The sequence below is a fragment of the Undibacterium sp. GW821-FHT07F11 genome (assembly GCF_059418665.1).
The window spans coordinates 114,341-171,425 of the sequence record NZ_JBWKQH010000006.1 but is presented as its reverse complement, the minus strand read 5'-3'; the positions used below and the strand labels follow the sequence as shown (position 1 = coordinate 171,425).

Here is a 57,085-nt window from a genome sequence, read left to right as displayed (position 1 = left end):
AGGGATCGTGGTGATCAGGCGAGCCTGCTTTTTAATACGGAAGCTGGCTTTGGAATAACGTAATACGTCACCCTGGCCATCTTTGTCACTCAGGAGATTTTTTGCTCCCAAAATAACCGGTGGCTGCATGACGCAGTTTTCATTTGGTCGCTCAGCAATCAGCTTTTGCGAATAACGGTTTTTTTCTTCTTTACCGCAATCCAGCATGAGTGGTGCAAAGTTGAATATCCTGTCCATTTCTGACCGGTGACGGTACAAAAATTCCTTAATCAGGATAGATCTGGCGACCAGGCCATTACGTATGCCCAGACCATAGGCAGCTTCACGCACAGCAGCCACGCGCAGGTCGCGTATGTCACTGCCCTTGAATGGATCATCTTCGCTACGTTTGGCCTTGGCAATATTCTCTGCAGAAAAATCGCTCATTGAAGGCGCCGCAGTATCTCTTGCCGTATTTTCCGCACTGACATTCACAGTGACAGGTTCGCCTTTGCTATCGTAGGCAAAGGCAGTAGAAGCGCACAACACAGCCATGGATGCGGCAATGATTTGACTTACTTTGAACATACAAGACCCGTTATCAAAATTAGTCAAAGAAGCGAACCAGCACTTTTCTTCTTGCTTCGTCTACCACGATATCTGCACGTGAGCCAGCTTGTAAGCCAGCATCGCGCAAGATGGAAGCGATGGACTGTTCTCTGGCATTGATTTTTACCATGACAGGTATCGAAGGAACGCTGCCTTCAGGTTGCATGTACTCATAGCCCGAGCGTATCGCCATTTGGCGCGCCACTTCCTGTATCGGTCCAGCTTCCCAGACAAAACTGATTTTCGCAGTCATGCCATAAGGCTCTTTGGTGTTGGCCGCTTTGTCCATTTTCACCTGCTGCGCAGGCGATAACTGAGCTTTTTCAACCGCAGCACGGGTGTTGCTTGCCTCTGCCAGCAATTGCGAGTTGCGCTCTATCGAGTCTGCGGTTGACAGCAATTGCTGCTGCAGGGTCACCGTCTCGGACAAACGGGATTTCTGGTCCTCCGCCACTTTGGGATTTCTCGTCTGGCAACCAGCCAGGGTTGCAGAAACAACTAACAAGCTGACAGCAAATTTGATCTGATTCATGGATGAAGTCTCTGAGTTGCGAACGCGCATCGTTTAAAGCCCTGTCGATATAAGAAATTTCACTACCTCCATGTCAAGGATGGAATGGAATTTCTTATTTATTTCCATTTCTACGAATGAAAATCAAAATAATAGGAAAACTTTAAGACAATGATAGCATAAAATATTTTCAAAATTTGTTGAAATTACGGCGTCTAAATAGAGTATTTTGATCAGGGCTTGGGATTTTGAACTTCCTGCAACAAACAACGTCATCAGAATAAAGATAGCTGCGTCTTTAAGCTCACAAAACAATTGCTTGTGGGGAAATTCACAAGAAATTCAGCAAGTGCGGGGGTTTAGCAGTGTTATGAATGTGCAGAGAACCAGATATGGACATGATCAACAATCCGCGACTTCATATCATTCATGAAGCCAATGAAGCGACATTGTTAGTGACGCCACTCAAAGACGGGTAACAATGTTTGCCACCCGTCTTCAGTTCAGCATCTGGGGATATACACTTTCCCTATACCAGCGCCGCAGCCCGCTTTTTCTCTTCAAGATCTTTCTTGTGAGAATATTTCAGCAATTCCTCAGCCATGCCTTCAATGATATTGGTGTCGTCGTCTTCACCTATCATGCCAGTCGCAGATTTTTTGGCTAGTTCACGGCGTTCGATTTCATCCATGGCAGAGCCGTCCGGGTAATTCTCCGCCAAGACCCTTCTGGCCTTGGATGAACCAATGGCACGGTACAACTTGTCCCTGAGAATAGTATCTTTGCGCGTCGTTGAGAAAGCCCACAACTCCATAGGACCGACAGTGTTGGTCAGCAATTGCTCGTTCCTGTGTTTCTTGGTCGAGAAAATCGCCAGGAAAGTCGAACCACCAGAACGGGGTGGATGCACCCGGCCAGATTCCAGCGCATGACGTGCTGTTTTGGATAAACCAAAGCGGTCACCAATTTCCTTAACCTGGGCAGCGTCACCACCATCAAGGACAAAAATGGACGTCGCAAACTCCACCATCTCTTTATCAAAGTCATTCATGGATTGCGACAACAGGCAAACCTGTACGCCCCATTTACGACCCTCACGCATATATACCAGGACCTGGTCACGCACCACAGGTGAGTTTTCAGTCCTGTGGAATTCATCGAAGACCACGCGTTTCGGATCTTCCTTGATCTCATCAACACGTCCCTTGTGATAAGCCTTGTACAAGGAACGGCATTCCTGCAAATTTTCCTCATTGAAGAAGAAGTTACGTGTGCCTATGAATTGCCCCAACATATACATGATACCGGTACGGCGGTCAGCAGCAGCACCACCAGATTTAGCAACTTCATCCAGATCAATCGCCACGATGCGGGTGTCACCAATATCAAACTTGGTCGTCGACGTCAGCACCGGATATTCACGCAAGACCGACTGTATCATACGTGAAAATGCATCCACGATGGTTTCAGAAGTTGCGGTTTTCGGTTTGGTATACACGTCCCTGAAAGACTGATCTTGCACTACGGATGTCAGGTCATTCATGTTCGGTACGGCAAAACGCTGTGCCAGGATGGCTTCATGCACCATGCCGTTCCTGAACAATTCGTCCGTGATATCCCACCAGGTGGTGATCTCGTCAGTATGCAAGCCCAATGACCTGACTGCTGCATCGACTTTTTCATCCTGATGTTCAGAATAACGTTTGGGACTTTTCTCTGGCGAATACAGGCGGTAAGCCTCATCCACGACCATACCGCAGATATCCGGCATACCATCGTAAGGCTCAGTTTTACCCATGGGCATGGTCAACAGTGTCAGCAAGTTCACCAGAAATGCACGCTCTTGCGGTATAGGATAATGATAACCAAGCTGAGTATCGAAAGGATTGACCGCATATTCTGGCGTCATGCGCAGACGGAAATAATTGGCCAGATGCTTGAGATTGGGTGGCAAGGCATCCTTGACCAGAGAAATCAAACCGCTCGATGAGGGGCCGATATCAATGACGGAAATGCGGGGCAAGCGCTTCAAACCAGGCATGACGCAAATCGCCCAGTTCAACATGTTCGACAAGACAGACTTACCTGAACCCGGTTTCGCAAAGATGATATCAATCCAGGTAGTCTGCTTACTGGAGCCCGGTTGATAAGGCCAGAGCTTGCCGTCTGGCGAACGGAATAATACCGCACCCTCTTTCCATGAAGAAGCCGGGCGCTGCAAAGGCATCATGTAGACGATGTCAGGCAAAGGCGCAATGGCTGGTGTGCCCATATTCTTTGTGGAAAATCCTACCAGGGTAGATGCAACGCCTTCGAAGGGATCACCACTCTTGTCGAATACTTCTATACCGCCCCAGCCTTCAATGGCACGTGCCAGCCTTTGCTCCCTGCTGCGTAGCAGTTTTTCCTCACCAACAGGAGCCCAGGTGGCAAACGACATGGATACCTTGACGACCGTACCGCCTTCCATGTCCTGATAATTCTGCAATGCCTGCACAGCATTATTGGCCAGCTTGTTATTCGATGAGGCAAAGGAAATCAAGGCGGCGATCATTGACTTCATGCCAAATCCGCGCACACCGCCGCCTTCCATCATCATGGAATAACGCCATGGCAAATCTGCCTCGCGGAGGCGGGCAAACAATCTTTGGAAGGTGTTGATATCTTTGGGGAAGAGATATACGTGGACGGGCGCAATGATACGGTCACCTATGCGCAACCATTTGCCATTCAATTCTTCTGCATCACGCGGCATGATCTGATGTTCTAAGCGTGGATACAGTATGTCCGATACATCACGTGGATGTGGGTTTTCAAAAGCACGTGGAGATATCTTGTCGCCCAGTAATCTGGGTTTCCACAATTCATCTGTGTAATCAGCATCGTAGGACATACGCGCCACTCGCAATGCCGTGTGCGCATCCAGGATTTCACAATCCAGGCCTGCTGTTTCCAGTTCCAGCCTCACTGAGCGCTTGAAAGAACTATGCCTGTCACGCAACTCGCGGATCGCAGCAAACAGGTACTGGCTATGCTTCATAACCGGTATGCTGTGTTCTTTATTGAACTGCACTTTTTCTTTGGCAGCGGCGGCAGATTCTGCCTTGGTCATGGAAGAACCATGGGTCCACACCACCAGATAACATTCCTCATGGGAAGTGTACTGCGACATATGAGCCACTTTGGCATCGAACATGTCTTGCACATCCATTTGCAAATTCCTGGCGGTTTCCCTTGAGCCCTCCAAAGCATAACGGATGTCACGCACAACAAAGTCTTTATCACAGCCAAAGACGATTTGCATATGATGCCCGGCCGTGCCAAAAAAAGCCTCAATACCTTGCATCAGTGAGCGGTGTATGACCGCAAATTCTTCCGTACCGACCAAAAATCTCGCGCCGTCAACCCGGATAAAACTGATCAGGGATCCATCTTTGGCCACCAGCGTGCTCTCATCATCTGTAGTTTCCAGCTCGCAATATACCGAAGCAGCACTCCGGAACATGGAACCAGCCCAGTAGACGAATTCATCCACACCTTCAAGAACAGAATTTACAACTGACATACTTTCCCCGATCAAATAGAATTCATTTCATATGAGTGATCAGCACTAATTTTTTAGACAGGCAAACTTTTCGCTGCATAAGAAACATGCCTGACATCGCGCTTCCGCAAACGCTTTTACAAAAAAACCCCGCAGACAAGGCCTGCGAGGCTTTTTGCGGGCTTTCAGAAATTTCTACCATTGCGCAAATGGCTGCAACAGCAATTTTCAGCAATCTTGCTCACACCAACATGCTGCGCAACCCTTGTTTCGCAGCATTTACAACTCGGAATACCGTAATATTAAGTTCCAAAGCTGCTGTAATCATAAGAGACCTTGTCGCTCTTCTGTGTACCACCCCACAAGGACTGACCGGCAGTAGTCATCAGTGATGGCAAGTACAGCAAACCAGCAGCAACAGCCAACATCACGATAGGTGTGGACAATGGCGTTTGTTGAGGATTATCTTTATGTGCCTTGAATTTGAACATCGAGCCACCCGCCAATGCAACACCAGCCATGTAACAGGCACCTTGTATCATGACCTGTACACCGTTAATACTCTTGGATGCATTCATCGCCACGTCACCAATCGACGTACCAGCCTGCGCGAATGCCAGTTCTGGAACCAGCGCTACTGCCAGGCCTGCAGCCACGCCCAACACAACACCCAGCTTGCCTTTAATACTCTTGTTAAGTTTTTTCATGGAAACACTCCTAAGCTTGAGAAATAGATGCAACAAAATCCGGTAACAACATCAATAAGAATACCTTAGACCAAAAATGCTTTCAAGTTTTTATACAAACAAAAGTAAAAATATTTACCTTTTTCGTACATCCGTCGAAAGAGTGCCACGCTACGGGAGAATAATGTTGCTGATACCCAATGATTTCTGCAAAACTTCTGAAAGTCCGACAATATTCAGGCAAAAAGTCCCCCCTACCAACAAGACGATGGCACGTTTGGCAGTATCTTCTTTATGCCCGCCACCAGAACCCAGCATCTTGAGTGCATACCAGCCACGGGCAAATGCGATCAGGCCAATCAGGTTGACAAAGCCGATGACAACCCGTGCCGCCTTAATACCTTCCGCGTCCAGAATGGTGGAAGTGGTATAGGTCATGACGGTGCTGGTGCCAAATGTGGAAATCAGAAAGGTGTCGATTGAAGATGAAAGATAAAACATGCCTGTCGCTGCAAGCAACGTCATGACCACCGACATAGCGCCTTCATCAGATTTTCTTTCACCTATGCGCTTTAACTTGAACATGGAAAAGCCAAACAGGAACATTGCCACCACAAAACACATGGCCTGCACAAAGTTCCACAGCCCGGGTATGCTCTCACCAAACGTCAGCAGCATGGTCATGGCTGTCGGGCCAGCAGCAAAGGCTGGCGCTGTCAGCAGACTGGCAACTATGCCGAGGGAAAATCGAAAGCGAGATATTGACATCAAAGGCCCCAAACCTGTCATCAGTTATAAGTACGCCCACCAGCCTGGAAAGATTTTCTTTCAAAATCTATTCTTTCCAGACGCCCCAGACCTTCCATGTCACCACCCAATTCAACTTCATGGGTCAGCCCATCACGGTCACGGTACAGCACACGGTCACGCAAAATAGTCAAACCTTGCAGGGACAATGCCTTGGGTGCTGCATCCGCAGTCTGCGCGCGCGAAGGTAAGTTCAATGTCTGCGCACCATTTGTTTTCGAAGCAGTACGAGATAACTCTGGTGTAATCGCATTGCCTGCTTTGGCTGTATCAAATAGCATGACACGCCCACTGGCTTGCTGAACCTGCTGAGTTGGTCTGGCATTCGCCTGTGCTGGTTCACGTTGTGATTCTTGTGCTGCGGCTGGCTTATTGGATGTGCCGCAGAAAGCACGTCTTGGTTCATATTTGCAGAGTTCGGCTTCCAGTCGCAATTTAGTCAGGCCCAGATCATTCACACGCCCTTCCAGCATGCTGACATATTGCTCGCGTTTCTGCGCATCCTGGGCAGGTGCGTAGGATTGCGCAACTGGTGCTGTTTGCGCTACAACAGGCCTGGCCGGCACGGGCGTCGCTGCCGGCGGTATTACAACTGGAGCAGCGGCAGGAGTTGCCGCATTAGGGTTATTACGATTTTTAAGCTGTGCCAACGCTACCAGATCCTCATTCTGAGGCTGGCTGGCGGATGCCGGTGCCGACTCCACTGCAGGCTTTTCTGCGGTCGCGACAACAGCTGCCTTGTCTTTTGCTTCTGCCTCATTCTTCTTGCGCTCGGCCTCTTGCTTTTGATTCTTGAATGCCTGCTGTTGCTGCTGGCGCTCTTCATTTTGCATGTTCTGGAATTGCATGTACTTGGTGTATCCAAATACGCCCATGACAAACAGCATCAGGCCACCCATGGCCAAAAACATGGTCTTGTTATTATTCTTTGCCGCTATCGCAGGCAAGGGAACTACTTTCTTTTCACCTTCTTTTTTTGCAGTTGCCGAGGCAGCTGCATCTGCATTTTCTTCCTGATCACCTGCAAGGCCATCCCAGTCATTCATACCCATCATTCTTTCCTTATCTTCAATTTATTTTTGGCTTTTCGGTCAAAAATAAAGCTGCATTCAACAAGCGGATTTAACGTTGGCCATACACAGGCACTTGCCCATACAATGCCGGCTGGCCACCATAGGCTGGCTGGGGCGCGTACACTGGCTGCTGGCCATAGGCAGGCTGTGGTGCATAAACTGGTTGCTGGCCATATACACTCTGCTGACCTTGCTGAACCGGAAGCGCTGGCGCATAAGTATTCGCCATCGCAGGTTGCGGCAATGCACGTCTTGCGCCATTAGCCGCGCCCGCTCCTTGCACCGGACCACTATTGTCTGCGTTGACCCCTTCGACATAGACGATGTCTGCCGCCACCAGCAAACCTATCTCCGTCTGCGAATAGACTTCCAGGGTATTTGGCCTGTTCGTATAAGGTGCCAGCGTACTGGCGACCCGGTTCATGGTCTTTGCTGCACCACGGGCAATCAATTGCTGGTTAGTGAGTTCTGACTGAGTGACAACAGTCGGCGAGCCATTCTGTCCATAAAGAACAGTCGAATTCGTCTGTGCCTTGCCCTCAGCATAACCCTGGGCAAAATCAACGATGGCAGCCAAACCGAATTTAGTCAGCAAATGACGGTCAACATTGTCAGCCACCGCAGCACGTTTGGTATCACGGTCTACAGCGAAAATTTTAACGGGGATGGAACGTTCAAACTTGGGATGATTCAGCGAAGTAAATTGAATCACTGCCTTTTCTGAGTATGGCGCAGTCTGCCCCGCCAGAGCACCTAACAGCTTCCCTCCCTTGAACGGGCCACTCAGGATATATGCTGTGACCGCACTAGGCTCGTCCGTATTCATGCCTATATCGATGCTGCCGTAAAAAATATCCCCTGCCCTTGCGAACACTTGCCCCTTCTTTTGCGGGTCCGCTTTGGCTCCAGGCTGTTCTTGTGATTCTTTTTCCTTCTTGTCAGCCTGATTATTCTCACTGCCTACATAGGCAGTATAGAAAACCCGTGATCCTGGCTCCCACACTTCATTAATCTTTGCTTTATCGGCTGTCAGTTTGCGCTTCCAGTCATCGACTTTTTTCTGTTGCGCCGCTTCTGCATCGCGGATCTCTTGTTCTGTCGGCTCACGTGGACCGGCATACCTGCCAAAGCCATTTTCTGCATTACGTGCTGCGTACATAGTAGGATCTATCGCATTGCCCGTGGTGGCGACAGATGCCGGCGCAGTGTCAGGTCGCATGGTGGCGATAAAAGTTTGCCCGCTTGAATCAGCACGCTTGGCAGCATCTTCATTCGCAGCCTTGCGTAATTCAGACTGCTGCGCATCAACTTTTTTGGGATCAATGACAGTCTTTTTATTCGCGTCAGCGGGTAACGCTGCAGTATTCGTAGGCCCGCCCTGTTCCTTTTCCAGAGCACTTTTTTTAAGCATGCCATTGACTGCCAGCGCGACGCCTGCGATCAAAACAACAGCAACACCTATTACCATCATGCGGGATTTTGGATTTGTCAAAAATCCTGGTCCGCCTGTTTTCTTTTCTGCCATTTAAAACCCCGACACGCGTAATTCAACACTCTTACCTTCTTGCGCTGCGTAGATTACCGGTGTGCGCGCAGGAAGCTCATAAACATTGGTGCCATCAATGGAGGACATGGTCCCCGTCCATGATGGTGAGCGCACTGAAGTCTTATTGGTCAGGCGCAAATACATTTTTCCATCCAGCATCCAGGCTCTGGCATCAGCCCCCTCAACTTTGAGTTCCTGTGCTTTTTCTGGCACTACGCCATTGAGCATGGAAAACATCGAAGACGAAGCCTCTGGCGGCATTTGCTTTTCTATCAGTGCAGCCGCATTCGGGCCACGTACCGGCATTCTGGCATCAAGGCGTACATCGGTTTCTTTTTGTCCCGTCACCAGGCGCACAAAAACCGGCGTACTCATGCCAGCCAAAAAGACTTTCAAATTACCGTAGGCATAATCCTTGATAGGCTCCAAAGCAATTTCATGCGGATTATTATTGGCATGAAATTCCACCGCAAACATGGATTTGGATGGCGCAGAAAATTTGACGACAGGCCAGGGATTACCCGTTGAATCTGTGAATAACAGAGATGAATTCTCATTGACGTTCAAACGCATTACCGGTATCACTGAGCCCGGCTGCAGATTCACGATAACAGAGGAAATTACCGCTCTATGCATCTGCCCGTCAGGTGTGCGTACTGAACGCTTGAAGTCATCAATACGGTCGTAATAGCGATTAATCTCATCCCGGTTAAATGTCACGGTTTCATCAAGCAGCTCATCAAAAGCCTGCTCTTTGGGATCACGAAATTGCGGCATCTTGAGCTTGGTACGTGGCCTTGCATAACCATCTGGCGATGGCAACATGGCAGGATCACTGTAGCGCGCATTGAGTTCTGATGCAGTCAGTTTGGCCGAACTGGCAGGACTCACCGCTTGCTGGGCAGGATCAACTGGTGCAGGCACGGCACTTGGCAAAGCCATTTCACCGGGCTTGGCAGGCGTAGCCTGCCTGGCATGCGCAGCACTGCCAAGCAGGCCTATGAGTAGTGCGCAGGCAAGCTGGATATTTTTGTTCTTGTTCATCATCAACGACCTCAAATCACCGCTCGAAAGTACTAAAGCTATCGATCACCACGCCACGCGGATTTTCCAGAGGAGAAATTGCGCGCAGGTTCATTTTTATTATCAGTTTTTGCTTGATTGGACTCTGTCCGAATGGCGTATAGGTCACATCAATCGGCATTTCCACTTTCCACATATAGACACCATTCACTTGTCCATCGCCAGTAATAACAGGGCTACTGGTGACGACTGCAGAAACCAGCATGGATTTTTCTTTGACTGTCTGCAGCGTACCGGACTTATCCAGTTGCTCCATATAAGCTTGCCAGCCATCAGCACTGAAATAATCAATATTGCCCTGGAACTGCTTGCGATAGTTCACATAGTCATAAGTGAAGATCGATGTCACCGATTCAGCAGCCCAGGTCAGCAGCGCATTCTTGGATATGGTAGGACGGCTGATGGGGCGCAATTCAATAATGCGCCCGTCATTTTCGGCGGCTATATACAAGGGCTTTGGGGGATTGCGGTATACGTCATACAAGGCATATGCCATCAAGATCGTCAGCACCAGCAAGCCCGCCACCACTTTCTGGATGAAGCGATAGCGATCAAGATAAAACTCGGCACGCGCCATATTCAATTCAGGCTGTCCAGTGGTTTCCTTGACATTACCACCGGAATTGGATGAATCAACTGCATGCGCCGACTGCTTGACTTCTGACTGAGGCTGCAATTTTTGTTGAGCTATGGAACCAGACATCTTGATCCTCTTACACGTTATGGATACGCCGATACGGCATTTGTCGCTGCATTTACTGCTGCCTTTTCTGTCGCGCTTACTGACGCTTTTACCGCCTGTGTCGCCTTGACCTGATCGACACTGTCAAACTGCCTCAACTTCACCAATAAACCATTGCGCGTGGTTGCATACAGATCCCTCTGAGGAAAACTGCCGTACACCAGAAACATCGCAACCACCAGAACGATATTCACGCCAACCAGACCCAAAGCGAGCACAGTCATGCGACGGAAGTTATCCCGGTAGAACTCAAAGCCATAACGCCTGGTCTTTTTGACCACAGGCGGAAGTGAAGGCTTAACAGGTATTGCTGGATCTTTTTTCATAGAAAAATTTAGAATTCTTCAATTATCTTAACATGTCAATTTATGAAAACAAAGGCTAGATAAGGTTTTTTCGACATTTATTCCAAATTCTACCAGCTTTGCAAAGATTTTATTAAGACAATGATGGTAAAAAACATCTGGATTGTATCAAGGTAATTTAATACGGCTTATTGCGCCTGTGAAAGGCATTTATGGAGAGAAATATTTCGTCGCAGATGAACATAGACCAATAACAACAAATGTTGTCTATCTGATGCCCAGAGGAAATAACAGCAGTTTCACGAGAGAAATTTTTTACAATCAGCAATGACTAAAACCGTGCTGCCGAGATAGGAATGTCACCAGGTGCATTCATTCGAATACGTTTGCGGTCAACTATTCCTGCAACATTTCCCTGATCATCGCCAACCGGTTCAGATACACGGCCTCGCCGTTGGCGTCGTCAGAGATAGATGGGGCAAAGTATTCGTCTTTCATTTTGTCGAACAAGGTTTCTTGTGCGGCCCTGACAGTCTTGTCTTCAGCCACAAACGGCAACAGTGGCAAAGCGCGGCCGAAAGGAAAATTGGTAGCGCAGCGATTTAATACCTGTATCACACCATATAACGCGCCCAGCGCCGCAGCCAGCTTGGCTTCACCGTCAACCGGCAATTCTGCCGCCATGGCCGGGCTATTGTGCTGCAGATGCTGGAAATATTCTGCAGCCAATCCATCTGGCACCGGTATGGACTGATATAACTGCAAAGCCCGGTCTACATGAGGTTTATGCAAATTGTGCAGAGCTTCAACTAGTTGATCTATCAGAGGCATGATTTCTTCCGCTATAAAAGTTGGGGATGTCCTGACTTAGTCAGTCAGATTCAAATTGCAGGATTTCTTTTTTCCACCTTGTGCCATGGCAGCCTGATAACGGCTACTCGATGCCTGCCTGGATACGTCCATCAGCGACTCTTTCATTTTCTCTACATCAAATTCTGGCGCAGCCGCAGGCTGACTGGCAGCGATGGTCATTTTCCCATCCTTATTTTGCAGCACATCACCGGTCGCGGCTTTGCTGGCCATGGTTGTACCACCACAACTCATGATTTGCGGCTTGACCGGGGTTGATTTAGATTTTCCCAGCAAATCTATATTGACCACCTTGATGCCGCGTTCAGCAGCCAATTCTTCAGTCAGGGACCCACCCGCCAGGCAAATTTGCACAGTAGCGGCGGAGCAGATCAATAAGAAAATTCTTTTCATAGACCCTTCTCCAGCATTTTTACTTCATAGGAGGGATTGATGATTTCATCACATTGCTTGATCACTGCCAGATAAACAGGTTCATTCTTTTGCGCCTGCGCCTCAGCAATCAGGACAAAGTTTTTTGACTGGCTGATGGAGGATTTGAAATTGATATTACGCCCGGACGGATTAATTTTTTGTCCCGCTCCCAACAAGTGATACTTGAAAAGGCCAAAAACATCTATATCCATTTTTCCTGCGTCCACAAGTACGGGTCTGACAACAAAGCTGATATCTTCAAAAAGTACATTCTCACCTATGGGCCCACTTTTTTTGAATGCCACAGAAAAGTACTTCCCTTGCGTGAACTCGTAATTTGCCGACACTGCGTACTGCTGAGCACGACTCACATTCATCCTGATGAAATCGTCATCCAATTCATCAAGTTTCGATGAGAACGCGTAAAAAGAATAGGGACCACTTACTTTTTTTTCACATTTACGTACCGATCCGCAGATCAGCTTTGCTATTTCTGCTCCTGCTGGCAAACGGTAAATTGTCAGTTCATACTCGTTATGATGCTGCGGCATTTGCGCTGGCAAACTATGTCTGGGCTTGACCACAGATGTCTTTGCATCTGCGGCGGCAACCGGCGCAATCTGTGCCGCCAGCACCAGCGCGAAACTGCAAATGCCAATGAAGATGTGCTTGTGCAACAAAACTTACCTCTGTCTGGATTTATTTAGCACGCCTGAACAGGCGAACGATGCCGTTGCGCATGGACTGCCCAGCTGTTACCAGCGCAAGCAAAAATACCATAATGCAAAAACTGTAGAAGAGCCAGGCCAGATAAGACTTCAATTGCGGGAACATCAAATTGGCCAGAAAGCCGATCAGAAAATAGGTGCTTACCCCAAGCAAATGCAGTCGCGCTACCGCCAGTGAAGGTAGGCGCAAGGCAAAATACAAAGGCAATAATTGTAGTGAACAAAAAATAATCAGGCTGAATACGCGCTGCTCAAAATGAATACTGAGTATGCGTGTAAGACCAATGCCAAATAGCAGAAAAATCACCGCGCTGACGGCAAATAACAGCTGCATGGCACTGCCAGGCAAGGCAGAAAACTTACTCATCGACGGATTAGCAGTAATGGTAGTCATACTTCACTTTCATCAAGTACTTGTTTCCAGGCCGCAAAGCGAGCAAGTTGCTGCATGAAGAAACTCCGGTAAAAAAAATATCGCCCCAGTTCATAAAGAATCAAGCAGATAAAAGCGCCAGGTATCGCCATGACACCCGCACCTGCCGCATTCAAGGCCGTGACCAACAACGCGAAAATCGCAATGGCGCTGACCACGCATAAGACCAGAAAAAACATGGTTGTTAACAGGCGGCGTAATTTTTTCCGCAAAAAAACTTGATACATCATGGTTTGCTTAGTCATTTTTGATAGATAGCGTTTACTGTCAAACCTGGATTATTTTTTAGGCAGCGCATTTGGAGAAATGAATTCTGTCTTTTCTTTCAGCTTGGGCGCCACGCCGTCATCAATGCAAACACTGCGGAATGCAAAACCCTGCGGCCGGCTATCTTCATAAGATTTCAATTCCGCGGGTTGCAGCAAATCCTTGCGCTGAAATTCAGCAATATTTTTCTTGGCGTAGGTGTAAATCGCTTTATAGTCTGACACTTCGTATTTGGCGGCGTTTAACTGATCATAAGCGGTAAAAAAATTACCCTGTACTACGGCAGCATCTTTGCCACACTCTTCCATTTGTTTCTTGCGGATGGCAAGAAGCTCTTTTTGCTTTTCATTGAAGGGTTCCAGGCTGACATTGATTTCCAATTCCCTTAGCTTGATTTGCCTGTCAGTGGCAAAATGTCTGACAAACATCAGGTCAGTCGCGAGTACAATCAAGCGTTGGGAACGTTTGTCATCAAGTGGCTCGCGGATCTCTGGAATTGGATTTTTTTTCTTATCTTGAGCATGGGCAATATTACTAGCATTTCCAAATGCGAAAGTTGCTAACAAAAACAGAGCGAGTTTATTCATTGACTTAACCGAATTTTAAAAAATACATACCCAGCAATAGTTTTTCATCGTATTCCAGTAATTTTTAAGCTTCTGACAGCTCGATCAAAATTGACACTTTCAGTCACAATTGCTAGCATTCGATGAGAAAAGTTTTTTTACCTTCATTTTTATAAAGGTATTTTGATGAGCTTAACAAATATTGCGGAAAAATACGAGAATGAAACAAAAAATTCTGTATTACCCGCATGGAAAAAAGAGTTTTTCCAGACTTTGGCAAAGAACCCCACGGTGAAAACCATCTTTTTGCGTCTGGAAACCCAATATGTGCAAAAAAAACAAGTTCATCACAGGCTGGTTCCGACCATCGCCTGGAAACTTGAATTGCCGGGCTTTCAAAGTAATTCTCCAGCGCAACTTGCCGAGTTACGCCGGGAATTATCTGCCACACTAAAAGTGAACGGTGTGCAGGTTGTCCACAAAACAGATGAATGGATGCGCTATCTCAAAACCCATCATGAAGTGGGCATGTCGTATGCAAGACTGTGTGGCCTAGCCTGATGAAGAAGTTTATATGTGTACTGACTGCCACGATGTTACTGAGTTCCTGCGGCAAAATCTCATCGCCAGCAGTTAGCGAAGGGGTGGCCTCACCGAATATGAAGGTACCTTTAAGTCTGCTGCAACTGGAAATGGCTTGTGAAGACGTAGCGTCCATCATCATGGTATCCATGTCAAATCGTCTCAGGAATGTCGATGTCTATAAGACCCGCAGTTTTGCCCGTTCAGTTGCAGACTCTTTTGACACCCGCTTCCCTGAGCTGCCTGCTGACATACGGTTGCAAACTCGGCGTATTTACATGCAAACGGTCAGTGATCAATACCTGGCTGAGCAAACGGTGATACAGCAGCAGGTAGAAACTTTCCGCCAATATGGGGAGAATAAATTCAGGGATGGCGCGATCAAAGCCTGCAAGCATGGGCTGGCAAATATCCCCCAAGGTGAAGCTTTGCCAGTATTGCAATTAAGAAAATAAGACCTATAGCGTTCAGCAGTCACAAGCTCGTGCAGCAAATGCCTGAGACAACATGTATTATCATGCCTTGCTTCCTGAGTAGCAGGTCAACACGCGATATGCAATATGCGCCAGAAAAATAAAAAATGAATACCCCGAACACGGTCAAATCAAAAATAGACAGCATTCTCAACGAGTTACCCCGCTACGGTAGTTATGTGCTTGCAGATCTTGTTGCTGAGCGTGAGAGAATACGCGCCATACTCGTTAAAATTCTGGAAAAACGGCCAGACGAGCCGCAACTGACAGGTTTTGAAGAAAAAATGGTGGCAAAAGCGCTTAATGTCTACGAACCTTACATTGATGCCGCCATACAACGCAAACAGGCAGGCGAAATCATTATTCGCCCTCTACACACCATAGCATCGATACAGCCTGAGCAAATAGAATCAGGAACTGGTGAAAAACTCTGGATTAAATCAGTGCTAAAAACACGCTATGCGCTGACCATGCCTGATGATCTGATCCTCAAACTCGAAAGTGTACGCGACTGCAATTTCCGCATCCGTATGGAGGAAGGTTTTACTGATCCAGACTTGCCTGACCTTGTCGGGATGGCGCATTCAGAACAATTCAGTCTGCTGCCCGAAGGTTATCTGAGCCGTGATGACGATGGCACTCCCCTGCTGTATGCCACAGCAAGAAGCACTGTACCCCTGTCCCTGGATATGCAAAATGTCGTCAAAATCGAATTCGCCAATCGCAATCACGGTGGTGAATTGTGGCGGCACCCGCAATACCAATTAAACGATGGTTGCTTTACCAGTCTGAATACTCAAGGATTTTTACTGCGCTCAAAACTGATGGCGCATATCTCAAAATCGCAGTTGCGCTATGAAGTCAAATTGTATGATCATGGAAAGCTGATTGCCGAGACGCACAATTTCCAAAGCCGGCAAGCAAAGCATGTGCAAGCTGAAAATGAGAATTTGCTGAGCAACGCAGCTTTGAAAGAAGTCATACTCAAGTTGACTCCCAAACCGGGCTACACGCCTGATGAAGACTTCCTTGAAAAATTTGATGCGACACAGAAGGAATGGATTGTGTCTGCACGAGCAAAAGAGCTGGCCAGGATAGGTATGGATTTAACTACTTAGACCCAGGAGCCTGGTCCCTGGCTTGCAACTTGCCGCAAGTGGCATCCACTTTTCTTGCGGTATTGAAGTCAAGATCGGCGTTTTGCATATCCTGCACTATTCTTGCAGGCTTGACCTGGTATTCACTGGCCAGACTATGCCCTGCAGGAAAGCTGGTAAAACTGATGCCTGCCATATCCAGCAAAGTTGCGAAATTGGCGCTTGTCATTGTGGCCTTGCCTTGATTCTCCAGTAGCTTATTCCATTTGGTAGTATGCGTTTCCCGATAGGCTTGATTGGCCCACACAAAATAAGGGACGCGTAAATTCTCTTCATTCATGGCGCCGTGCCCTATGAATTTGCACTGCGGTGTGGGCAATGTTTCGCCGTGATCGGAACCATAAATCATGGCCGCGTTACCTTGCAGGGCAGTCAATGCCTGTATTATTTCTCCCAGTACATGGTCGGTAAAACGTATGCTATTGTCGTAGGCATTGGACGTTGACTGCATGTCATTGAATTGTTCACCGGTAGCCGCCGCCCTTTCATCACCAATGACAGGGAATTTCTCAAATGCCTTAGGATATCTGGCCGCATAGATAGCGTGACTCCCCATGGTATGCAGGACAATCAGTTTCTTTAGTGATTTTTCCTGCAAAATATTTTTAAGCGGAGCAAGCAAGGCATCGTCATAGACGAAACCAAGACTTTCATCGGATTCAAAATACTGTTGTACGTCAGCTTCTGCTGCGAACAGGGTAGTAACATTATTTAAAAAACTTTTCTTGACCTGGGTAGACAGAAAATAAGTTCTGAAACCAGCTTCCTTGAAAGCAGAAATCAGGGATTTTTGCGTCGCCCCTTCCAGCAGGATATCCCGCCCACTTAAATAGATGGGGATGGATCCCATGGTAAATGCCCTGGGGGTAATCATATCCCGCATGCTGACCAGCTCCCCGTTTTGTTTGGCTTTCAGTAAATTGGGTGAAGTATCCTGGGTATAGCCGTTCACTGTCCAACGGTCAAATCTAGCGGTCTCACCCAACACCAGTACATAAGTTTCTTGCACCGCTGCAGATTCAGTCAGTTTTGCACCAAAACGAAAATTGCTCAGTTTTTGCTCCATGCCATGCATGAATTTTTCTTCCTGCCAAAACATCCACAACCTGATTGGCATGCCGTAAGGGAAGGTGTCTTTCATGGTCGAGAGCAAAGGGTGCAAATTGTCGACGCCAAACAATTTTTCTCTGGCATTCTCACTGACTGTAGGAAAGCGGTTGGCATTCCTTTCTTTGAGATAGCTACTGGCACTCATGGCTCCGATATACCAGCCATAGCCTGCGACGCAGAGCAGGCAGAGTATCAAAAAACCACCGGGCTTGAAACGACTGCGGCGAGAAAAATACAATGCCAGCATCGTACTGACTGCACACAATAATAACCACAGCACTATAGTCTGACTACGTTCCAGCAAATAATTAAGTGATTCACTGCTATCACTGGAAGCAAGAATTGAAAACAGGCTGGAGCCGGATATACCTCCAAACTGATAGGCCACATAAGCTTCGGCTCCAGCCAGTGCAGCCAGTAAGCCTGTCAGTATCTTGACCAACAGACTACGCTTCCATAACTGGAAGAACAGGAAGGAAATGGGTAAAACAAACAAGACGATCTTGCCACCATATAAAGGCAGTGCTGCTGCCTTGACAATGACAATCCCATTGGTAATTGCAAATGGTATTAATAAGAACAGGAAAGACAACAATTCATCAGCCAAACCGCTGCTGAGATGATGCCCTTCCTGATTTTCCTTGTTAAGCTGACTGGCAGGCGTATTCATTTTTTGCAACCCGGTATGGCATTGCCCGCAATACCGGTTTTATGTGTTGTTATTGTTTATTAGCGGTTGATGGTGCAAGCATGCGCAGACGCATGACTGAGTTTTCATTCTTGAATTCAATACCATCCGGTGTCCATGTTCCAATAACGCTGCGCGCCTTTTCCGACATCAATCCAGTATGTCCTTGCAAATTCTCGAAGTAAATGACATTGCCTTTGATTCTATACACACCGCTTAACTGCTTGCTGACTTCAGGCTTGGTATTTGCCCAATCTTTCTTTGCTGCATAGGAAGAAACGCTGAATTGAAAGCTGCGATTCTCTGTCAGGGTAATCTTGTATTCCAGTACCTGTTGCCGGGATTCCGCAACACTCATAAATGTACCCGGGAATATCTTCAGGTCAGGCAATTTTTCGGCATTTTCCACCATCGCTGCATACTCCGGTTTCTCTTTCAAAGGTGTATTCCCCACCGCATCAAGCTCGTTTTTGCTGCCAAAAATCATAACAAGCAGAGCAATGCCCGCTACAAATACCGCAACCAGTACAAACTTGGTAATCAGCCGCATGAAATTCTCTTTCCTGTTATGAGCTAATGAAAGTAAAATTTCATGAGCATTGACGATGAAGCCAATGTTATCATTAGCAGACAAAAACTGGTCGAAAAACCATAGTTTCCGGTTTTTTTTTTGAAATCCAGACAGTACTGCATCAGGGAATCCGGGATTATGAACACCATACTTGTCGCCTTGCTGGCCAATATGATAGGCAATGAAATGCTGGCACCGAACCAGCCACGCCCAAATGGCTTGCCTATGCTTTACCGCTGTGAAGTGTATCCGCAAGCCAAGATCAACCCTGAAAACTTTGACATGGTGGTCACCCAAGGCCTGCGCAATTGTGTGGCACTACGGGAAATGACTTTCCCTGAATATCTGGACTGGCGTGATGAGCAGGTAAAAGCAGGCAAGGAAAAAGCAAGGTAGTCAAGCCGCTAATATTGCGCCAAGCACATACATTTTTACAGCTTATCTGTATTTATCCTGTATTTATTCTGCGTATCAAAAATTATCAACAGATAGACATTTCAATTACAAAGGTCATTATTCGTGCTTTCTGAACATCTGAATGCCAGCATCTTTTCTGAAGCAGAAATAAAAAAGCACTGCGCGCGAATTATTATTGATGGCTATGCCATTGAAGCCAATGATGGCGTTGTCCCTACGGTCGCAGAATGCCTGCAGGCAGAAAATGGTTTGCGTATCGTGGAAACCTATCTGGCCAAGGGTTACCCACGCCAGTATTTCAGCCGCTGTGCCCTGCCCCGTGACAGCAATGATTTCTTGCGGGCATTTGCTATTTCAGACCGGTCAAAAATCAGGTTGTATGGAGACATCCTGGGATTTTCAGTTTTCTTTGGTAATTTGCCCATCACGGTGCTTTTACTCGAAAGCATGCACGATACCTTGGGTAAAACCCACTTTGTCATGACAGAAGACAGTAGTCTGATATCCGATGAAGAACTAAAAGGGAATATCAGCTATGACAATATTGCTGATTATGCCGTCAATGAAAATGAACGCTGGACCATGCTGGAAGTGGCGCTGGCAGCACCGAATGGTGGCGTGCTTGAATTGATAGAGAACCGCCTGAATACGGATACGCAAAAGATCATCCTCAGGCAGCAATTGCGACTGGAAAAAAACAGCCTGCAATCACCACTGTCAAAAATGGTGCGTTATTTCATAGATACGCAACGTATCGATAAGATCGCCATCATAGACCGCTTGCTGAAAGAAATCGGTAGCCCGGTCAGCTTTGCTGAACACTTTAGCGATATCGTGTTTGATGCAATTCGCAAACGTACTTTGCCACCGTCCAAGCTGGCGCTGATACCGGGCCTGAACAAGAACATGGCAGACCGTAACCAGAACTCATGGTCATTGTACCTGGATGCATTTATTTCAGACCAGGATCGTCAGGAATACGAAAAGCTGTTTGCCTGAGAATCTACAAAAAACTGGCAGGGAAACCTGCCAGTTTTCATTCGAGCATTAGATAGTCGCCGCCAGACGTGTGCCCTGGTTGATAGCACGTTTGGCATCCAGTTCTGCCGCTACATCCGCACCACCGATCAGATGGACTGGCTTGCCAGCGGCTTCCAGCATGGCTTGCAGGTCACGCCTTGGTTCCTGCCCTGCACACAGAATCACATTATCAACTGGCAACAATTTTTGCTCACCACCGATAGTGACATGCAAACCCGCATCATCTATCTTGTCATAGCTGACACCGGCTATCATTTGCACTTCACGGTTTTTCAAACCTGTGCGGTGTATCCAGCCTGTAGTTTTACCAAGGCCATCACCTACCTTGGAAGTCTTGCGCTGTAACAGGAAAATCTGGCGTGCAGGTTTTTCCACATCAGCAGTACGTAGTCCTCCCACATTTTTGTAATCAGTATCGATACCCCATTCAGCATAGAATTTTTCCGGATCCAGACTAGGGCTGGTACCGCTGTGGCTCAGGTATTCTGCAACGTCAAAACCTATGCCGCCTGCGCCTATGATGGCAACAGATTTGCCAACCGTTTTCTTGTCACGCAAGACATCGAGATAACTGAGGACTTTGGCATGCTCTATACCTTCGATAGGCGGGACACGCGGAGTAATGCCCGTTGCCAGCACGACTTCATCAAAGTCTGCCAGGTCAGTTGCGTCGACCTTGGTATTGAGTTTCAGCGTAACGCCGGTCAGTTCGATTTGTTTGCCGAAATAGCGCAGGGTTTCATAAAACTCTTCCTTGCCAGGCACTTGCTTGGCGATATTGAACTGACCGCCAATTTCAGAACCGGCATCAAACAGGGTGACAGCATGGCCGCGATTGGCAGCAGTCGTCGCAAAGCTCAGGCCGGCAGGGCCAGCACCAACTACAGCAATGCGCTTGGTTTTCCCCAGAGGTGCATCGACCAGTTCAGTCTCATGGCAGGCACGTGGATTGACCAAGCAGGATGTGACCTTGCCACCGAAAGTATGATCCAGACATGCCTGATTGCAACCTATGCAGGTATTGATTTCATCCGCCCTGCCCTGTTCTGCCTTGCGCATGAACAGCGGGTCTGCCAGCAGTGGGCGGGCCATTGACACCATGTCGCAATAGTCTTCTGCCAGCAATTGCTCGGCAATTTCAGGCGTGTTGATACGATTGGTGGCGATCAGGGGGATATTCACCTGGCCTTTGAGCTTCTTGGTCACCCAGGCAAAAGCAGCGCGTGGCACCTTGGTGGCAATAGTAGGGATACGCGCTTCATGCCAGCCTATGCCAGTATTGATGATTGTCGCACCAGCGGCTTCTATGGCTTTTGCCAGTTGCGTGACTTCTTCCAGCGTAGAACCACCATCAACCAGATCCAGCATGGAGAGGCGGTAAATGATAATGAAGTTGGTGCCCACTTTTTCGCGGATGCGGCGCACGATTTCTATAGGGAAGCGGATGCGGTTTTCATAAGCACCGCCCCATTCATCGTCACGCTGGTTGGTGCAGGCGGCGATGAATTCATTGATCAGATAACCTTCTGAACCCATGACTTCGACACCATCATAACCTGCTGACTGCGCCAGTGCGGCACACCGGACGAAATCAGAAATGGTTTCTTCCACTTCTTCTGTCGTCAATGCATGCGGCTTGAATGGATTGATCGGTGCCTTGATGGCGCTCGGTGCGACCAGGGTAGGCTGGTAAGAATAACGGCCAAAATGCAAAATCTGCATGGCAATCTTGCCACCGGCCTCATGTACCGCCCTGGTGACTATCTTGTGATGTTCTGCTTCTGCTTCAGTGGTGAGCATGGCACCGCCATGCATGGGACGCGCTCTTTCATTCGGGGCAATGCCACCAGTCACGATCAGGCCAACGCCACCACGGGCACGCTCTGCATAAAATGCCGCCATGCGCTCAAAGCCATTGTCGACTTCTTCCAGCCCCACGTGCATGGACCCCATTAAGAGGCGATTGGGTAAAGTAGTGAAACCCAGATCGAGTGGCTTTGTCAGGTGAGGATAAAAAGACATGGCGTATTCCTAAAGAAGGGGGCGTCAAAAAAGGACTTACGCAAAGCCGTTCCAGCAAGGCTGGCGCTTTTGGGAAACATCTCTTGCAAGAGATGTTCGTTTCGTTGGCAGACAACATGTTGTCTGAAACACCAACTACACCACCAGCGACGAAGACAGTGCTTTAGCACGGCTAGGAGCTGCAACGCAGCTGGGGCGGCTTTTCGTAAGTTCTCACAGTTATGCAACTGAGTGCATAAGAGAATACCGAAACTGCTTTATTTATGCAACCAGTTGCATATAAAATGTGTGGAAACCACACCGACTATTTACTCTAAAACATGTCCCTGCCCCACGCCCTGCTAACGTCCATTGCCGAAAAGCCATGCTCGGGCTATGACCTGGCGCGGCGTTTTGACAAGTCCATAGGCTATTTCTGGCATGCGACACACCAGCAAATCTACCGGGAACTGGGGCGCATGGAAAGCCAGGGCTGGGTCATCTCGACCGAGGTCGAAGGCGGGCGGGCAGGTAAGAAACTCATCGATATCCTGCCAGCAGGCCAGGATGAATTGCGGCGCTGGGCCAGCGAAAGCAGTGCGCCGATGAGGTTGCGCGACGACATGATGGTCAAACTGCGGGCCGATGCAGCAATAGGACCGCTTGGCCTGGCAGAAGAATTTGAGCGCCGTCTGCAATTGCATGAGCAAGAGCTGCAGACTTACAAAGAGATAGAAAAGCGCGATTTCTGCGCAGCAAAGCTGTCACACGAACAGCAATTGCGTTACCTGATTTTAAAGGCGGGCATCACCTTTGAAGAAAGCCGCGTTCAATGGACCAAAGAGGCACTGCGTATCCTGAAGGATGGCGCAGAAGCGAAGTGAAGGAACGCAGTTTCCTGCTCTTTCAGGACTTATGCAAAATTGTCCCAGCAAGGCTATCGCTGTGAGAAACATCCCTTGTAAGGGATGTTGGTTACGTCGGCAGTCAACATGTTGTCTGAAACCCCGACTAGACCGTAGCGACGAAGACAGTACTTTAGTACGCGGCTCCCAGGAGAGGAGCTACAACGCAGCTGGGGCGATTTTGCATAAGTCCTACTATTTAGGGCGTGGCCGCTTAACGTCTGCCTGCACCGCCTGCAAACGGCCTGCGCGCAATTCTGTGACTGCCTTGGCTACCGCAATCGCCACGTTACGTGACTCCTGCCGCATGGAGACATCCGCATCCAGGGTTTCATGGCTATTCGCGTAGGGTTCGTAATAGCCTATGTACCTTCCCAATCGCGCCTGCGTACCGGCATCGATAAAACCCATCCAGTCCAGCCAGTCCGATAGCGCGCGGCGTGAGTCATCAACGCCAGCCACATCGCCATGCACGATCAGACCATAGGCCCGGCCAGCCAGATGCTGGGGGTAATTCCAGCCCGCCATTTCCAGCTCCTTGGCTTTAGCGGCTTTTTTACCTGAGGTGGATGTAGGATCGGGATTGCCACCGTCAGCACAGACCAGGCGGTCTATCATCAACTTCAAGGGACTGGGGCTTTGGTACCAGTAGACAGGGGTGATGATGATCACGGCATGAGCAGCAGTCCAACGCTCATAAATTTCTGCCATCCAGTCATTGGTCTGATTCAGCGCATGATTGGGGTAACAGCTGCAGGGCCAGTGGCACAAGGGCATGGCTGTTGAAGCGCAACCCTTGCAAGGGAAAATATTGCGGCCATATTCTGAAGTCAACAAACTCAGGTCGAGTACATCAGGCTGGATATTCGTTTGTTCCAGTTCTTCCCTGGCAATTTGCAACAGGCGAAAACTCTTGGACATTTCACCAGGACAGGTACCGTCATTGCGCGCCGAACCACAGATCAGCAAGACACGCGATGGTGTTGATGCATCGCTCCAGCGAGATTGCGCTGCATCCAGACGATCTTTGGTAGCTTGCCATTCAACCGACAAATCATAATCCGGGTCTGCATAGCCAGCGCCCGCTTTTTGCGTGAACGGGGCCTTGCGTCCTTCGTCATAAGCATGCCAGGCGATTTCTTCCAGCCGGGCTATTGCCGATTCTTCTACCCGAAAAGCCGGATCAATAAAACTGGCGCGATAACGCTGACCAAATTCTTCACGACTGAGCTGGGTTTTTGCCTGGCCTATGCGTATCTGTATCATGATGAATCTCCCTCTTTGTGCAAACGCAGTCAGGTGTGAGAACAGCCGTGCTGAATAGATATGGACAGGTTAAGTGATGTGCAGGCTGCTATCTGTACGTTGCTGCACATTCAGACTGGCCAGCAGATTGACCAACCCCAGCCTCCCTCATTATTTCTTCTGTGCGCCAGCGTACAGATGCCTTTGAGCGGAAGGCATAGTCTATTTACCTACTTTACAAAAAAGGTGCGGCCATGACTGAAAAAACTGCTAGCGTGCATTGGGAAGGTTCAGGTAAAACTGCTGTCGGTAATATCAGCACAGAAACCGGGGCGTTGAAAGATTATCCCTATGGCTTTGCCAGCCGTTTTGAAGATGACAGACGCGGCAGCAACCCTGAAGAATTACTGGGTGCTGCCCACGCTGCCTGCTTCACCATGGCGTTTTCATTTGCCTGTGAAAAAGCAGGGTTTAAAACCACGGATGTCGATACCAAGGGCAGCGTAAGATTATCTAAGCAGGGTGAGGGTTTCGTGATTGACCGTATTGCGCTGACGATGGAAGCGACCGTCGCAGGCATAGACGACGCGCAATTCCAGGAAATTGCAGCGGCAGCAAAACGTGACTGCCCACTGTCAAAAGCGCTTGCCAGTGTTCCTGAAATAATATTGCAAGCGACGCTACGTGTAGATACCACACCATAAAATTGTTCACTGAAGGAATCTGGCATGCTACATACTTTACCCGAACTGCCGTATGCAATGGACGCATTGCAACCACATATCTCCAAAGAAACTCTGGAATATCACTACGGCAAACATCATCAGACCTATGTGACGAATCTGAATGCCCTGATCAAGGACACGGAATTTGCCGAAGAGTCGCTGGAAAATATCATCAAGAAATCTACCGGCAGCATATTCAATAATGCTGCGCAGGTGTGGAATCACAACTTTTACTGGCAAAGCCTGACACCCAGCGGTGGCGGTGTCGCCACTGGTGCACTGGGTGATGCGATCACGACACAATGGGGTACATTTGACAAATTCAAGCAAGAATTTACCCAGTCCTGCATCAGTAATTTTGGCTCAGGCTGGACCTGGTTGCTGAAGCGCTTTGACGGCACGCTGGCCATAGTCAACACCTCGAATGCCGCCACACCCTTGATAGGCGTCGACAAACCTTTGTTGACCTGCGATGTCTGGGAACATGCCTACTATATCGACTACCGCAACCAGCGAGCCGCTTATATGGACGCTTACTGGTGCCTGGTGAATTGGGAGTTTGTTGCTGCTAATTTTGCTGAAACGAACTAGTATCAATGGGTGGTTTTAAAACCACCCATTGATTTTTCAATCCAGATTTTTTAGTCCAGTTTTTTACCCATCTAACAACTCAGATTTTGTGCGAAGCTGATCCCGCCTTCAGCGCAGAGCTGGAAGTAAGTGCAACCAGTCTGGATGAAGGGGTATCAGTCACCAGCAGCAAACCCGCTGTATCATCTCCCGTTTTTTTCGCTGCCAGACTCTTTAGTTCCACACTTTCAAGATGCAATTTTCCAGCCTCAATATTGGCCTTGAATTTGGGGTCGGGTATGGTGGCGATCGATAAATTTGCCTCCCCCTTGCTCAGGCTCGTACCTTTGTAGGAAGAACCTTCGAACAAGCTTTTTGAGCCAACTTTTTCTGCAATTTTCTTTTCACTGCCATCTGCATTGACATGGGTAGATGCCTTGACCTCCATGTTGCGCATCAATTCATAAGATGAGGCTGAAACGGCTTTGAATACTTCATTCAGTGAACCCGTCTCATCGTAGATCGCCTGAAATACTTCCTTGGGTTTGCCATTGATATGTGTGACCTCAGGGTTTTTCAAGATCGTGGGCAATTCTACCAACCCCAGGGTGCGGTCTGCCCCGGCATAGCCACTGAGTGTCATGACCTCGCCTTTGGTGGCAGCAGCAAACCGGGCAGAAGCGTCAGCCCAGCGGCCATCGGTTGCGGCAAACATGAATTGATTCGCCGGATGCTTGCGATCGCTGGTTACTTCATCTATGGATTTGCAATGATGTGCCCTGGCTACCGCTTCCAGATAATCTTCCGACTGCAGGAAACTCGCTACCGGTGTTTTGTTAATGGCGCGTATATCCTCATGATTTGCCACCATGAGTTCAACCAGATCATTGCTGGAAATATCCTTGTGTACCATGCCGCCATACAGCAGTGTGACTTGCCCGTCAGAAAAGACTGAGACCTGATTGGCAAGATCCTTCAATGAATCTGGCGTACGATAATCTTCTGGATGATTTTGCAGCAACTCTATGGCTTGCTGATGACTCAAACCTGACATGAGCACCTCACCTAAAAAGTAAATTGCGCGATGTGGGCAGAATAGGCTGGCGACAAGGAGCCATCCCGGTATGCCCGCAAGGCATCTTTCAAATCTGCAATGATGGCAGCGCGATGTGTCTCAAACTCGCGGCTGGCATCTGCCTCAAGCTCATGCATGCCCAACCAGCCCCAGGTGGTTTGCCATTTGTCGCCATCCAGGCTTTGTCCCTCACTGCTAAGACGCAGACTCAACAAGATGCCCTTCCAGAAAAAACTGAAATTCTTGTGGGAAGGCTGCTCACGGTCATATGTCATATAGCGCAAATAGATATTTCGCTCACGGTCTATCGCCCATCTGGAAGCGACTGCCATGGGAAACTGCTTATCGATCTCGCGCAAATCATAAGCCAGGATATCGGCTTCTGGAATTCTCTCGTAGATAAAAGACAAACTGGTTCTCCTGATAAAGGGGTCTAAAAGTCCAGGGCTCAGGGCATAGCTACTGAGCCCATTTTCTCACAGAAGCTAATACCAAAATCTTATCTGCTATGCAAATCCGCTTACACATTGTTGCGCTTTAATATAAAACTCGCAATTACTTGATTGACACGACTACGCCTGTCATGCACCATCCATTTACTTTAATGCATCATGCTCCCTGATCTGCATCTGGTACCGCACCATGGGGCGCAGCCATATCAATCTCAACAACCTCCACCCAGCGACCACATGAAAAGCTCAATCTCCTTCAAAACTCTCAGCCTGCTTTCCGTCAGCCTTGCATGCCTGGCAGCGCCTGCCCTGGCTGCCGACTACAGCCCCTATCCTAAAGCAGGTGTGTATGACGCCAGCGACAATGGCTTTGAACGCCTGTTGACAGTAAAGCCTGACGGTAAATTCACGCTGGAAGTGGCAGAGAAAGGTAAACCCGGTAATTTGCGTAGCGGCGCAGGTGAAGGAAAACTGGCTGATGCCCCAGGTGGCTGGAGTTTTAGCGAAGGCCGTTGCAACATGACCCTGAAACGCGCTGCTGGTGGCATGCAATTACATGTAGAAACCTGCGCCAGCGCCTGGGGCGACGTGCCATTTGATGGCAAATACAAATACCACGGCGAAGAAGTTGCTGCGGCACCCGTCAAGCCTGCACCAGCGCCTGCACCAAAAGCCGCAGCACCTGTCGCTGCAACAGTTACACCCGCGCCTGCTGCACCCACTACCGCCATGGCAGCAGCGCCAGCACCGGTCCCAACAAGTGGCGCCTTGCCCTCACGCAAGGAATTGATGGAAAAATGGACGAATATTGCTACCGACAAAGTGGCCGGAAAAAGCGTGCTGGTCATGGTCAAATCCATCGGTGGCACCTCGCCAGACACTACACTGGAAGCTTATTCCAATGCTGCATTTGTGATAGACACTACCAGTGATTATCAGGCGATTTCTGCTGCCGAAAAGGCCAAATCACCATTGCAGTTAGTTAACATCCCCCTGCCAGCAATCAGCGCCAAGGAAGGGCTGGAATTCGAGGTGGATTGCAGCTACGGCAAATCCAGCAAAGTCATTGCCATCAATGTTGCCAGCCAGCCTAAAGGCAAACCCATGACACGCAAACGCAGTAGCGCCTGGATGCTGGATAACAACTTGCAGGCGGTAGAGATAAAACCGGCCAACAAGGCTAAATGTCCGACCGCACAGGCTGGATACTAAAAAAATGAATGGCACCTGCGGGTGCCATTCATTTTTCTATCAAGAATCTGCAAGCCCCTCTCCTGCATGATATTTCAGGCCAGAGAATTCTGCAGACAATCTTGGCTTTACCTGGTTTTTGTCGTTTTGCCGGTCTTCGCTACCGGCTTGGCAGCAGCTTTGGGTTTTGCTGCTGCTTTTGCAGTAGGCCTCGCAGCTGATTTACTTGCCCCCCCTGCCTTGCTGGCAGGTTTGGCTTTAGCGCTTGTGCCTGAACCGGCTCTCACCGTCTTGGCTGCCGTGCTTTTACTGCCAGTCTTCTTTGCAGACGCTGCTTCTGTCATGGTGCCGCCTGTTTGCTCACCTTCCATGGCCTTGCTGACAGCTTGCTTGAATTGTTCCTGCAACAGCCCCCACCAGGCGGCAGGATTGACAAAAGGCGTACTGGTATCTGTTGCTTCTGCAGTGGATGAAGCAGCGGCAGACTGAGCAGATTGAGTTGTCTCTTCTACCTGAGCTTCAGCATCTGTCACAGGTGCGCCTGCTTCCGGTGGCATGTCTGCGCTATCTTCATCAACTTCTTCATCAGGATCGGGCTCAGCGACCTTTGCCTTGCCTACATTTGGATGCATGGGCCAGTCGGCATTACTGTTGGCGTGGGTTGCCGCTGTAGCTGGGTTTGCAGCAGAAACCGCCTGCTCTGCCATAGCACCGGCCTGCTGCGCATGCTGGGCAAAACTTTCACCCAGGGATTGCAGGGCAGCCAGGGTCGCACGCTGCACTTCCAGGGCCTGTATGGTTCCACGCAGCATATTCATGTTGACGGTCAACCAGGATTCTACCGTCTTCAAATCCTGAATTTTCTTGTCCAGCTCATCCACCGACATCGGCGGTGCCACCATGCCGGGCACTTGCATATTGCCCCAGAGTTTTTTGACGAAAGACAGGGTATCGCCCATGGCATTCATGCCGGGGATCTCAGAACCAGAAAACGGATTACTCATACGATTCTTCCTTAGTATTTTCAGGGTTACAGATTATTTCAATTTAAGCATCTTGCATGAGCTGGGCAAGGCCGTCAATCGCGCATCGAAATAACGCTCAGTTTTAAAACCATAGCCACTACCTTCGTTATCAAAACGCACGCCACTCTCGCCCTTCTTTTGCATGACCGAAACGTACAGCGGCTGTATCAGTTGATGGTCTTCTGCCCGCATGAGGGCATCATGGAAGGTATTCTTGTATTGCGCACCTTCCATCGCACGGGCAACTGCTGCGGCTTCGGTGGTTCTGGCTTTTTCTATGGCAGTAACCAGCATCTCCACCATGATTTGCATGCGCAGATGCACATAATCATCGCGCGGATCAGGATAACGCTGACGGAATTGCTGGTAAAACGCATCACTGTCAGCACCACCGGCATTGGGATGCCACTCAGCCACAGCGCGTACCCTGCCCAGGCCGGCATCACCGAGTGCCGCCGGTGCCCCCAGGCCATTGCCATAGAAAGTATAGAACTTGGTCGTCATGCCAGCATCCTTGGCTGCCTTGACCAGCAGGCTCAGATCGTTACCCCAGTTGCCAGTAATGACTGCATCTGCACCGCTGGCCTTGATCTTCGCCATATAAGGAGCAAAGTCCTTGATCTTGCCTATGGGATGCAGGTCTTCACCGACGATGGCGATATCCGGTCTTTTTTCTGCTAGCATGGTGCGCGCCGATTTATTGACCTGGCGGCCAAAGCTATAGTCCTGGCCTATCAGATAAATCTTTTTGGCGCGGCTGTCCGCCCTGATGACTTCGGTCAGCGCATGCATGCGCATGTCGGCATGGGCATCGAAACGGAAATGCCAGTAACTGCACTTTTCATTGGTCAGTGCCGGGTCAACCGCGGAATAGTTGAGGAAGAGTACGCGATTATCCGGTGCGCGTTGATTGTGCTTGTTGATGGCATCGACCAGTGCCAGGGCAACGGCCGAGCTATTGCCTTGTACGACAAAGGGAATATGCTGGTCTGTCAGGTGCTTCAGCGCGATCAAGGAATCTTCCACGCCCTGTTTATTATCAAAACTGCTTAATTGCAGGGGATGATTGCCGTCAGGCAGGCGCACGCCACCACGGGCATTTACCCTTTCTATGGCAATTTGCAGGTTTCTCTGCACCGCTTCGCCAGCATTGCTGAAAGCCCCGCTCAACCCATCTATCATGCCTATGCGGATTGGCGTTGCGGCGCTACCAGGTGAAGCCGCGTGGGTGCTGCCCAGCATGCATAGTCCCAGCAAAACGGGGAGGTATCGTTTCATGAATCTTGTTATTGTCGCCGGCATCAAAGCTATCCTGTCATGTCCACTACATCCTGCAAACAGCAAGCTGCTGCAAAAATTGCTATTTTACTCCCTGGTAAAATCAGTCTGGTCATCCAAAACTTATCGACTGCGTTTACACTAGCAGGATGAACGCTACTGCCCCTCAATTTGATACCAATTTAATCACACGCCAGAATATGCTGTTTTTGACGCTGGCGGTATTGTTACATCTGTTCGTCTTGTCTGGCCTGGGCGGGGATGTCATGCCGGACAAGCCAAGACTGCAGGAAAACCCTATTGCCGTACAATTCAAGGACATCCCTGACCAGGCCGAACCAACAACCGCCAGCAGCAGTGCCAGGCCTGGCCCGGTAGCGGCACCTGAAGCCGAACCGCTTGCTACAGTAAAAAAAGCCGCAACGCCTTTACCAGCAGCGGAACCTGAGCCTGCCCCCGTACCAAGCGCAGACGCACCCGTGGAAGTAAAGGACAATACGCCTGCCCTGCCAGCAGAGACCAAGCCCGAAGTCAAAGCAGAAGACGCCAGTGGTCAGGTCAACAAAGACAGCACAAATACTGAAGGGCCACAAACCTACCCCGTACGTGCGCCACAGACAGGCAAAATCAGCATGCGCATTGTGCGCACAGAACCGAACCGCAGCCCTGTTTACGGCGATGGCGAAATCAACTGGGAATTCAAGACTGGCCGCTACAAGATGAGTGTGGAAGCATCCCTGGATTTGTTACTGACTTCTGTCAACCTGTATCAGATGCGTAGCGAAGGCCTGATTGATGTATATGGCATTACACCGGCGACCAGTTCAGAAAAGCGACGTAACCGCAGCGAGACCGCAACGCACTTTGACCATGCCAATAAGTCCGTGAGTTTTTCCTCTTCCAACAAGACGGCGGAAGTGAAAGATGGTGTTCAGGACAAGGCCAGCTTCATCATGCAACTGGCTGGTATAGGCTATGCTGATCCTGAAAAATTCCAGGCAGGACGCGAAATCCGCCTGCAAGTGGCAGAGGAGCGCGATGTCTCCACCTTTGTTTTTATCGTGACTGCCTACGAAGAAGTGGAAACCAAGGCGGGCAAGATCATGGCCTGGCATGTAGTGCGGCCACCCCTGCCAGGTTCTTACAATTCCAAACTCGAAATCTGGCTGGCACCGGATCAGTACTGGTACCCGATACAAATACGCAATACTGAAAGTAATGGTGCTGTGACCACACAGACTGCCACCAAAATCGTCAGTGTCACCAATATGGAAAGATAATCATGCGCAAGTCTATTACCGTGTTCGCCCTCATGCTATCGGCATTGGGCCTGAATGCTCAGACCATGGCACAAGGACATGAAGCTGCGGTCAAATATGCGACCAGGCTGCCGCCACCGGTGGAGCTGCAATACAGCATCAAGGCCAAACAAAGCGGCTTGCCACTGAGTGGTTCAGCCTCGGTCAAATGGCAGACTGCTGACCAGAAATACAGCATCATCACAGAAACCCATGCCATGCTGGTGGGCAAAATCCTGGATGCCAGCAGCCACGGTAATATCGATGACTATGGCCTGGCACCCGACAAATTTGTCGAAAAACGCTTTCGCAAACCCGCTACCACGACCAGCTTTGAGCGTGACAGCAAAACCCTGCGCTTCAGCGCTTCCACTGAAACCTATGTCCTGAAAGGCGGCGAGCAGGACAGGACCAGCGCCAGCTGGCAGCTGATCGCCATCGCCCGTGCCGCTGGTGAAGCTTTCAAGGCTGGTTCGGAATGGAAGATGCTGGTCGCCGGCCGCAGGGATGCCGACCCATGGACATTCAAGGTGCTGGGGCCGGAAAATATCAAGACCCCCATGGGCGATATGGTCGCCATCCACGTCAGCAAGGCACCACCAGCCGACTCCAAGGACCAGCAATTGGATTTATGGCTGGCCCCCGGTCTGGAATGGTATCCGGTACGCCTGAAGTTCAGCGATGCCGATGGTGATTTTGTTGATCAGGTTTTGGAAAGCCTGAAAAAATAAGACATGACAACATAGTTAGGCCACTACTTGTCGTGCGCTTTCACGACTGTCACCGTACATTCGGCCTCGGCCACGACTTGTGCGGACACACTGCCCAGATAGCGGCGCAAGGCTGAACTGCCGCGCGAACCGATGATGATGTGATCTACACGATTATTGTGGGCATAGTCGATAATGGCAGTAGCCGGGTCGGATGCTTCGAGCACATGGAAAGTGATCTTGTCGGGATTCAGGTTCAAAGGCCTGGCCCAATGCTTGAGGTCAACCAGTTGCTTGACATGGATGTTTTCACCCTGCTGTATCAGACTCTCATCCATGCCTATGCGGCTGACCTTGCGTATGGTCAGGCAAGCCAGGCGCGCACCTGGTTCGGTCTGCAACATGCGCCTGGTGATATTGCGCAGGCTTTCTGCCAGCGCTTCTGAACCACCGTTCAAATCCAGCGCAGCGACGATGATCGGGGCTCTGGACAATTTATCGGAGAGACTCTGTGATAAAGCTGGTTCAGCAGCATTAATCTGGAAACGACGCTTGAGTACGGACAGATAGCCATCCTGCACCTGCTTGTCTGCCCGCGCCGTCAATTGCAATTGATCGGGATGTTGCAATAAAAAAGCCAGTTGTGCTGCAGTATCAAAGCGGTTCCTTGGTTCGACTTCCAGGCAACGCAAGATAATCTCCTGCAACCATGTCGGTAAATCACTGCGATGGCTGCACGGCGGTATGGGGTCACGGTATAGTCGTTTTTTTAAACCAGCGACTGAAGTAGGGTGACCAAAAGGCCGCTGCCCGGTGGCCAGGTGATATAACAATACGCCCAGCGAAAACAAATCACTGCGCGGTTCATTGCGTACACCCATTACCTGTTCGGGTGAAATATAGGGGCCGGTGCCCATGGGCAAGCGGAATTCTTCATCCAGCAAATCCGGCAATCTGTCATGCCGCGACAAACCAAAATCAATCAGTACTGCCGTACCGTCGGCGCGGAACATGATATTGCTGGGTTTGAGGTCGAGATGGATGACATGCTGCTTGTGCAGGTCCTGCAAGGCATGCGCCACCTTGATACCAATATCCACCACCTCTGTCACTGGCAAAGGCGCTTCTTCAAAACGGCTGCGCAAGGATGCACCAGCGATTTGCTCCATGACGATATACGGCTGGGCATCAAAATCACCGGCGCCGAAGTAACGTGGCACATGCCTGCCCCTGAGCTTGGGCATGATCATTTGCTCGACTTCAAAAGCAACGATGGCGGTAGGATCATCTGTTGAATACAGCAGCGGCACTTTCATAATCAATGCGGGCGGGCAGCCATCATCGGTTAACAGATGGAGGGGGTGACGGTCACGCAAATCTGTCACGTGCCACAAGGCAGCCATGCCACCGGTATGCAATTTCTCTTCGAGGCGATAGCCGTCGAATTCCATGCCGCTTTGCAGCTTGTGATGTCCGGGGCCACTCATCTGTATCCCTGGCTAATTCCCATGTAGCAGCCTGTGTCCCAAAGCTGGCGGCAAGCCAGCAGCAATAATTTTCTGGCAGGCTTTTTCGGTATCGTAGGGAACGCGGTAGTAAGTCAGCTCCTGGTCTTCGGTATCAAAAGTCGCATAACAGGCAGCCGGATTGCCATCGCGTGGCTGACCGGCTGAGCCAGGTATGACCAGCCAGCGCCTTTGCCTGCTCAGCGGTATGCCCTCCTCAGGTGCCGGGGTAAATTCACCGGTCTTGCCAGTCAGGCTGATGTGGAACAAACTCGGCATGTGCACATGTCCGCAAAAGGTAATATTGGCCTTGGTCGCATGCATGCTGCGCGTGGCTTCCATGACGCCATCTATATATTCCCATTTCTCAGGTGCCCAGGCATTGGCATGGACGAACAGCATGTCTTCCCACTCTATGCGGTAAGGCAGTTTGGCAATGAAGTCGAGTTGCTCTGCAGTTATTTGGGCACGCGTCCAGTCCACCACTTTTCTGGCAGTCGGGTTCATGCCCTGACGATCTCCCTGCAACAAACCGGCGTCATGGTTGCCTATCAGGGCCCAGGCCCCCTGCCTGACATAGTCCATCACTTTATCCAGTACCCAGCGGGGATCGGCACCGTAACCAACTAGGTCGCCCAGAAAAGCATAACGAGTCACGTTATGCTTTTCTGCATGCGCCAGGCAAGCCTCAAGGGCTTCACGATTGGCATGTAAGTCTGTAATGACGGCGATCAGCATTGATGAACTTCATTCATGGTGTGTGCTGCTATTCTAATCCCATAAGTTAACAGCAAGCTTACAAGTCAAAGTTACCGCTGCGGTAATATTCATAACCGCGCGCGCGCAAGGCACAGGCCGGGCAAGTACCACAGCCATGGCCCCAGGGATGCATGTCACCACGCTGACCCAGATAACAGGTGTGCGTGTCTTCACGTATCAGATCAACCAGGGCTGAGCCGCCCAGCTGTTCTGCCAGTTGCCAGGTTTGCGCCTTGTTGATCCACATCAGTGGAGTTTCCAGCTTGAGGCGGGTGTTCATGCCCAGATTCAGCGCTACCTGCAAGGCTTTCATGGTGTCATCGCGGCAATCGGGGTAACCGGAAAAGTCGGTTTCACACATGCCGCCAACCAGCACATTCAAGCCACGGCGATAGGCCAGCGTGGCTGCTGTCATCATGAACATCAGATTGCGGCCAGGAACAAAAGTATTCGGCAAGCCATTCTCTTGCATTTCTATGGCAATATCTTCTGTCATCGCCGTATGTGAAAGCTGGGAAATCAAGCCCAGATCTATCATGTGGTCTTCACCCAGGCGGCTTTGCCATTCAGGTGAGAACTGGCGCATTTTTTCTATCAGCACAGGTCTGACGCTGAGTTCTATGGCATGGCGCTGACCATAATCAAAGCCTATAGTCTCTACATGGGCATAACGGGATAGCGCCCAGGCCAGACAAGTGGCAGAATCCTGACCGCCGCTGAAAAGCACCAGTGCCCTGTCTTTAGTGGTTAAATTATTCATAAATAATTGAAAATGAAGGTAAAGCCATTGTAAAAGAATGAAATACTTTGTGTATCAGCCAGTCTTGATGTTATGTTTCTATAGCAAAATATGCTGGGACAAGATTTGTCTCTGCTTCGCAATCCCGCATCATAAGCCAGGTCCATCTCGTGCAAGCTCATGAGTTTTTATAAAAAATTTCTTTCTTCTTCCATATTATCGGTCATAGACCAGGGCATGCTAAGTGCCCTGAATTTTGTCATTGGCATTTTGCTCATGAATCTGGTGGCAAAAGATGACTATGGCCTGTATGGACAATTGTACGCCGGTGGTCTGCTGGTCGGCCTGATCGTCGATTCCTGGATAGCCGGGCCACTGACTACGGTTGCCCCCTCAGTACAAGGGGATACCCGCAAATCCCTGCTGCGTCATTACTGGTACAAGCAAGTAGTCTGGACCCTGGCGATGGGCTCACTGGCTTTCGTGATTGTAGAGTTTGTGCCAGCGGCGACGCATTACAGCAACAAAAGCTGGATACTGGGTGCCGTTTTTGCCACCTATCTGTTTGGCAATGGCATACGCGAATATGGCCGTACCGTCGGCTTCATCCAGTCCGACATCATTTCGGTACTGCGGCAAGACATTTTATATGTAAGCCTGGTCGCCATCGGCCTGGCCTACCTGTATTTCAGCAAGCATTTCGATCTGGTGACTGTATTTGTGCTGCTGGCAGCCTCCTCCTTCCTGTGTACACTGGCCAGCCGCCAGCATTTTCTGACACATACTTCCACCGACGTTGAAGCCCACGCGGAAGAAGAAATCCGCCAGGCCATCAACGCCCATCAGGAAACCATCGCCGGTCACGGGCGCTGGGCAGTGTCAGGGGTGATCGTCGGCTGGCTGTCGAACTACAGCTATGTGTATCTGTCCGGAGCCTGGCTGGGGGTCGCAGCGATTGCCGATTTGAATGCCTCGCGCCTGATGCTCATGCCGATACCGCTGGCAGTGGCCGCCTGGTCCAGGGTGGCCAGGCCAGAAGCCAGTCGCCTGATGGCAAAAAAAGACTGGCACGGGCTCAAGCGCCTGACCCTGTTTTCCATTGCTGGCATAGAACTGGTGGTGCTGGCCTATGTCGCCCTGCTCTTGTTTGCCCTGCCATGGCTGGAAAGCCATGTCATCAGCGCCAAGTACAGTGGGCTTGATCCCCTGGTCATGATGTGGGGGGCGTATTTCGCCATCAATGCTGCCCGCTGGGTAGGCACCTCCTGGTTATCCAGTGGTGGCGCTTACAAACAAATGTTTTTCCTCGGTAGCGTGACTCTCAGTATGGTGTTGCTGATTACTGCTTTCAGCATCCCGCGTATGGGGGCACAGGGAGCGATCCTGGCCCTGATCGTTGTTGAAATATTTGAACTGATCGTGGTCTGGCGTTTTATTTTGCCACGTCTGCAGAAACAGGCTTAGCTACATTGACTGCACTAGCTGCATTAGCAACGGCGTCAAAATGCTGAAGACGGGCAAGAGGTGCCGTGATGACAGGCATCTCCCCTGGCTGACGATGGCTGAAGCGATGCAGTAGATGTTTGCCGATGAAATCTACCAGCGCCAACTGTGACCAGCGTGGCGTAAAAGTATGATCCGCTCCACTAAAGAATTTCAGGCATATCCTTTCGCTTTGCCCTAACAATTTCGCATGCCTGCCAAATTGTTCTGTCATGACATCAACTGCTGTATCACTGGCTTCATAGATCAGTACCAGTTCCGTGCCACGCGCTTCCAGGTTCTTGAAATTACGTGCCACCTGTCCGAGGAAAAAATTATTATGCATCAGGTGGGTGCTTAACGATTGCCATTGCGTGCGCATGCGCTTGCCTATGCGGCGGAATAAATTGCCCCCTATCTGGCGGAAATCCACCTGCCCCTTGAGCACGCGCATCCAGGTATCACCTTTAGTCAGTGCATGCACGTAATAATGGGTGGATTTGATCGTGGCTTTTTTTCTGGCTTCTATGGTATCGCCTGCCCGCCAGCGATACGTCAGTTGATTCATCAAGACCAGGGCGCTGACGCGTTCATCCCTGAGCGCACTTAAATATGCCATGTAGGCACCGGAACACAGACCAGTCAATACAAAGGAGGGGCTATGGTATTTACCCTGCATGAAATACATGGCGCTACTCAGGTCATCCACGCTGGATGCCGCATGTACATCGTTTTCTTTATCCTCTGGTGTCGTCCTGCTATAGCCTATGCCCGACTTATCAAAGCGCAAAACATAAAACCCCTGGCTGGCCAGGCTACGTGCCAGTGTTACATATAAACGATGATTACCTACCCTGTGATTGGCGCCGATATTACACAAGACCACAGTTGGCAAGGCAAACACATTTGCGCCGGTCTGATGGCTGACGATGCCTGTCATGCCTTCAAATTCGACCAATTCTTCTTCCACTATCGTATTGGCAATGCGCAGGCTGGCAATATCATTCGTCACCGGCACATCCTTGCTGCTTACTTCTCGCAAAGGGAAATAGCGCGCCAGCCAGGACTGCATTTCTTGCCAGATTGCCGTCGGTACCTGCGTGTCATGTGCATCTTCACGCATCATGGCGGCATAGCCGGGCAAGTCTGATAATTGCAGCGCATGATCATGATGATGCCAGGCTTGCACCAGCTTTGCTTCCTGCCCTGTGATGTCATCACGCTGCTGCAAAAAGACGGGCATGGCAGGTGCAGGCAGCTTGCTTAAATCCAGCTTGCCCAGACTGCTACGGGTGGCAGCGGTAAATTCATAACCGGTCAATTCGTCATCGGTCGCCTGATGATTGGGATCGATAGTCTGATCAGGATCGACTTCTTTTTGCAGGGAACTCATACTGCGCAAGACCAGCATTTCACGGGCATAGGCACGCCCTGATATGACAGGTGCCATCAACATGAGGGCTTTGGCATCAATGCTGGCTGCCACTGTGCCTGCCAGCAAAGCACCCAGGCGCAAGCCGAACAGGGCAATATGCTCTACGTCGGCCATCAGGCGTAATTGTGTTGCAGCCTGACGTATATTTGTTTGCCACAGGGCGACTCTGTCCTTGTCAGTTCCGGCAACTTCGGCGACATCGGCAGCATCACCCGTATTGTTATAGTCAAAAAAACAGACATCAAAGCCGGCTTTTGCCAGATGCGTGGCCAGATGCTTATAGGCCAGATACGAGACCATGTATTCATGGCCAAAGGGTGGGCAGAGCACCACGCCGCAGCGACGGCTGCCCCCGGCATCACGGATGCGCGCAGGGTGATACCAGCCCAGCATGGGGCTGGCCGTATCGCCAAACCAGAAGGCTTGCGGTGTGTACAGAATATCTTTGCTTGGGTACTGTTGCGCTGCCAAATCTGCCCCGCTAAGTTACTACGCTAGTTGCTACGCTGCTTTCCACCGTCGCCCTGACACTGCCCTGCGCATTTTGTGCCTGCACATGGCCAGATCTGATGGACTTCACATGTATGACGGACAGTCGTACTTGCCTGCTGCTGCCGGGTGCCATATGAAAATAATTATCTTCAGGCAGCAGGCCGGGAATTTGTATGGAAACAGCCTGCGCCAGCTTTTGCGTACTCAGATGCAGCAGGTGATTACCATCAGCATCCTGGCTGCACAGTGCACGCAAACCCACATCCGCCTGCTGATCAAATTGATGACCAAGCGGGAAATGAAAATCTGTGGCAATGACCTGTGCCTGCCCTGGACTATACAAAACGGCCTGCACTACATCATGCCCGGCTGGCCCGAATCGATAGGCATAACTGGTATCAATGAAATGCGGTAAAAGCGCATAGTCCTGCACTTTGATTGCCGTGTGTGCGGCTACTTGCACGGCAATACGGCCATGCGCAACACGGGTTTCTGCATGACGGTAGAGATTCAGTTCCAGTTCACCATCAAATGCCTGTGGCCCGTCATTGATGACATGCAGAGCCAGGCCATTCAAGCCTTCGTCGGTGATGAACACGGTCAGCGCCGCCATGGTGCGCTTCAGATAATAATAGACCGCCTTGGGTTTGCCATGCGCGTCAAGAATGCCCCAGCCTGCGCCTGGCCGCAGATCCCGCCAGAACCAGATCAGTGCACCATGGCAGGCAGAGCCAGCACGCCGCCATTCAGCGATCGTTTTCGCCATGACTTCACCAGTCGTCGTGCGTGCCAGTGACAGGTAATGTTCACGGTCAGCATAACGCAGGCTGGCAGGATTTACTCTATACAGCTCCGTCATATAATGATCACGCACGTCTTCAAAATCCCAGCCGGTGCCATTGTCACGCGGTACGCCCAGTTTCCACGCTGGATGCGGGCCTGGTGTTTCGCCATTCTTGAGCATGCAGTCGATAAGATCATCGTCGGGCATATTCGAGAAACCCAGACATTCCGAGGTAAAGCGTATGGCGCTGCGGCGAGCATCGTCGAGTGGTCGCAGATAAGCACCGACACCAAAATAATGGGCAACACCATTATCGAGCTGGAAAGGCATGACGCCGCCGCTGGGGCTGGAGGGCCAATACTGTATGTCAGGTCTGTATTGCTGGCAAAGTCCGGGCAGGGTATGTCCAAAAAAATCATTACGCCAGAGTTCTGCCGGCTGACCCAGCATGGCAGCCTGTTGTTCCACTTCGCTATTGCCGCAAACAACGGCAATGCACGGAGAGTGCTGTGTACGCTGCAAGAATTGCAGCACTTCTGTCGTGATACTGGCGGCAAATGCGCCATCATTCACAGGGTAATCCATATTTGCAAACATGCAATCTTGCCAGACCAGGATACCAAGCTCATCACATAGCTGATAAAACTCCGTGGTCTCATACACCATGGTGCCAATCACACGCAGCATGTTCATGCCAGCATCGCGTGCCAGTGTCAGCATCTGGCGCAGGTCGGCGGCTTCATTTTGCAATGAAATTGCATCCGCTGGCGTCCAGCAGGCACCACGACAGAATACGGGAACATCATTCACATGCAAATTGAAATCGCCGTCTCTCTGATCCACCCGTATCTGACGGAAACCGGTATGACCAAGATCAATAGTCTGCGTATGCCCGGCAGACGCGATATGCAATTCCAGCGTATACAGCGCTGCATCACCATGCGTATGCGGCCACCATTTTTTGACTTCTGCGATGCGGCAGAGGCCAAGAATACGGTATTGATTTTCACCCAGGCTTTGCCAATTCAGTGCGAAGTCTTGCTCGCCAATCCTGATGGAACAAGAGGAGATGGCTTGCAGGCTTTGTATCGTCAATTCAACTTCCAGCACGCCATCAGCACCATCAAGTTTGCCACTGATGTTTTTACCGATGATGCGGAATTGGCTTTGTAATTCCAGCATGACGGGTCTATAAGGCCCCACCGGGGCCACCGGTGGTGACCAGCCCGGCATGCGGCCCAATAAACTGGTACGCATCCAGCGCAATTGCTGTTGCTCGACCAGACGGGTTTTCCAGCGCGGGCGCGGGCGGCGTTGCGCCAGTTGTGTGTTCATCGCCAGGAAGCGCAGGCTCAAGCGTCCCTTGCCACTGATGGCAAGCGCAGCCAGGTCAAGGCTGTGTGCGATAAACATGTTCTCGCTGCGCAAGATGAGGCTGTCATTCCAGTAAACTTCAGCATGCGTCGCCAGACCTTCGAAATGCAAACGAGCAGCATTGTCAGGCAATTCCAGTTCACAGAAATACCAGACATCGGCCTCATCAAAATTATCTTTGCCATATTCAAACTGCCCAGCCGCACGTAGTGCGCTGGCGACGGTGCCTGGCACTTGCGCTGGAATTTGTGCGAGTAATCCTGAGGACAAGCCAGAAGGCAAAATCGCACTACCGCCAGCCACTTGTACAGCTCGCCAATCAGCAGTCAGAGGAATGAGTATCCGGTCTGTCATGGATGCACTCACCGCCCAGCCAGGCTGTTATCAAGCGCTGCCATGCCTTGCTGCCAGTGCTTGGCCAGTTGTTCCACCAGCGGTGCCAGATCTACAGGCTTTTTCCCCATGACGGCTCTGGCGGTTTTCAGCAACAGGGTTTTAGTGACTTCGGAAATAGCATCAAATTCTGCCGCTGCCTGCTCAAACTGCAAGACCTGATGCTGTTGCAGCCAGCGCAGATAATGCGCACCCAGGCTAAAGCCTGCGCCCAGTTGACGCAGGCAGGCAAAGGCATAGGCATGATAGGCCGCCATACCCTCTTCTTTCAATTGCTCTACATCGCGAACAAATACCGGCAGGAACAGACTGACAGGATTACTGCGCGGGCGTCTGTCCAGGTATTTGCGCAAGAGCGGCAGAGAGATCGCCGCCAGTTCTGCATCTGTTTTTTTCTGCACATGATCGAGGCGCACAAACTCGGCAAACAGGGGCATGAAGTCAGGGTCGTGCGGCTTGCCTATCCTGAAGGTCTCGAGAAAATCTTCGCCCCGCAACTCATGGTAGCTGCTGTTATGAAAATAACCTAGCTTGCGCTGCTCAAGGTCGATTTCCTGTATGGCTATCGTGGTCTTGACGTGATTCGTGCGGTAGTCTGTGCCTGCCGTATCGGGTAGGTAAAATGAATCTGTTTCGGTCAGCACCAGACGGCCACGGCCAAGCTGGACTGTGGCATTGCTGAGCAAGCCACGCCAGACATTAAGTTCTTGCACATCGATGCCATACAGAGCAAACAAGTCTTCATGCGGTGGCTTGTAGAAAGTCCACTGGTCACCATCAAAATCATTGGCAAAGACCATCGGCAGGCATGCCAGCGGGTTCAAGCCTTGCGCATGCAAGACTTCTATCCAGACATCGATGTAGCAATTGGTTTCTGCCCAGGCGCGGTCAGCGCCATGCAGGGTATGCGGCAGATAGTCGCTGGCAATAATCGGCTTTAACGCGTGCAGACTCATGACCACAATACGTCGCGGGTGGTCTGAGGCCAGTTCTCTGGCTGCATGCCATGCGTCTTGAACAAGGCCATGACGATGCGTTCCAGGCCAAAGCCCAGACAGGCGGTATGCGCCAGCTCGCCGTTTTGCTGGTAAATATCAAACAGCTTGCCGAAATGATCCTGGTGATAATTGAAGGAACAAACCGCCGTCGGCTTGGCTTCGGATATCACTGGCACCAATACTTCAAACTTCAATTGCTGCTCACGCTGGTTGGCGGCCAGCATACGGCCACCGCGGCCAAAGAAAGGGTCAGAAGCAACGTCTGAATGCGCAGGCAAACCCAGGGACTTTAAGATATCGAGGCCGCGCTGTAACCAAATATCACGCCAGGCAACTACCATGTCAGGCGTACCGACACGGACAAATTCACGCACGCGAAAAGATTGCATACGGGTAGGCTCTGGCGAAGGCTCATTCCTGAATACCCAGTTTTGCATATCCACCAAACGTCCCTCGGCAGGAACAGTGCCAGTGAAGCTGGGGTAGACCGGATAGCAGGCAGCAGGCGTAAGACACACTGCTGTCATGGTTTGCAGATGCGTCCATGGGCGGCCTTCATGGACGTTTTCCATGAGTTCTTTATGCTGTGCTTCATTGCCAGTGAAGCTGAAGATGGTACCGGCCAGTTGCGGGAAAGAATCCAGGTATTCGCTGCGTTCCAGCACCTTGCGGTCCAGGCAAGGCGGGAAAGACATTTTGACCGCACCATCATTGGCGGCCACCCGGCTGACATAGTCATCAAAACGACGCAGCACATCTTCAAACACCGGACCACGGCCAAAAATGCCCTGCACGCCAACGGGGATGATATGACCGGCGGCGACCAGATCGTCGGTCAGGCCCTCAGGAGAAAAATCGATAGACATGGGTGTCCTTCCTAGTCGTCTTTAAGTACCAGCAGCAAATTGGCATTGGTAGCCAGGATGCGGTCATTGCCGACCATGATGGCGGCTGAATGTGCGTCCCGAAGGTGGCGGCTCATGCTGAACTTGCTGTCGTTTTTATAGCCAAGGATGCCGCAGATGGATAAAGCCTTGGTCACGATTTGCGGCAGGGCCTGGGTTGCATCTATCTTCAGGTTATTCATCTTCAGTGAATAGCCCATGGAAGTCAGTGTACCGACCGCAGCATCATCTGCTGCTGACAAGGTTTCATATTCAGTCAGGCAGGCTTGCACCGAAGTACGCATGCTTTGCATCATGCTGACCAGTTCTGCCAGACGCAGGGCTGTTGGTGGCACAACACCTGGATTGGCACGGGCCTGACCACGCACAAAAGCCCTGGCTTTGTTGACAGCAGCTGCGGCACATCCCATCCAGCAACCACCCCAGAGCAGATGCGATACCGGCACCACGGTTTGCGCCGACATGTCGCCAAATGGCACATCAATGATCTGCGCCACATCACCAGTGGAAGTCATGAGGAAGGGAGGGCTGCAAGTGCCACGCATGCCCATGGTGTCCCAGCCACCTTTTTGCTCCAGCGTGTAATCGGCCTTGCGCACCAGTATCAATGACTGATCACTGTGTGCGGCATCGGGATTGCGTCTGGCAGTCACCAGTAAATCATCGGCCTGTGCACCATAAGAAATCGTCGTCGCATCCTTGACCAGCTTGAAGCGCTGTCCATTCACTTCCACTGCACAATTACTACGGCGCATTTCACCACCGACACCAACTTCAGAAGTCACCGAAGCAATCAGATATTGATGTTCGACCAATTCGCGCAAATAATTCTGATACCAGGGATTATCCATGGCATGCCGGACTATGCTGATCACCTGTATCTGGTGCATGGCATAGATCATCGCTGTTGATGCGCATTCACGCGCCAGTGTTTCAACGATTTCCACCAGTTCACTCAGGCTCACTCCGGCACCACCGAGCGCCACAGGCACATAGGCACTCAGCAATTTCTCTCGCTTGAGCGCAGCCACAGCTTCGATGGGGAAGCGTGCTTCATGATCTACTGCATTGGCATGGGGCGCGGCAAATTCTTTGGCAACCAGGCTGGCTGCCAATATCATGGGAGAGGGAGTAGCTGAGGTATCCATATCATGCCGTCAATTCTTCTATCGCTGCGTGGATAGCATTGATGCTTTCAAACACGCTGCGTTTCAGCATACGGTCTGGGAATTCCAGATCAAAAGCATCTTCCAGGGCCAACATGACATTGACACTCGCATGCGATGTCATACCAGCTTCATACAAGTCAGCATCTTCGGCCAGGACATCAATGTTGGCAGAAAATTTACCATGCTCCTTCAGGACCTGACGTATCTGTTCTTTGCTCATAGTGGCCTTTCTTATCTTTTTTGGCAGACAAATTTTTATTCAAAAATAATTCGCAAACAGGTCGCAAATACATTTGAATGGCATGCCGGGTGCAGAGGAAAAAACCGCGGCTAACGCTCCACAACATGGCCTCAACAAGCGCACGCAAGCATGCCTTAAAGTTAACAGGATAGCTGAATGCCTATGAAATCGAAGTTAAATTTGGTTACGTTTTACTTGCCAAGAAGAAAGAAAATACGGGGAGCCCAGCGCTGAAAACCATCCGTCCCACCTGCATATGAAGGGTGGGACGGACAGATCAATTTGAAGTCAATATTTGAAGAAAAATTACAGGAAATCTGACTTATTTGGTGCGCAAGATCAGACTGTTATTAGCATCTTCCTTATACGCATAAGTGACCTTGCCACGCTTGATTTCTCCTATGAAAAGCATGTTACGTGCTACTGCCTCATGGTCCGTTTTTGAGAAGGGTTTTTTATAGCGTGAGATGACGGTGGATGTGGTGTCATATTTCATGTCTTCCAGCGCCAGTTTGATCTTTTCACCATCTGTGGTGTTAGCCTGCATGAGTGCCAAAGTCAGCATTCTGAGGGCATCATAGGTCTGTGCTGCCGACACCGCCGAGGGAATGGATTTAACATTATTTATGCGAAAGTAGTTGAGCACGAATTCATTGCTGCGGTTACTTGCATCATTTTCTATGAAAGTCACAGGCATGCGCGCGCCTTCGGCATTATTACCAGCGAGGTCAGCAAAGCTGCGTTGCGACAAGGTCCAGGAACCTGTCAGTGGCACATTGAATTTTAGCTTGCTCATGCCATTGGCAACCATGGCGGCTTCTGAGCTCAGGCAATACAGGATCACCACTTGTGCACCCGCCTGCTTGGCCTTGCTCAATTGCGCAGTCATATCCTGATCGCCGACTTTGAAACTCTCGACGGCGACGGGATTGAGTTTGCGGTTCTGCAATTCAGCCAGCAAATTTTCCTTGCCATAAGTGCCGTAAGGACTTTCATCATGCAGGATGGCGATTTGCGTCAGTTTGCGCTTGTCGATGACGTCTGCCAGGATCACTGAGGGCTGCAAATTATCGCTACCGGCCAGACGAAATACATAACTGTCAGGGATAGCTGGTGGCATGAATTGCTTGGTCACGGCAGCACCGGTGGCAGCACTGATGATCAGTGGTTTTTTACTTTCCTGGAAAACCTTGGCGGCCTGCAAAACCACGCCGGTATTGGCAAAGCCGATAACAGCGACGACCTTTTCTTTTTCCACCAGTTCTTTTGCCATGGCTGCACCGACTTCGGGCTTGGCCTGGTCGTCACGTTCGACCAGTTCTATGCGCCGCCCCATGACGCCACCGATCTGGTTGATGTCTTGCAAAAATACCCTGGCGCCCCCGCGTATGCTCTCCCCCATATCAGTGGAAGACTTACCGGTAAACGGACCTATGATACCTATGCGTATAGGCGCTTCGTCAGCATGGGAAGTCAGGGGTAAAGCCAGCGTCAGAAAAAGTCCGGCAATGAGTGCAGAAATAGTACGCATACCTTGGTCTCCAGGATGTAAATTATTATTTATTGGCAATAGTTTGCATCAGCTTAGCCTGTTCAGGCTGGGATTTTCACGCTTACTTACATTTTTATAGCAGACTTGCCTGAAATTATTATAAATGGCACAGTTATGCAGACCCGCATACAACATTGCCACTAATTTAAGGACGCCCCAAGGGCTGAACATGCATCCCGCCCATCTGATACATCAGGCAGCAGAGCTCATCAACCAGGCAGACAGCCTGGTGATTGCGGCTGGGGCAGGCATGGGCGTGGACTCTGGTTTGCCTGACTTTCGTGGCAGCGAAGGCTTTTGGAAAGCCTATCCGGCGCTAGGGCAGGAAGCCATCCCATTTTATGAAATAGCCAACCCGGCAGCTTTCCGTCGTCGCCCAAAGCAGGCATGGGGGTTTTATGGGCACAGGCTGGCGCTTTACCGCAAAATCCAGCCACATGCAGGTTTTGACATACTCAGGCAATGGGGCACATCCAAAACCCACGGCCTGAGTGTATATACCAGCAATGTAGACGGGCATTTTCAGCAAGCGGGTATAGACCCTGCGCTGATCCATGAATGCCATGGTTCCATCCATTATCTGCAGTGCCTGTTACCTTGTCGTGACAGTATCTGGCAGGCAGAACATTTCGAGCCTGAAGTCGATGAGATCAATTGCCAGCTCATGAATAGCGCGCCGACCTGCCCGCATTGCGGTGGCATGGCGAGGCCAAATATCCTGATGTTTGATGATGCAGACTGGAATTCTCAAAGACAGCAGCAACAGGCGGAACGTCAGGCGCAGTGGTTAAGCAAAGTCCGCCGCCCTTTGGTGATAGAACTGGGAGCGGGTACTGCCGTGCCCAGCGTACGCAATTTCAGCCAGCGCATGAATGCGCATTTCGGTGGTCACCTGCTGCGCATCAACCTGCGTGAGCCGCAAGTGCCCTATGCCCAGGACGTAGGGCTGGCCATGGGCGCACTAGAGGCGCTTGGTGCGATACAGGCCGTGCTGGAGAAATAAACTCAGACGATTTGCCTGCCGTCACGCCATGCTGCGATCACTACCGGCAACTTGTCGAGCATGCGCACGCGGATAAAATCTGCCTTCAGGCCTACTGCAATTTCACCCCTGTCATGCAAACCCAAGGCCCGGGCCGGTGCCTTGCTGACGGTGGCGATTGCCTTGGGCAAGTCATAGCCATCTTCCTGCAACATGAAGGCGGCCTGCAACAGGCTCGCTGGCACATAGTCAGAAGACAGGATGTCCAGCAAATCATGCCTGGCCAGTTCACTGGCCGAGACATTGCCAGAATGCGAGCCACCGCGCACGCGGTTGGGTGCGCCCATGACGATGGCCAGACCCTGCTGCCTCGCCATCTGCGCAGCCAGCAAGCTGGTCGGAAACTCAGAAATACTGACACCATCAGCTACGCCTTCATGCACATGCTCTGCAGTCGTATCATCATGCGAAGCCAGCGGGATAGGATGCGCGTGTTGCTGGCATTGTTGTATGACGAGCTGGCGGTTTGTCGCCACATGACGTTGCTGGCGTTCCAGCAAGATATCCAGCATCTTGTCGACTTTTTGTTCACTCCAGCCGCGCTTGCCTGTGACATAGACGCGGTAGTGCGCCAGGTCTGTCCACTGGCGCTGGCCAGGCGTATGGTCCATCAGCGATACCAGCTTCAGCCTCTCATCCTGCAGGAAGGGAGAGAAAAGGTGTAGCAGATCTGGCTCTGCCAACTCCAGGCGCATATGCAGGAAATGTTCGGCGCGTAATAAACCAGCCTGTTCTGCAGTGCGCAAGCCAGCGACACAGGGGTTCAGGGTTTGCATGCGCACACTATCAGGGTCAATATCACCCACCGCTATCGCATCCAGCACTGTGGTAATGCCAGCTGCAGCGATTTGCGCATCGTGTGCCAGTATGGCTGGCATGACTGGCCAGTGCACCTTGGGGCGCGGCATGAGGTGTTTTTCCAGATTATCGGTATGCACTTCAACCAGGCCGGGCAGTAAATAATCCCCCTGCCAGTCTTCACCTGCCAACCCGGCTGCTCCATCAGCCAGGTCGCTGATCTTGCCATGAGTGACGACCATGGAACCGGAAAACACACTGTCAGCGCTGACAATGCGGACGTTGCGTATTGTTAACAATGGCCTGGAATTTAAACTGGAGTCAGATGCGAAATTCATGTCAATGAAAAGCTGTGTGGATACCGCCACCTTAGCATGATTTTGCCAATGAGCCAGCAAGGCAAAGATACTGGCAAGCTTGCCAGTAACGCATGCCAAGAATATATCTTGTTAGCTTAAACATCACATTTGCGCAATATAATTTTACCTTTTTTACTAAATCTTGTTTAGCGGATGCGCTTCAATTTCATACATTGTCTTGTACCATGACTGTTAGAGTCGACTAGTAAAAAAGGCCTGATCTCACGATGTTAATCACAAAATAACGGGTGGAAAATATGATGCGAAAAGCAATTGGTGGCTTGACCGCCATGATGTGCCTGGCCCTGCCTCTACTGGCACAAGCTGGCGATACCTTAGGCAAAATACGCAAAACCCAGACCCTGGTGATAGGTATCCGTGAAACTGCACCATTTTCTTACACAGACGAAAACAAGCAGCCTCTCGGCTACTCTGTCGATCTCTGTATGAAAGTGGCAGATGCTATCAAAAAAGAACTGAAGATGCCGGCCATGAAGATACAGTTTTATTCTGTTGACTCTACCACCCGTTTCACTGCCCTGCTGGAAGACAAGATAGACCTGGAATGCGGCAGCACTACCAATAATGCTGAAAGACGCAAAAAAGTTGCGTTTACCATCCCGCATTTCTTTTCCAGCGTACGCGCCCTGGTCAAAGCAGACAGCGGTATCAAAAACTGGCCACAACTGCGCAATCGTACTGTGGTCACCACCAAGAGCACGACTACTGTCAAACTGCTCAATGACAGGAATGACACCAGCTCACTGAACATCAAACTGGTAGAAGGTAACAGCGACCAGGATTCATTCAAGATGGTGGAAGAAGGCAAGGCAGATGCCTTCCCCATGGATGATGTATTGCTGTACAGCCTGAGGGCAGAATCCAAGTCACCGGCATCTTTCGCCATCGTCGGCGACCCGTTGTCAATAGAGCCCTACTCCATCATGATGCGCAAGGATGATCCCGGCTTCAAGAAAATCGTCGATAACGAGATGCTCAGGCTCATTCATGAGAATGAAATCTACCGTATTTACGAAAAGTGGTTTACCAAACCAATACCCCCGAAGAACGTCAACATGAATATGTCCATGGGCTTCTTGCTCAGGGATTCCTTGCGCTTCCCTACGGACCAGGTTGCTGACTAATCTGCGGTAAAAATCGGCATGACAAGATATGCCCTGTACTTCGCCCCTGACGGTGAATGGTGGCAGCAAGGAAGTAACTGGCTTGGCCGCGATGCAGCCAGCGGCCAGTTACTGCCACAGCCAGCCATTGCCGGGCTGGATGCAGGCTTGCAAGGGCAACTGACCAGCGATGCGCGCCGCTATGGTTTTCATGCCACCCTGAAAGCACCTTTCCAGCTTGTTGATGGCCAGACTGAGGCTGACTTGCGTCTGGCCTTGCAAAAATTTTGCTCCCGGCAAACCCATATCCAGATACTGGCTCCACAGGTGCAATGGATGGGAAAATTTCTAGCCTTACGCCCGACTGGAGACCAGACTGCACTGAACGAATTTGCCTTTGCCTGTGTCAGTCATTTCGATGATTTCCGTGCCCCCATGAATCAGGTTGAACTGGCACGGCGCCAGAAAATGCCATTAAGCGTACGGCAAAATGAATTGCTGCTGGAATGGGGTTACCCTTATACAGCAGAAGAATTCCGCTTCCATATGACGCTGACTGACAGACTGGATGCAGGGGCAATTGCAGATAGCCTGCATGATGCCGCCATCCAGTATTTCAACTTATCAGAACCCTTAATCATCAACAGCATTGCCTTGTTTGTCGAACATCAGGCTGGTGCAGATTTTGAGTTGCTGGAGCGCATTTCGTTCCACTGAATCACTTAGCCCAGCACTCTTCAGGCTACATAATTGGCGACATGATCTGCGAGTAAAGCCAAAGCATGGCGTACCTTGGCCGGCTGTTCGTCACGGCGCGGAGTAATCGCATGCAAGACCATATCTGGCAGCTTCCAGTCAGGCAAGACCGGAGCCAGGTTGCCATTAGCCAGGGCTTTGTGATCATCTTCACTCACCGCGACACTGATACCCCAGCCTGCAAGACACAGTGCATGCAGGGCCGTGACTTGAGTTGCCCTTACCCTGACTGGCACCTTCACATCCGTAACGATCTTATCTGGCCCAGTCAAACGCAGGGCGCGCGTAGTAGCGCCACCCAACCAGACATGGTGCTCCAGATCCTGGGGATGTTGCGGCCAGCCATGCTCATTCAGGTAGGATGGTGCTGCACATAGCTGGGCAGGCATACTGCCCAGTTTGCGTGCCACCAGGCTGGAGTCTGGCAAATTACCCACCCGCAATGCAATGTCTATGCGCTCATCAATCAGGTCAACCAAGGCATCATCCACCAGCAGGCACAAACTCAGCTTGGGATATTTTTGCAATGGTGCCAAGGCTTGCGCCAGCATGCCACCAAAGCCTATGGGTGCAGCGATGCGCAATTCACCCTGCGGCTCATCCCTGTGGCGGGCCAGCGCCTGCTCGGCAGAACGGGCGGCAGCTACCATGGCGGCACAACCCTCAAAATAACGCGCACCTGCTTCTGTCAGCGTCAGTTTGCGCGTTGAACGATGCAACAAGGATAAACCAAGGTCAGATTCCAGCGCCCGCAAATGCTGGCTGACAGCAGATGGCGTCATGCCCAGCTTGCGGGCAGCGCTTGTCAGAGAGCCTGCCGTGACGACCTCGGCGAATAAGGCCATGCGCTTGTACTGTTCCATCTTCACTCCAGATAAACCTTCAATTTATTAGTACAGCTTCACAGTGTTAGTGATTTTTACTGTCTATTCAAGAAATCATTAAGCATTCAAACTATATCTCACAATCCAAGCACAATCACTATTACCTTCACAAAGGAGTTTCAAATGAAAATCGCATTAATTGGCGGCACCGGTTTTGTAGGCACACCCGTATTGACCGAACTGCTAAGCCGTGGACATGAAGTCACCGTGCTGGCACGTAACCCATCCAAAGTAGCAGCGCAAGCCGGTCTTACGGTGGTAAAGGCAGATGTTCTGGATGCCGCACAGGTCGCACACGCCGTGGCTGGACAAGATGCCGTGGTCAGCGCCTACAACCCGGGCTGGGGCGAAGCGCAAATCCATGATCTGTTCCTGCAGGGTACGCAAGCCATCTTTACTGGCATCAAGCAGGCAGGTGTCAAACGTCTGCTGGTGGTTGGTGGTGCTGGTAGCCTGTTCGTCGCACCTGGCGTGCAACTGGTGGATGTACCTGAATTCCCTGCCGAATACAAACAAGGCGCACTGGCAGCCAGGGAAGCCCTGAATCTGATCAAGGAAGAAGACACACTGGAATGGAGCTTCCTGTCGCCACCGATAGGTCTGGCACCTGGTGAGCGCAGCGGCCAATACCGGGTTGGTGCAGACAATCTGCTGCCCGGCGTTGGTGAGGCACCAGCGGGCATTTCTGTGCAGGATCTGGCTGTCGCTATCGTAGATGAACTGGAAACGCCCAAGCATATCCAGAAGCGCTTTACCGTTGCCAATTAATTTCTCTCTGATTGCCCATCATGCCCAATGCAATGACGACCACAACAGCATCAGCAAATGTCAAAGCTGCTGATAATACCCAGCGCAAATTTTTATATGCCGTCACTGCGCTGGGTCTCGGTGCATTTGCGATAGGCACAGGTGAATTTGCCATGATGGGCTTGCTGCCAGAAGTGGCACAAGATCTTGCTGTATCCATACCAGAGGCTGGCCATGTCGTCAGCGCCTATGCCTTTGGTGTGGTCATCGGTGCCCCCATGTTTGCCGTGTTGACAGCCAGCTGGCCGCGCAGGACTTTGCTGATCGCGCTCATATTGCTGTTCGCAGCAGGAAATTTTGCCGGGACGCTGACTACCGACTTCCTGTCGCTGAATATCGTGCGCTTTATCGCTGGCCTGCCGCACGGTGCTTACTTTGGTGTCGCCACGCTGGTCGCCGCCAATATGGTGGCTCCACAAAAACGCGCCACGGCGGTGGGACTAGTCATTTTGGGCCTGACCAGCTCTACCCTGCTTGGCGTACCTGCCGCAACCTGGCTGGGGCAAACATGGGGCTGGCAGGCGGCTTATGTTTTTGTCGCCTCCCTGGCTATGCTCAGCGGCGTGGCGGTATATTTCGCTGTGCCTGATGTGCCCGCAACAAAAAACGCGAATCCCAGAAGTGAACTGGATGCACTGGCCAACAAGCAGGTCTGGTTGACACTGGGCATAGGTGCGGTGGGATTTGGTGGCATGTTTGCCGTGTTCAGCTACATCAAACCCATACTCACTGAAGTCACCCACATGTCTGCTGGCGTCATTCCTTTGATACTGTCACTGTTTGGTGTGGGCATGGTGTTCGGCAGCATGCTGGGTGCGCGCCTGGCAGACAAAAATCTGCTGCGTTCTATTGCTGTCCTGCTGCTGTGGAATGCTGTGGTTTTAGGTGGTGTTACTTTCGCGATGAGCTACACAATATCAGGAATCGTCTGGGTATTTTTGCTAGGCACCCTGGTCGCCATAGGCCCTGCCTTACAGATACGTTTAATGGATGTGGCAGGTGATGCACAGACCCTGGCTGCTGCCCTGAATCATTCTGCATTTAATGTCGCCAATGCACTCGGTGCCTGGCTGGGTGGCGCAGTCATCACGATGGGATACGGCTGGACTTCAACCGGCTGGCTGGGTGCATTGCTGGCATTGGGTGGACTGGTTGTCTTTGGTCTTTCGATCAAAAAATAAAGCCAGTATTCAGCAACCTCAAAAGCAGGCTAGAATGAGAACAGGGAAATGGCATTAAGTCAGGTTCACTATTTTCAGAGGTGCACATGTCCATCACACCAGAACAACTGCAAGAACTGATGAAGGAAGTGGAGCAGGAAGACCCGATAGATTTTGCTGACCTGCCCTTCGAAGAAGATGAGTTGCGCGCCATCACTGCCCAGCATTTGTGCGACATGGCTGATGCAATGGAAAATTTCAGCAATGAAGACAGACAAGTCACCTTGCTGGCAGTCGCAGCAAAGCTGGTGCTGGAAAACCTGGTCCTGCATGTGCAGTTATTGCGCCAGCATGACATCCCATTGAGCCAGCAAGTCAGCAGTCTTTTGCAAAACATCAAAAAGAAGTAAACCACCCATCATTAAATCGCATGCCAGAATCCACATTCGCTGATACCAGACCAGCACGACAGTTCCTGCTCATCCCCGGCTTCATGTGTGATGCCAGTTTATGGAAGTTCATGCTGCCCGGACTGGAGCAACTGGGACAGGTGCATTTCGCCGATCTGAATCAGGGAAATAGTATAGAGGATATGGCCGCACGCCTGCTTCAAGTATTGCCAGAGAATGTCATCATCATCGGCTTCTCCCTGGGTGGTTATGTGGCGCGTCATCTGGCATGGCTCGCGTTTCAAAAAAACAAAACGGGAGATAAAGCTATAAATGGCCTGGTCTTGCTGAACACTTCAGCACGCGCCAGCACAGCAGATGAAGATAACAAGAATCGCCAGCAAATCAAGCTGCTGGAACACTATCCCTACAAGGGCCAGACCATGACAGCCCTGCGCCGCGCCCTGCATCCTGAGCGTCAGGATGATGCTGTCATGCTGGCACAATTGCAGGCCATGTCACTGGCGCTGGGCAAGCAAGTCTTCTTGCAGCAACTGTCCATCGTGCGCGCCGATGGCCATCATGAACTGGCTGAGATTGCTTGTCCTTCCCTCGTCGTCGCCAGCAAAAATGACCAGATGCGCAGCCTTGCAGAGTCAGAGAAACTGGCGCATGGATTACCACATGCCAGACTGCATATCATCGAAGATTGCGGTCATATGTCGCCATTGGAAAAAGCACCCGACCTTATCGCCACATTAAATGACTGGCTGAACCAGAGCGCAATTTAAGATCAGGCTCTTGATAACCAAATTGGTTCATGTTGCCCAAGTGTCGGGGCTGGCAATGCAAAATGTGCGGGTGTCAAACTCATTTTTTCTACTGGCGCAATCGCCTGCATCTCACCAAAACCTGACTTTGATGCCTGCAAAAAACTGGCGATTTCATCAGAACGCAACTCTGCCGCATCTTCATGTAAACCACGTCTCGGCATGGCTTGCAGCCAGCGCCCTGTCTGTGCCAGCGACACCCTGACTTGCCAGCTGCCGCCTTCAACAGCGCGTTTTTGCAGAGCCAGCATGGTCGCGTAAGCCAGCAAATAACCTGTCGCATGATCGAGTGCCTGGAAAGGTAGTTTGCCTGGTGCAGTACCACCAGCCGCCCGTCCTTCTGCATCGGCAATGCCACTGGCAGATTGCACCAGGCTGTCAAAACCGCGCCGGTTTGTCCAGGGGCCGACATGACCATAAGCCGAGAGGCTGACGTGTATCAGGCCGGGTTGCGATGCACATAAGTCTTCTGCAGAATAGCCTAATTGGGATAGCGAACCAGGTCGGTATGCCTGCAAGAAGACATCGGCACCGCGTATCAGTTCATGCAATTGCTGTCGTCCATCAGCGTTCCGTAAATCCAGTTGTGCCGAACGCTTACCACGGCCAGTATCCAGCACCAGCGGCATAATGTTGGGCAGATGTGCTGCGCTGATCGCCAATACGTCAGCACCATGCTGTGCCAGTGTGCGTGCGCCTACAGGAGCGGCAATCACTCTCGACAAATCCAGTACACGCACACCATTCAGAGAACGCTGCCCGCCTTGCTGACCTATAGGTATGACGGGACCATCTGCTATCCGTCTGACTTCAAATAGCGGCAATTCAGCAATAGCCTTTGACTGTGGATGCGCCTGCCACTCCTGCTCTGTGCGTATCATGGCGGCACACATGTCTGCATCAGCAAGTACCTGTTCCAGCTCAGCCGCTTTCCAGCCAGCAATGGCTTTGGCGACTGCGGCACGGTCTTCGGCACATTCCAGGATCGCCAGTACACCATCACGATGATGCGGAAAATTGGTATGCAATTGTATCCAGCGGCCATCGCCCGCCTGGTAATAACCAGCGATCTTGCTCCATGGGTCATCGGCAGGTTTGCCATTGATGCTGAGGTAACGATCGCTCTTGAACATGGCGAGTGCATGGCGTCTGTCTACCGTGACCTTTTGCACGGTGCCACCGCGTGCCTGCCATAGTTGTGCAGCCATCAGGGCTTGCACGGCTATGCTGGCAGATGCCACATCACCAACCGGGAATGTCGATGGCAATTGCGCACTATCACCGCTGAACGTCACCTGCTGCAAAGCCTCAGGTTCGCCACCGCCCATTTCCCACAAGGATGCCAATAATGCTGCTGCCGACATGATGTTCTCCAAAGTAAAATCAAACTGGCGCACATCTGGTCTGATGTGTATGCTTGCAGTCTAGAATCTGCATCACCCTGTGGTCAATCTTGATTCTGCCTATCAATATAAATTAATCGTGGATAACACTCTTACTGCCAGACAAGCTGCCGAGTTGCTAGGCATCAGCCTGCCTACCTTGTATTCCTACGTCAGTCGTGGCTTGCTGCAATCGCACCAATACGAAGGACAAAGAGCGAAACGCTATTTAAAGGAAGAAGTATTGCGCCTGCTGGCCCGCAATACCGATAGCAAGCGGGCAGGTGGAGCAGCTGAATCAGCGATAGACTGGGGAGTGCCGGTACTTGAATCCAGGATCACCCAGGTAACAAACGGCAAGCTGTATTATCGTGGACATGCCGTAGCTGAACTGGCAGACACACATACGCTGGAACAGGCTGCGTGGATTTTGTGGGATAGCAATGCAAGTCCCGATCTTCCTCAAGCCTGTCTGACTGAATTGATTACGCTATGGCCAAAACTGCTGAACCCGACTGCACATCTGTCGCTGTATGAAAGAGCCATCAGCATATTGCCCGCACTGGCTACATCCGTTGAACAAATACCCGACATCCATCCTCATCAAAGAGCGATGCTGTGGATGCATCTGATGGCAGCGGCGCTATTGGGTGTAGCACCCGACTATCGCCCATTTCATCAAAAGCTTGCTGCAGCATGGCAGTTGAATGAGGAACAAACAGAACTGGTGCGCGCAGCCCTGGTTGTCAGCGCTGATCATGAATTGAATGTGTCAACATTTACCGTCCGTTGCGTTGCCTCTGCAGGTGCGAACATGGGCATGGCTTTGGTGGCAGGGCTGGCTGCGCTCTCCGGCCCCAAGCATGGCGGTGAAAGCCTGCGCGTCAGCCGCATGCTGCGCGCCGCGATTGCCAACCCATCCGATGACATCGCCAGCTTTCTGGAAAAGCGGCTACGAAGCCATGATGCCAGCCATCATTTTTCACCGAGGCTGCCGGGTTTTGGTCATCCACTCTATCCTGAAGGTGACCCGCGTGGTGCGCTGTTAA

Annotated in this window: 57 protein-coding genes (2 of these 57 cut by a window edge); 20 read left to right on the top strand and 37 right to left on the bottom strand. The window is 50.7% G+C overall.

All coding sequences use genetic code 11. From position 1 onward, the window contains the following. The 16 genes from AC07OI_RS16420 to AC07OI_RS16345 all read right to left on the bottom strand — a co-directional run. Positions 1 to 567, bottom strand: partial view of a type IV secretory system conjugative DNA transfer family protein gene (locus AC07OI_RS16420; protein ID WP_492704739.1) — the 5' portion only. It extends 378 nt beyond the left edge of the window; the window shows 567 of its 945 coding nt (coding positions 1–567); its start codon is at positions 565 to 567; its stop codon lies off the left edge, out of view. A 19-nt stretch (positions 568 to 586) separates the two neighbouring features. Continuing rightward, positions 587 to 1,120 carry a DotD/TraH family lipoprotein gene (locus AC07OI_RS16415; protein WP_492704738.1) on the bottom strand — a complete coding sequence of 178 codons (534 nt, stop codon included), beginning with the start codon at positions 1,118 to 1,120 and terminating at the stop codon, positions 587 to 589. Positions 1,121 to 1,628: 508 nt separating this feature from the next. Continuing rightward, the gene (locus tag AC07OI_RS16410; protein ID WP_492704737.1) at positions 1,629 to 4,664 is read right to left on the bottom strand and encodes a putative type IV secretion/conjugal transfer ATPase; all 3,036 of its coding nucleotides are present in this window, start codon (positions 4,662 to 4,664) and stop codon (positions 1,629 to 1,631) included. A 281-nt stretch (positions 4,665 to 4,945) separates the two neighbouring features. Then, positions 4,946 to 5,350 (bottom strand): hypothetical protein, encoded by a 405-nt coding sequence (locus AC07OI_RS16405; RefSeq protein ID WP_492704736.1) that lies wholly within the window; start codon positions 5,348 to 5,350, stop codon positions 4,946 to 4,948. Between the two features lie 150 nt (positions 5,351 to 5,500). After that, positions 5,501 to 6,097, bottom strand: a complete 597-nt coding sequence (locus AC07OI_RS16400) for a hypothetical protein (RefSeq protein ID WP_492704735.1) — start codon at positions 6,095 to 6,097, stop codon at positions 5,501 to 5,503. A 20-nt stretch (positions 6,098 to 6,117) separates the two neighbouring features. After that, positions 6,118 to 7,191 (bottom strand): hypothetical protein, encoded by a 1,074-nt coding sequence (locus AC07OI_RS16395; protein ID WP_495257952.1) that lies wholly within the window; start codon positions 7,189 to 7,191, stop codon positions 6,118 to 6,120. A gap of 67 nt (positions 7,192 to 7,258) precedes the next feature. Next, positions 7,259 to 8,734 (bottom strand): DotG/IcmE/VirB10 family type IV secretion system protein, encoded by a 1,476-nt coding sequence (locus AC07OI_RS16390; RefSeq protein ID WP_495257951.1) that lies wholly within the window; start codon positions 8,732 to 8,734, stop codon positions 7,259 to 7,261. Further along, positions 8,735 to 9,802, bottom strand: coding sequence for a DotH/IcmK family type IV secretion protein (locus AC07OI_RS16385; protein WP_495257950.1), 1,068 nt, complete (start codon positions 9,800 to 9,802; stop codon positions 8,735 to 8,737). Positions 9,803 to 9,815: 13 nt separating this feature from the next. After that, complete coding sequence (locus tag AC07OI_RS16380; protein WP_492704731.1) at positions 9,816 to 10,541, bottom strand: DotI/IcmL/TraM family protein; 726 nt, start codon at positions 10,539 to 10,541, stop codon at positions 9,816 to 9,818. A gap of 17 nt (positions 10,542 to 10,558) precedes the next feature. Beyond that, a complete protein-coding gene (locus tag AC07OI_RS16375; protein WP_495257949.1) occupies positions 10,559 to 10,906 on the bottom strand; it encodes a hypothetical protein in 348 nt (115 codons plus the stop codon). A gap of 375 nt (positions 10,907 to 11,281) precedes the next feature. Further along, positions 11,282 to 11,716: a hypothetical protein gene (locus AC07OI_RS16370; protein WP_492704729.1), complete on the bottom strand. Its 435-nt coding sequence runs from the start codon at positions 11,714 to 11,716 to the stop codon at positions 11,282 to 11,284. 36 nt (positions 11,717 to 11,752) lie between these two features. Then, positions 11,753 to 12,148, bottom strand: a complete 396-nt coding sequence (locus tag AC07OI_RS16365) for a hypothetical protein (protein ID WP_492704728.1) — start codon at positions 12,146 to 12,148, stop codon at positions 11,753 to 11,755. Beyond that, entirely contained in the window at positions 12,145 to 12,804 is a 660-nt protein-coding gene (locus tag AC07OI_RS16360) for a hypothetical protein (protein ID WP_495257948.1), read from the bottom strand. The genes AC07OI_RS16365 and AC07OI_RS16360 overlap by 4 nt, the downstream gene beginning before the upstream one ends. 64 nt (positions 12,805 to 12,868) lie before the next feature. Further along, positions 12,869 to 13,291 carry a hypothetical protein gene (locus AC07OI_RS16355; RefSeq protein ID WP_495257947.1) on the bottom strand — a complete coding sequence of 141 codons (423 nt, stop codon included), beginning with the start codon at positions 13,289 to 13,291 and terminating at the stop codon, positions 12,869 to 12,871. Continuing rightward, positions 13,288 to 13,560 carry a hypothetical protein gene (locus AC07OI_RS16350; RefSeq protein ID WP_495257946.1) on the bottom strand — a complete coding sequence of 91 codons (273 nt, stop codon included), beginning with the start codon at positions 13,558 to 13,560 and terminating at the stop codon, positions 13,288 to 13,290. Before AC07OI_RS16350 ends, AC07OI_RS16355 begins: the two co-directional genes overlap by 4 nt. 48 nt (positions 13,561 to 13,608) lie before the next feature. Continuing rightward, complete coding sequence (locus AC07OI_RS16345; protein WP_492704724.1) at positions 13,609 to 14,184, bottom strand: hypothetical protein; 576 nt, start codon at positions 14,182 to 14,184, stop codon at positions 13,609 to 13,611. Positions 14,185 to 14,349: 165 nt separating this feature from the next. Here AC07OI_RS16345 and AC07OI_RS16340 point away from each other — a divergent pair, with 165 nt between their 5' ends. The 3 genes from AC07OI_RS16340 to AC07OI_RS16330 all read left to right on the top strand — a co-directional run bounded on the left by AC07OI_RS16340 (position 14,350) and on the right by AC07OI_RS16330 (position 16,336). Continuing rightward, positions 14,350 to 14,724 (top strand): hypothetical protein, encoded by a 375-nt coding sequence (locus AC07OI_RS16340; protein WP_495257945.1) that lies wholly within the window; start codon positions 14,350 to 14,352, stop codon positions 14,722 to 14,724. Further along, positions 14,724 to 15,200, top strand: a complete 477-nt coding sequence (locus tag AC07OI_RS16335) for a hypothetical protein (RefSeq protein WP_495257944.1) — start codon at positions 14,724 to 14,726, stop codon at positions 15,198 to 15,200. Before AC07OI_RS16340 ends, AC07OI_RS16335 begins: the two co-directional genes overlap by 1 nt. Positions 15,201 to 15,325: 125 nt before the next feature. Beyond that, on the top strand, positions 15,326 to 16,336 hold the full coding sequence (locus AC07OI_RS16330; protein ID WP_495257943.1) for a hypothetical protein: 1,011 nt from the start codon (positions 15,326 to 15,328) through the stop codon (positions 16,334 to 16,336). Here AC07OI_RS16330 and AC07OI_RS16325 read toward each other — a convergent pair. After that, positions 16,329 to 18,155, bottom strand: coding sequence for a phosphoethanolamine transferase (locus AC07OI_RS16325; RefSeq protein ID WP_495257942.1), 1,827 nt, complete (start codon positions 18,153 to 18,155; stop codon positions 16,329 to 16,331). The genes AC07OI_RS16330 and AC07OI_RS16325 overlap by 8 nt on opposite strands. A 49-nt stretch (positions 18,156 to 18,204) precedes the next feature. Further along, positions 18,205 to 18,807 (bottom strand): hypothetical protein, encoded by a 603-nt coding sequence (locus tag AC07OI_RS16320; protein WP_495257941.1) that lies wholly within the window; start codon positions 18,805 to 18,807, stop codon positions 18,205 to 18,207. 75 nt (positions 18,808 to 18,882) lie between these two features. Between AC07OI_RS16320 and AC07OI_RS16315 the strand changes: the two genes are divergently transcribed. Together AC07OI_RS16315 and AC07OI_RS16310 are read left to right on the top strand one after the other, a co-directional pair. Further along, entirely contained in the window at positions 18,883 to 19,140 is a 258-nt protein-coding gene (locus AC07OI_RS16315) for a hypothetical protein (protein WP_492704718.1), read from the top strand. Positions 19,141 to 19,263: 123 nt separating this feature from the next. After that, complete coding sequence (locus AC07OI_RS16310; protein ID WP_492704717.1) at positions 19,264 to 20,160, top strand: hypothetical protein; 897 nt, start codon at positions 19,264 to 19,266, stop codon at positions 20,158 to 20,160. 48 nt (positions 20,161 to 20,208) lie between these two features. On the opposite strand, the gene AC07OI_RS16305 is transcribed toward AC07OI_RS16310, so the two are convergent. Beyond that, entirely contained in the window at positions 20,209 to 22,224 is a 2,016-nt protein-coding gene (locus tag AC07OI_RS16305; RefSeq protein WP_495257940.1) for an oxidoreductase, read from the bottom strand. A gap of 320 nt (positions 22,225 to 22,544) precedes the next feature. Between AC07OI_RS16305 and AC07OI_RS16300 the strand changes: the two genes are divergently transcribed. Next, complete coding sequence (locus tag AC07OI_RS16300) at positions 22,545 to 23,087, top strand: PadR family transcriptional regulator (protein WP_495257939.1); 543 nt, start codon at positions 22,545 to 22,547, stop codon at positions 23,085 to 23,087. A gap of 216 nt (positions 23,088 to 23,303) precedes the next feature. On the opposite strand, the gene AC07OI_RS16295 is transcribed toward AC07OI_RS16300, so the two are convergent. Next, the gene (locus AC07OI_RS16295; RefSeq protein WP_495257938.1) at positions 23,304 to 24,374 is read right to left on the bottom strand and encodes a flavodoxin family protein; all 1,071 of its coding nucleotides are present in this window, start codon (positions 24,372 to 24,374) and stop codon (positions 23,304 to 23,306) included. A gap of 233 nt (positions 24,375 to 24,607) precedes the next feature. Between AC07OI_RS16295 and AC07OI_RS16290 the strand changes: the two genes are divergently transcribed. Next, positions 24,608 to 25,057 carry an OsmC family protein gene (locus AC07OI_RS16290; RefSeq protein ID WP_492704713.1) on the top strand — a complete coding sequence of 150 codons (450 nt, stop codon included), beginning with the start codon at positions 24,608 to 24,610 and terminating at the stop codon, positions 25,055 to 25,057. A 24-nt stretch (positions 25,058 to 25,081) separates the two neighbouring features. Then, entirely contained in the window at positions 25,082 to 25,669 is a 588-nt protein-coding gene (locus AC07OI_RS16285) for a superoxide dismutase (RefSeq protein WP_492704712.1), read from the top strand. Between the two features lie 79 nt (positions 25,670 to 25,748). Here AC07OI_RS16285 and AC07OI_RS16280 read toward each other — a convergent pair whose 3' ends face one another. Together AC07OI_RS16280 and AC07OI_RS16275 are read right to left on the bottom strand one after the other, a co-directional pair. Beyond that, positions 25,749 to 26,702, bottom strand: a complete 954-nt coding sequence (locus AC07OI_RS16280; RefSeq protein ID WP_495257937.1) for a hypothetical protein — start codon at positions 26,700 to 26,702, stop codon at positions 25,749 to 25,751. Between the two features lie 11 nt (positions 26,703 to 26,713). Continuing rightward, on the bottom strand, positions 26,714 to 27,133 hold the full coding sequence (locus tag AC07OI_RS16275) for a hypothetical protein (protein ID WP_495257936.1): 420 nt from the start codon (positions 27,131 to 27,133) through the stop codon (positions 26,714 to 26,716). Between the two features lie 279 nt (positions 27,134 to 27,412). Here AC07OI_RS16275 and AC07OI_RS16270 point away from each other — a divergent pair, with 279 nt between their 5' ends. Continuing rightward, the gene (locus AC07OI_RS16270) at positions 27,413 to 28,387 is read left to right on the top strand and encodes a hypothetical protein (protein WP_495257935.1); all 975 of its coding nucleotides are present in this window, start codon (positions 27,413 to 27,415) and stop codon (positions 28,385 to 28,387) included. 107 nt (positions 28,388 to 28,494) lie between these two features. On the opposite strand, the gene AC07OI_RS16265 is transcribed toward AC07OI_RS16270, so the two are convergent. Next, positions 28,495 to 29,370, bottom strand: coding sequence for a PhaM family polyhydroxyalkanoate granule multifunctional regulatory protein (locus AC07OI_RS16265; RefSeq protein ID WP_495257934.1), 876 nt, complete (start codon positions 29,368 to 29,370; stop codon positions 28,495 to 28,497). Between the two features lie 33 nt (positions 29,371 to 29,403). Beyond that, positions 29,404 to 30,633, bottom strand: coding sequence for a branched-chain amino acid ABC transporter substrate-binding protein (locus AC07OI_RS16260; protein ID WP_495258100.1), 1,230 nt, complete (start codon positions 30,631 to 30,633; stop codon positions 29,404 to 29,406). 185 nt (positions 30,634 to 30,818) lie between these two features. Between AC07OI_RS16260 and AC07OI_RS16255 the strand changes: the two genes are divergently transcribed. Together AC07OI_RS16255 and AC07OI_RS16250 are read left to right on the top strand one after the other, a co-directional pair. Continuing rightward, entirely contained in the window at positions 30,819 to 31,949 is a 1,131-nt protein-coding gene (locus tag AC07OI_RS16255) for a DUF3108 domain-containing protein (protein ID WP_495257933.1), read from the top strand. 2 nt (positions 31,950 to 31,951) lie between these two features. Next, positions 31,952 to 32,698 carry a DUF3108 domain-containing protein gene (locus tag AC07OI_RS16250; protein ID WP_492704706.1) on the top strand — a complete coding sequence of 249 codons (747 nt, stop codon included), beginning with the start codon at positions 31,952 to 31,954 and terminating at the stop codon, positions 32,696 to 32,698. A 23-nt stretch (positions 32,699 to 32,721) separates the two neighbouring features. Here AC07OI_RS16250 and AC07OI_RS16245 read toward each other — a convergent pair whose 3' ends face one another. The 3 genes from AC07OI_RS16245 to queC are packed head-to-tail and all read right to left on the bottom strand — an operon-like array spanning position 32,722 to position 35,701. Further along, positions 32,722 to 34,164 carry a protein kinase domain-containing protein gene (locus tag AC07OI_RS16245; protein WP_495257932.1) on the bottom strand — a complete coding sequence of 481 codons (1,443 nt, stop codon included), beginning with the start codon at positions 34,162 to 34,164 and terminating at the stop codon, positions 32,722 to 32,724. A gap of 12 nt (positions 34,165 to 34,176) precedes the next feature. Then, positions 34,177 to 34,920, bottom strand: a complete 744-nt coding sequence (locus AC07OI_RS16240) for a metallophosphoesterase family protein (RefSeq protein WP_492704704.1) — start codon at positions 34,918 to 34,920, stop codon at positions 34,177 to 34,179. A 58-nt stretch (positions 34,921 to 34,978) separates the two neighbouring features. After that, positions 34,979 to 35,701, bottom strand: coding sequence for a 7-cyano-7-deazaguanine synthase QueC (queC, locus tag AC07OI_RS16235; RefSeq protein WP_495257931.1), 723 nt, complete (start codon positions 35,699 to 35,701; stop codon positions 34,979 to 34,981). Between the two features lie 159 nt (positions 35,702 to 35,860). On the opposite strand from queC, the gene AC07OI_RS16230 reads away from it, so the two are divergent. Continuing rightward, positions 35,861 to 37,144, top strand: a complete 1,284-nt coding sequence (locus AC07OI_RS16230; protein ID WP_495257930.1) for a lipopolysaccharide biosynthesis protein — start codon at positions 35,861 to 35,863, stop codon at positions 37,142 to 37,144. On the opposite strand, the gene AC07OI_RS16225 is transcribed toward AC07OI_RS16230, so the two are convergent. The 7 genes from AC07OI_RS16225 to AC07OI_RS16195 all read right to left on the bottom strand — a co-directional run bounded on the left by AC07OI_RS16225 (position 37,113) and on the right by AC07OI_RS16195 (position 46,484). Next, entirely contained in the window at positions 37,113 to 39,068 is a 1,956-nt protein-coding gene (locus AC07OI_RS16225) for an alpha/beta fold hydrolase (protein ID WP_495257929.1), read from the bottom strand. The two genes, AC07OI_RS16230 and AC07OI_RS16225, sit on opposite strands and share 32 nt — an antisense overlap. A gap of 10 nt (positions 39,069 to 39,078) precedes the next feature. Continuing rightward, a complete protein-coding gene (locus AC07OI_RS16220; RefSeq protein ID WP_495257928.1) occupies positions 39,079 to 41,601 on the bottom strand; it encodes a glycoside hydrolase family 2 protein in 2,523 nt (840 codons plus the stop codon). Between the two features lie 8 nt (positions 41,602 to 41,609). Next, entirely contained in the window at positions 41,610 to 42,596 is a 987-nt protein-coding gene (locus AC07OI_RS16215; RefSeq protein WP_495257927.1) for a DUF1839 family protein, read from the bottom strand. Then, a complete protein-coding gene (locus AC07OI_RS16210; RefSeq protein WP_495257926.1) occupies positions 42,593 to 43,504 on the bottom strand; it encodes an amino acid--[acyl-carrier-protein] ligase in 912 nt (303 codons plus the stop codon). The genes AC07OI_RS16215 and AC07OI_RS16210 overlap by 4 nt, the downstream gene beginning before the upstream one ends. Before the next feature lie 11 nt (positions 43,505 to 43,515). After that, positions 43,516 to 44,691, bottom strand: a complete 1,176-nt coding sequence (locus AC07OI_RS16205) for an acyl-CoA dehydrogenase family protein (protein ID WP_495257925.1) — start codon at positions 44,689 to 44,691, stop codon at positions 43,516 to 43,518. A 1-nt stretch (position 44,692) separates the two neighbouring features. Beyond that, positions 44,693 to 44,932: an acyl carrier protein gene (locus AC07OI_RS16200; RefSeq protein WP_492704696.1), complete on the bottom strand. Its 240-nt coding sequence runs from the start codon at positions 44,930 to 44,932 to the stop codon at positions 44,693 to 44,695. Between the two features lie 343 nt (positions 44,933 to 45,275). Beyond that, positions 45,276 to 46,484 (bottom strand): ABC transporter substrate-binding protein, encoded by a 1,209-nt coding sequence (locus AC07OI_RS16195; protein WP_495257924.1) that lies wholly within the window; start codon positions 46,482 to 46,484, stop codon positions 45,276 to 45,278. A 190-nt stretch (positions 46,485 to 46,674) separates the two neighbouring features. Here AC07OI_RS16195 and AC07OI_RS16190 point away from each other — a divergent pair, with 190 nt between their 5' ends. Next, positions 46,675 to 47,508 carry an SIR2 family NAD-dependent protein deacylase gene (locus AC07OI_RS16190; protein WP_495257923.1) on the top strand — a complete coding sequence of 278 codons (834 nt, stop codon included), beginning with the start codon at positions 46,675 to 46,677 and terminating at the stop codon, positions 47,506 to 47,508. A gap of 2 nt (positions 47,509 to 47,510) precedes the next feature. Here the strand turns inward: AC07OI_RS16190 and AC07OI_RS16185 are convergent, their stop codons facing one another. Next, positions 47,511 to 48,683 (bottom strand): alpha-D-ribose 1-methylphosphonate 5-triphosphate diphosphatase, encoded by a 1,173-nt coding sequence (locus tag AC07OI_RS16185; protein ID WP_492704693.1) that lies wholly within the window; start codon positions 48,681 to 48,683, stop codon positions 47,511 to 47,513. 278 nt (positions 48,684 to 48,961) lie between these two features. Here AC07OI_RS16185 and AC07OI_RS16180 point away from each other — a divergent pair, with 278 nt between their 5' ends. Continuing rightward, complete coding sequence (locus tag AC07OI_RS16180; RefSeq protein ID WP_492704692.1) at positions 48,962 to 49,849, top strand: amino acid ABC transporter substrate-binding protein; 888 nt, start codon at positions 48,962 to 48,964, stop codon at positions 49,847 to 49,849. 18 nt (positions 49,850 to 49,867) lie between these two features. Further along, positions 49,868 to 50,545 carry a DUF1045 domain-containing protein gene (locus AC07OI_RS16175; RefSeq protein WP_495257922.1) on the top strand — a complete coding sequence of 226 codons (678 nt, stop codon included), beginning with the start codon at positions 49,868 to 49,870 and terminating at the stop codon, positions 50,543 to 50,545. Between the two features lie 20 nt (positions 50,546 to 50,565). Here AC07OI_RS16175 and AC07OI_RS16170 read toward each other — a convergent pair whose 3' ends face one another. Continuing rightward, complete coding sequence (locus tag AC07OI_RS16170; protein WP_495257921.1) at positions 50,566 to 51,447, bottom strand: LysR family transcriptional regulator; 882 nt, start codon at positions 51,445 to 51,447, stop codon at positions 50,566 to 50,568. A 144-nt stretch (positions 51,448 to 51,591) separates the two neighbouring features. Here AC07OI_RS16170 and AC07OI_RS16165 point away from each other — a divergent pair, with 144 nt between their 5' ends. The 4 genes from AC07OI_RS16165 (at position 51,592) to AC07OI_RS16150 (ending at position 54,615) form a co-directional block, all read left to right on the top strand. Next, the gene (locus tag AC07OI_RS16165) at positions 51,592 to 52,236 is read left to right on the top strand and encodes an NAD(P)-dependent oxidoreductase (protein WP_495257920.1); all 645 of its coding nucleotides are present in this window, start codon (positions 51,592 to 51,594) and stop codon (positions 52,234 to 52,236) included. Positions 52,237 to 52,268: 32 nt separating this feature from the next. Continuing rightward, a complete protein-coding gene (locus AC07OI_RS16160; RefSeq protein WP_495257919.1) occupies positions 52,269 to 53,456 on the top strand; it encodes an MFS transporter in 1,188 nt (395 codons plus the stop codon). An 86-nt stretch (positions 53,457 to 53,542) separates the two neighbouring features. After that, complete coding sequence (locus AC07OI_RS16155) at positions 53,543 to 53,845, top strand: hypothetical protein (RefSeq protein ID WP_492704687.1); 303 nt, start codon at positions 53,543 to 53,545, stop codon at positions 53,843 to 53,845. A 20-nt stretch (positions 53,846 to 53,865) separates the two neighbouring features. After that, positions 53,866 to 54,615 carry an alpha/beta fold hydrolase gene (locus tag AC07OI_RS16150; protein WP_495257918.1) on the top strand — a complete coding sequence of 250 codons (750 nt, stop codon included), beginning with the start codon at positions 53,866 to 53,868 and terminating at the stop codon, positions 54,613 to 54,615. 2 nt (positions 54,616 to 54,617) lie between these two features. On the opposite strand, the gene AC07OI_RS16145 is transcribed toward AC07OI_RS16150, so the two are convergent. After that, entirely contained in the window at positions 54,618 to 56,018 is a 1,401-nt protein-coding gene (locus AC07OI_RS16145) for a CoA transferase (RefSeq protein ID WP_495257917.1), read from the bottom strand. A gap of 118 nt (positions 56,019 to 56,136) precedes the next feature. Between AC07OI_RS16145 and AC07OI_RS16140 the strand changes: the two genes are divergently transcribed. Then, positions 56,137 to 57,085, top strand: the 5' portion of a protein-coding gene (locus tag AC07OI_RS16140) for a citrate synthase family protein (RefSeq protein ID WP_495257916.1). It continues 269 nt past the right edge of the window; only the first 949 of its 1,218 coding nucleotides appear in the window; it begins with the start codon at positions 56,137 to 56,139; its stop codon lies off the right edge, out of view.

Bases quoted from the DNA above. Each gene is read 5' to 3' on its own strand.
- AC07OI_RS16290 (WP_492704713.1), top strand. From the start codon at position 24,608: ATGACTGAAAAAACTGCTAGCGTGCATTGGGAAGGTTCAGGTAAAACT.
- AC07OI_RS16240 (WP_492704704.1), bottom strand. From the start codon at position 34,920: ATGCTGATCGCCGTCATTACAGACTTACATGCCAATCGTGAAGCCCTT.
- AC07OI_RS16215 (WP_495257927.1), bottom strand. From the start codon at position 42,596: ATGAGTCTGCACGCGTTAAAGCCGATTATTGCCAGCGACTATCTGCCG.
- AC07OI_RS16315 (WP_492704718.1), top strand. From the start codon at position 18,883: ATGAACACCATACTTGTCGCCTTGCTGGCCAATATGATAGGCAATGAA.
- AC07OI_RS16400 (WP_492704735.1), bottom strand. From the start codon at position 6,097: ATGTCAATATCTCGCTTTCGATTTTCCCTCGGCATAGTTGCCAGTCTG.
- AC07OI_RS16395 (WP_495257952.1), bottom strand. From the start codon at position 7,191: ATGATGGGTATGAATGACTGGGATGGCCTTGCAGGTGATCAGGAAGAA.
- AC07OI_RS16410 (WP_492704737.1), bottom strand. From the start codon at position 4,664: ATGTCAGTTGTAAATTCTGTTCTTGAAGGTGTGGATGAATTCGTCTAC.
- AC07OI_RS16170 (WP_495257921.1), bottom strand. From the start codon at position 51,447: ATGGAACAGTACAAGCGCATGGCCTTATTCGCCGAGGTCGTCACGGCA.
- AC07OI_RS16335 (WP_495257944.1), top strand. From the start codon at position 14,724: ATGAAGAAGTTTATATGTGTACTGACTGCCACGATGTTACTGAGTTCC.
- AC07OI_RS16150 (WP_495257918.1), top strand. From the start codon at position 53,866: ATGCCAGAATCCACATTCGCTGATACCAGACCAGCACGACAGTTCCTG.
- queC (WP_495257931.1), bottom strand. From the start codon at position 35,701: ATGAATAATTTAACCACTAAAGACAGGGCACTGGTGCTTTTCAGCGGC.
- AC07OI_RS16145 (WP_495257917.1), bottom strand. From the start codon at position 56,018: ATGTCGGCAGCAGCATTATTGGCATCCTTGTGGGAAATGGGCGGTGGC.
- AC07OI_RS16415 (WP_492704738.1), bottom strand. From the start codon at position 1,120: ATGAATCAGATCAAATTTGCTGTCAGCTTGTTAGTTGTTTCTGCAACC.
- AC07OI_RS16365 (WP_492704728.1), bottom strand. From the start codon at position 12,148: ATGAAAAGAATTTTCTTATTGATCTGCTCCGCCGCTACTGTGCAAATT.
- AC07OI_RS16375 (WP_495257949.1), bottom strand. From the start codon at position 10,906: ATGAAAAAAGATCCAGCAATACCTGTTAAGCCTTCACTTCCGCCTGTG.
- AC07OI_RS16380 (WP_492704731.1), bottom strand. From the start codon at position 10,541: ATGTCTGGTTCCATAGCTCAACAAAAATTGCAGCCTCAGTCAGAAGTC.
- AC07OI_RS16200 (WP_492704696.1), bottom strand. From the start codon at position 44,932: ATGAGCAAAGAACAGATACGTCAGGTCCTGAAGGAGCATGGTAAATTT.
- AC07OI_RS16250 (WP_492704706.1), top strand. From the start codon at position 31,952: ATGCGCAAGTCTATTACCGTGTTCGCCCTCATGCTATCGGCATTGGGC.
- AC07OI_RS16325 (WP_495257942.1), bottom strand. From the start codon at position 18,155: ATGAATACGCCTGCCAGTCAGCTTAACAAGGAAAATCAGGAAGGGCAT.
- AC07OI_RS16195 (WP_495257924.1), bottom strand. From the start codon at position 46,484: ATGCGTACTATTTCTGCACTCATTGCCGGACTTTTTCTGACGCTGGCT.
- AC07OI_RS16210 (WP_495257926.1), bottom strand. From the start codon at position 43,504: ATGTCTATCGATTTTTCTCCTGAGGGCCTGACCGACGATCTGGTCGCC.
- AC07OI_RS16230 (WP_495257930.1), top strand. From the start codon at position 35,861: ATGAGTTTTTATAAAAAATTTCTTTCTTCTTCCATATTATCGGTCATA.
- AC07OI_RS16340 (WP_495257945.1), top strand. From the start codon at position 14,350: ATGAGCTTAACAAATATTGCGGAAAAATACGAGAATGAAACAAAAAAT.
- AC07OI_RS16165 (WP_495257920.1), top strand. From the start codon at position 51,592: ATGAAAATCGCATTAATTGGCGGCACCGGTTTTGTAGGCACACCCGTA.
- AC07OI_RS16345 (WP_492704724.1), bottom strand. From the start codon at position 14,184: ATGAATAAACTCGCTCTGTTTTTGTTAGCAACTTTCGCATTTGGAAAT.
- AC07OI_RS16220 (WP_495257928.1), bottom strand. From the start codon at position 41,601: ATGACAGACCGGATACTCATTCCTCTGACTGCTGATTGGCGAGCTGTA.
- AC07OI_RS16255 (WP_495257933.1), top strand. From the start codon at position 30,819: ATGAACGCTACTGCCCCTCAATTTGATACCAATTTAATCACACGCCAG.
- AC07OI_RS16300 (WP_495257939.1), top strand. From the start codon at position 22,545: ATGTCCCTGCCCCACGCCCTGCTAACGTCCATTGCCGAAAAGCCATGC.
- AC07OI_RS16155 (WP_492704687.1), top strand. From the start codon at position 53,543: ATGTCCATCACACCAGAACAACTGCAAGAACTGATGAAGGAAGTGGAG.
- AC07OI_RS16175 (WP_495257922.1), top strand. From the start codon at position 49,868: ATGACAAGATATGCCCTGTACTTCGCCCCTGACGGTGAATGGTGGCAG.
- AC07OI_RS16185 (WP_492704693.1), bottom strand. From the start codon at position 48,683: ATGAATTTCGCATCTGACTCCAGTTTAAATTCCAGGCCATTGTTAACA.
- AC07OI_RS16385 (WP_495257950.1), bottom strand. From the start codon at position 9,802: ATGATGAACAAGAACAAAAATATCCAGCTTGCCTGCGCACTACTCATA.
- AC07OI_RS16160 (WP_495257919.1), top strand. From the start codon at position 52,269: ATGACGACCACAACAGCATCAGCAAATGTCAAAGCTGCTGATAATACC.
- AC07OI_RS16205 (WP_495257925.1), bottom strand. From the start codon at position 44,691: ATGGATACCTCAGCTACTCCCTCTCCCATGATATTGGCAGCCAGCCTG.
- AC07OI_RS16260 (WP_495258100.1), bottom strand. From the start codon at position 30,633: ATGCTGGGCAGCACCCACGCGGCTTCACCTGGTAGCGCCGCAACGCCA.
- AC07OI_RS16305 (WP_495257940.1), bottom strand. From the start codon at position 22,224: ATGTCTTTTTATCCTCACCTGACAAAGCCACTCGATCTGGGTTTCACT.
- AC07OI_RS16180 (WP_492704692.1), top strand. From the start codon at position 48,962: ATGATGCGAAAAGCAATTGGTGGCTTGACCGCCATGATGTGCCTGGCC.
- AC07OI_RS16390 (WP_495257951.1), bottom strand. From the start codon at position 8,734: ATGGCAGAAAAGAAAACAGGCGGACCAGGATTTTTGACAAATCCAAAA.
- AC07OI_RS16285 (WP_492704712.1), top strand. From the start codon at position 25,082: ATGCTACATACTTTACCCGAACTGCCGTATGCAATGGACGCATTGCAA.
- AC07OI_RS16265 (WP_495257934.1), bottom strand. From the start codon at position 29,370: ATGAGTAATCCGTTTTCTGGTTCTGAGATCCCCGGCATGAATGCCATG.
- AC07OI_RS16270 (WP_495257935.1), top strand. From the start codon at position 27,413: ATGAAAAGCTCAATCTCCTTCAAAACTCTCAGCCTGCTTTCCGTCAGC.
- AC07OI_RS16405 (WP_492704736.1), bottom strand. From the start codon at position 5,350: ATGAAAAAACTTAACAAGAGTATTAAAGGCAAGCTGGGTGTTGTGTTG.
- AC07OI_RS16350 (WP_495257946.1), bottom strand. From the start codon at position 13,560: ATGATGTATCAAGTTTTTTTGCGGAAAAAATTACGCCGCCTGTTAACA.
- AC07OI_RS16370 (WP_492704729.1), bottom strand. From the start codon at position 11,716: ATGCCTCTGATAGATCAACTAGTTGAAGCTCTGCACAATTTGCATAAA.
- AC07OI_RS16355 (WP_495257947.1), bottom strand. From the start codon at position 13,291: ATGACTACCATTACTGCTAATCCGTCGATGAGTAAGTTTTCTGCCTTG.
- AC07OI_RS16190 (WP_495257923.1), top strand. From the start codon at position 46,675: ATGCATCCCGCCCATCTGATACATCAGGCAGCAGAGCTCATCAACCAG.
- AC07OI_RS16280 (WP_495257937.1), bottom strand. From the start codon at position 26,702: ATGTCAGGTTTGAGTCATCAGCAAGCCATAGAGTTGCTGCAAAATCAT.
- AC07OI_RS16245 (WP_495257932.1), bottom strand. From the start codon at position 34,164: ATGAGTGGCCCCGGACATCACAAGCTGCAAAGCGGCATGGAATTCGAC.
- AC07OI_RS16330 (WP_495257943.1), top strand. From the start codon at position 15,326: ATGAATACCCCGAACACGGTCAAATCAAAAATAGACAGCATTCTCAAC.
- AC07OI_RS16295 (WP_495257938.1), bottom strand. From the start codon at position 24,374: ATGATACAGATACGCATAGGCCAGGCAAAAACCCAGCTCAGTCGTGAA.